Origin of the sequence: Oryzibacillus soli (genome assembly GCF_051594765.1) — a bacterium.
Taxonomy (GTDB): domain Bacteria; phylum Bacillota; class Bacilli; order Paenibacillales; family NBRC-103111; genus Paenibacillus_AR.
Map to the genome: position 1 here is coordinate 172,470 of NZ_JBPPGJ010000009.1, position 52,667 is coordinate 225,136.

Genomic DNA, 52,667 nt, shown 5'->3' on the forward strand with positions numbered 1-52,667 from the left:
ACCGGCTGTCCCATCAAATTCGCAGCGACCGGTGAGAAGCTGGATGCGCTGGAGCCCTTCCATCCGGACCGGATGGCTTCTCGGATTCTCGGCATGGGCGACGTCCTGACTCTGATCGAGAAAGCCCACGCGGAGATTGATACCGAGAAGGCCAAAGAGATGGAGCGCAAGATGCGCAAGGCCGAATTCACCTTCGACGATTTCCTGGAGCAGATGGAACAGGTCAAGAAGCTGGGGCCTCTGGACCAGATTCTGGACATGATGCCCGGTATGGGCAAGATGAAGAGCCAGGTCAAGGACCTGAAGGTGGATGAGAGGCAGCTGCAGCGCGTAGCCGCCATCGTCAAATCCATGACGAAGGAAGAGCGCGCCAAGCCGGAGCTCTTAAATCCGAGCCGCCGGAAGCGCATCGCCCTCGGCAGCGGCAACACCGTTATCGAAGTCAACCGCTTCATCAAGCAATTTGAGGACATGCGGAAGATGATGAAGCAGTTCTCGGGCATGATGGGCGGAGTCAAGAATAAGAAGGGCCTTCTCGGCAAGATGGGCAAGGGTATGAAGTTCCCCTTCGGTTAATCTCGATTTGAAGCTTTTGCTTTAAATATATGGTCTTTAAATTGAACCCCGGAAAAGGAAAAAGAATAATCTTCGAAGCATCAGCTTCACTTTTCTGGGATTGTGTGAGGAGGTGAAATCTACAATGGCAGTTCGCATCCGTTTGAAGCGCATGGGCGCTCACAAAGCTCCCTTCTACCGTGTGGTTGTGTCCGATTCCCGTTCTCCCCGTGATGGTCGTTTCATCGAAGAGATCGGTATCTACAACCCGCTGACCGCTCCTGCTACCGTCACTATCGACGAGGAGAAGGCACTGAAATGGCTCAGCACCGGTGCTCAAGCATCCGACACCGTACGCAACCTGTTCAGCAAAGCCGGCATTATGACTAAGTTCCATGAGTCCAAATTGCAGAAGTAATTTCGGACTTTTCGGAGGGACATATGAAAGATCTGATAACCGTTATCGCTAAGGCGTTGGTGGATCATCCGGAAGATGTCAAAGTTCATGCCGTGGAGCACACCCAGGAAATCGTGTACGAGCTGACCGTTAATCCTTCCGACATCGGCAAGGTTATCGGCAAGCAAGGCCGGATCGCCAAGGCTCTGCGCACAGTCGTCACCTCGGCGACTGTTAAGGAGAAGAGACGCGTTACGGTCGAAATCGTTTCGTAATACGAAGCGGACCGAACAAGGGTAGGGGAAACCTTACCCTTTTCGTGTCGTTTTGGGGCAAGCTATGAAGGAGCGCAACGGAGCTTGAAGGCAGCTATCTTCTGAAGAAGAAGGCCGGCTTGAAATTCCGTTCAGATACCGGGAGGGACGAGCATGAGCGTAAAATTATTCAATGTAGGCAAAATCGTCAATACGCATGGAATCCGCGGAGAGCTTAAGATCTTGTCCGCCACCGATTTTCCGGATCTCCGATTCTCGAAGGGAAGCGAGCTGATCTTCGTCTCACCCGAGGGGGAAACGAACCAGGAAGCAACCGTAGAATCCGCCCGGGAGCACAAAGGGATGTTCATCGTCCGCTTCAAGGAATGGGACGACATCAACCAGGTGGAGCGCTTCAAGGGCTGGAACGTGAAGGTGGACGAAGAGAGTCTGGCCGAGCTGGATGAGGATGAATACTACTATCACGAGATCATCGGCTGTACGGTGGTGTCCCAGGACGGACAGGAGCTGGGCCAGGTTACGGAGATCCTGTCTCCGGGAGCCAACCACGTCTGGGTTGTCAAGCGGCCCAAAGGGAAGGATATCCTGCTTCCGGTCATCGATGAAGTCATCTTGGACGTAGACGTGGAAGCCAAACGGATCACCGTCGAGCTGATGGAAGGTCTGGTCGAATGAGAATCGACGTGCTGACGTTGTTTCCCGAGATGTTCGAAGGGGTATTCGGGAGCAGCATATTGGGTAAAGCCCGGGATAAAGGACTGGTGGAGCTTCATACGATGAACTTCCGGGACTATTCCACGAATAAGCATAAGACCGTTGACGACTATCCATTCGGAGGCGGCGGCGGGATGGTCCTGAAGCCGGAGCCGATCTTCGGGGCGGTGGAGGACCTGCTGCAGAAGGCGCAAGCCGATGACGGGGCTCCCGCACGGAAGCCGCGCGTCATTCTCATGTGCCCCCAAGGAGAGCCCTTCACCCAGCGCAAAGCGGAGGCGTTGTCGGAAGAGGAACACCTGGTCTTTATCTGCGGCCATTACGAAGGCTACGACGAGAGAATCCGGCAGCATCTCGTGACCGACGAGCTGTCCATTGGGGATTATGTGCTCACCGGCGGGGAACTGCCGGCCATGGTGGTTATAGACAGCGTCGTCCGGCTGCTGCCGGGCGTGCTGGGGAACGAGAGCTCCGCCGTCACGGATTCCTTCAGCACGGGGCTCCTGGAGTATCCTCATTATACCCGTCCCGCCAAGTTCCGGGATTGGGACGTGCCCGAGGTGCTGCTCTCCGGCCATCACGAGAACATCGAGAAGTGGAGGCGCCGCCAGTCTCTGGAGCGGACCCTGCGCCGCCGTCCGGAGCTGCTGGAGCGCATGGAGCTCTCCAAGAAGGATAAGGAATGGCTCCGGGAGCTCAAGGAGCGTTCGACCGGCGAGAGCGACTAGCTGATGCGTCTATCGAATCTCTCGATTTTTCAGAGATATCGAAATCCGAGAGTTGACAAGGTTTTCTGAAACATGGTATGATCTTCAATGTTGCAGTTTTTGATAACGGTGGTCCTCTACGCGGTTGCGGCACGAGATTGAAGCGTTGCCGATGGAGCGGAATGAACACCTTGTGGAAGGAGGACGTCAAAATGAATCAATTGGTTCAGGAAATTACGAAGGAACAAATCCGCAAGGATCTGCCGAACTTTCGTCCGGGCGACACTTTGAAAGTGCACGTTAAGGTTATCGAGGGTTCCCGCGAGCGTATCCAGCTGTTCGAAGGCGTGGTCATCAAGCGCCGCGGCGGCGGTATCAGCGAAACGTTTACTGTTCGTAAGATCTCCTACGGTGTAGGCGTGGAAAGAGCATTCCCGCTGCATTCCCCGAAGATCGAGAAGATCGAAGTGGCACGCCGTGGTAAAGTTCGTCGCGCTAAGCTGTACTACCTGCGCGCACTGCGCGGTAAAGCGGCAAGAATCACCGAAATCCGATAAGAATGACCGGGGGGCTTGTTTGCAAGTCCCCTTTCGGTTTTTTCGGAGAAGCTTCTGGAGTACATACCGGCAAGAACAGGAGGATTTCCACCATGGAACAGGAAGAGCAGATGACGTCCGGCCTCCCCTCCGCGTCCATCAAGAATGAAGTCTGGGAATGGGCGAAAGCGCTTCTGATCGCAGCGGTTCTCGTCTTGCTGATCCGCTGGCTTATTTTTGCTCCGTTTATTGTAGATGGGCCTTCGATGGAGCCGAACTTTCATACGGGCGAACGCTTGATTGTGAACAAGATCATCTACAACATCCGCAAGCCGGAACGGGGCGAAGTGATCGTCTTCCATGCTCCGGCCGGAATCGACTACATCAAACGGGTTATCGCTCTGCCTGGCGAGAAGGTCAAGGTGGAGAACAATAAGGTCTACATCAATGGCGAAGAACTGAAGGAGCCGTACATCCAGGCCGCCGTGGAGGAAAGAGCGAAGAACGGACAGATCTACAACAGTCCGGGCTTGGCTGAGACCACCGTACCGGAGGGTGCCGTTTTCGTTATGGGTGACAACCGCCCCAACAGCGCAGACAGCCGGATGAATAACGTAGGCGCCATTCCATATGATAAAATCGTCGGCCGTGCGGACATCCGCTTCTGGCCGCTCAATAAAATCGGCATCACCAAGCATTGACTTAAACGAGGTGTGAGAACATGACCATCCAATGGTTCCCCGGCCATATGACCCGGGCCCGGAGGCAGATCGAAGAGAAGCTGAAGCTGATCGACGTCGCCATCGAGCTCCTGGATGCCCGGATCCCCATGTCCAGCCGGAACCCCATGGTGGATACGATATTAAAAGGCAAGCCCCGGCTGGTGCTGCTGAATAAGTATGATCTGGCGGATCCTGCCGCAACTGCGGACTGGATCGCTTTTTTTAAGGAGAAGGGATTGGATGCGCTGCCGATCGACGCCGTGTCTGGCTACCAAGTCAGGGAAATCGTACCCCGGTGCAGGACGCTGATGGCCCACAAGATTGAAGCGCAGCTCCGCAAGGGGATGAATCCCCGGGCACTCCGCGCATTGATCGTCGGCATACCGAACGTGGGAAAATCGACGCTGATCAACCGGCTGGCGGGCCGCAAAGTGGCGGCCACCGGCGACAAGCCGGGGGTCACCAAGGGGCAGCAATGGATCAAGATGGCCGGAGGAGAGATGGAGCTGCTGGATACTCCGGGGATTCTATGGCCCAAGTTCGAGGACCCCAATGTCGGCTACAGGCTGGCGGCCATAGGCTCGATCAAGGAAGAGCTTCTGACGGCGGAGGACGTGGCTTTCTACACGGTTCGGTTCATGGCTTCGGAGTATCCGGAGGCATTCCGGGAACGCTTCGGCATCGAGGCCATACCGGAGGATCTGGAGAATCCGGATCATGTGGTGGAGGTCATGGAAGCCATCGGACGCAAGCGCGGCTGTATCGTTAGCGGCGGCCGGGTGGATCTGGGCAAGGCCTCGGTGACCTTCCTGCGGGAGCTTCGCTCCGGCAAGCTGGGCCGGGTTACTCTGGAGAAGCCCTCCCAGTGGCTGGACCTTACGCAGGAGAGCAGATGAGATTAGAAGACCGCCTATGGCGGTTTTTTTGCTTTTTACGGGCAAGGACCTTATAGGCCGCTGGAAGGCTTTACCGAGGAAGGAAGGCTGGTTGGCGGCGCCGACATCCATTATAATGAAGAAACATAAAAAGATGACAGTTGGGGAGCGGAGCGGCATATGAATCTTCTAGAATATGAGAAGGGGCTATGGGAGCAGGGCTATGGTCGCATTGCGGGAATTGACGAAGTAGGCCGGGGGTGCCTGTTCGGGGATGTGGTGGCGGCAGCGGTCATTCTGCCGGAGGGCTTGGTGATCGAAGGCATCAATGATTCGAAGAAGCTGAGCGAGAAGCGCCGGGACGAGCTGTACGAGGTGATTCGTGCGGAAGCACTGGCGATTGGCGTCGGATATGCCGATGCCGAGACGGTGGACCGGATTAACATCAAGCAGGCGGCGCGACTGGCGATGAAGCGTGCGTTGGAGGAGCTGGGCCAGGAGCCCGATTTTCTGCTGGTGGACGCGGAGAAGGTGGACAGCCCCCTGCCGCAGATGGCGGTCATCCATGGAGATGCGCTCAGCCAGTCCATTGCCGCGGCATCCATCATCGCCAAGGTGACCCGGGACCGGATGTGCTTGTATTGGGATCAGGATTATCCGGAATATGGCATTGCCGTACATAAAGGCTACGCGACGAAGCAGCACCGGGAAGCGCTGGAGGCCTATGGCCCTTCTGCCCTGCACCGGCGGAGCTTCCTGGGCAAGATTCTGAACGTGCAGCAGGAATTGTTCTAAGCCTCTTATGATTCTTGGAGCTTGCGCCGATATAAGGAATATTGAAATCCAAGGACGGAGGAGGGCATGTAGATGAACATCGGTCAACTGCTGCGAAGTGTGATCGGGGACGTACAGGTGTCCGATCCCAAGGCGCTGGAGCTGAAGGTCGGACAGGTCGTTCGAGGCGTGATCCTTCAGCTGATGTCCGAGCAGGATGCCTTGGTCAATATCGGCGGCGTGCAGGTGCGGGCGCGGCTGGAGACGCCGATGGCGCAGGGGCAGATCACGCTCTTGCAGGTGCAGCCGGAATCCACCTCCGGACAGGTGGTTCTGAAGCCTCTGGAATCCTCGGGGGTTCAGATCGCGGAGCGTTCTCTTCCAGATATTCTGAAGGGTTATGATCTCCAGGATTCGACGGTCAACCGCAAAGCACTCCAGGAGCTGCATCAAGGACAAGCTCCGTTGTCCAAGGAAACCGTACAAGCCCACGCCGGAGTCATGGCTGAACGGCCCGAAGGGGTGGAGGAGGGCCAATGGAGAGAGGCCGCGCTTGTGGCTGTCAAACGCGGCCTCCCCGTCACGTCGGAGACGGTGGGCTCGCTTGCCCGAACCTTGTTCGGCAAGCCGATGGACCAGTCGCTGAAGGCGATGGGCAGCCAGATTGCCGCGCTGCTGGACGGGGACGGTGCAGCGGCAGAGACGCTGCCTGCACCGGTGCGGGCGCTGCTGGGCCAGATCCGGCAGGCGCTGGAGGCGCTGCCGGCCATGCCGGAGCCTGAGGCGCCGGGAGGGGCTGCAAGCAGGGCGCCGCAGGCGAAGGCCGCTACGGCATGGCGTCCCGGCAGTGGCGCTGGCCCCCGTGCGGGCGAATCGGCGGCGCCGGCTCAAGCGCCGCAGGCCGCCGCGGAGGGCGAAGGGCCCGCGGCTGCCGCGCAGCCAGGCCCGGCCGTGCCGCGCGGCGGCGGCAGCGCAGCGTCTGCTGCGGCGGAGCCGGGGGCGGCCCCGGGCCGCAGCGCCAACGCCGCAGGCGAGGCCAGCGCCCTGCCGCTGCCGCAAGCGCCGGGCGCTGCGGCCGGTGGCGCTGCAGGCGCAGCCCCGCGCAGCGGCGGCGATGCGGCGCAGCCCGCGCAGGCGGGGGCCGCCGGCCCCGCCGCAGCAGCGCAGGCGTCTGCGCCGGCGCCGCAAGAGCCGCAGGCTGCGCCTGACGCGGGCCGGGCTGCCGCCCGTCACGCCCCTGCGGCGCAGGAGGAGCCGGCCCCGTGGATCGGCCGGCTCCTGAAGGCGCTGGGCGTGGAGCACGAGCAGCAGCTCGCCCGCGCGGATCGGGGCGGCGCGCACCTGCCGCCGCCCGGCGACGGCCTGGCAGACGGCTCGAGCCCGTCTGCCGCCGACCCTTCGTCTCCGCGGCCGGCCGACGCGGAGACCGCCTCGCTGAAGGGGCTCCTGCTTCAGCTGGCTTCCTCGGAGGATGCTCCTCCGGCCCTAAAGGAGAGCGCAGGCCAGCTGGTTCAGCAGATTACGGGCCAGCAGCTGCTGATGACGGGGGACCGGACGTCCCTGTTTACCCATATGACCCTGATGCTGCCTCTCATGAATGCCAACGGGCAGCAGACTGCATCCATCCATATCCAGTCCAAGAAAGGCTCGCGCGGAGGACTGGATGCGACCAACTGCAGGCTACTGTTCGATCTGAATATGTTCAGTTTGGGCCACACGCTGGTGGATGTCCAAGTCACGGACCGGATCGTCAGCTTGAAGGTGCACAATGATTTCCCCGTCCTGGGGGAATTGCTGGAGGAATACAGGGAGGAGATCAAGGCGGGGCTGGAGGGAATCGGGTATCAATTCCTGTCTATGAAGGTGCTGCCCTATCCCGAACCGGTGGTTCCGGACCCGGCTCTGGGCGCAGGCGCCGCAGCAGCCGGCAGCGGCACGGCACAAGCCGCGAGAGCAGCCAGTCTCTATACGGCCAAGCCCTACAAAGGGGTGGATCTGCGCGTATGACCAAGCCCCATGAGGACCAACCGGAGCGCTCGGCCATCAAGAAAGCGGTGGCGCTCAAATATGCCCCCGACCGCAGCAAAGCTCCCACCGTCGTCGCCAAGGGAAAAGGCACCGTTGCCGAATCGATCCTGAAGCGGGCGAAGGAGTCAGGAGTCGCCGTCCAAGAGGACGCCTCCCTAGTGGAGGTGCTGTCCAAGCTGGACATCAACCAGGAGATCCCGCCGGAGCTGTACCAGCTGGTAGCGGAAATCTTATCCTTCGTCTACCGGTCGGACCGCCGGGCTAGAGATTGGAGGGATCGTTCGCAGTGAGCGCGAATGGAACGGAATCAGGCGGCTCTCCCCGGAAGGATAACCGGGTCGCCCTGGGCCGTTGGGGGGAGGAGACGGCGGTCCGGTATTTGGCCGGTGCCGGGCTGCAGATTCTGGCAAGGAATTGGCGGGCCCGCAGCGGTGAGCTCGATGTGATCGCCGAAGAAGGAGAAACCTTGGTCTTCGTGGAGGTTCGCACCCGCCGGTCCGCAGGACGCTTCGGCAGTGCGGAGGAGTCCGTAGATTGGCGGAAAGTCCGTCAAGTCCGGGACACGGCCACCCTCTACCTCTACACGACCAAGCAGCACGGACGCAAGTGCCGGTTTGACGTCATTGCTGTAACCGGCTCCCCTTCACAGGGAACTCTGGCCGTGAAGCATATCCCCAATGCCTTCTAATCCAGACACGAACAGCCGCTCAACCGAGCGGCTTATTTGTTTTGTCCAAGTTTCGGTACTGCACGGCTTCCGCCACATGGGCTTCGAGGATGGCGTCCGATTCCTCCAGATCCGCAATGGTCCGGGCCAGCTTAAGGATCCGGTCGTGGGCCCGGACGCTGAGACCCAGCGCCTCGAAGGTCTCGGCCAACAGCGCCTCCGCTTCCCGAGTGGGCCTGCAATACCGGCGCAGACTCTGGCCAGAGAGCTCTCCATTGAAGCGGTAACGGCTACCGGCATAGCGGTGCTCCTGCATATGGCGGGCCTGTCTCACCTGCTCCCTCATCCGGGCGGAGGACAAGGGAAGGTCCTGCGATGGAGCCAGGTCCGCATATCGGGTCCGGGGCACCTCCACGTGCAGATCGATCCGGTCCAAGAGAGGGCCGGAGATCCGGGCGCGGTACTGGAGGATCTTCAGGGGACTGCAGGAGCAGGGAGTCATCAAGGATTCCGAGCCGTAGTAGCCGCAGGGGCAAGGATTCATCGAGGCAGCAAGCAGCACATGGGCCGGATAGGTGAATACGGCCCGGGCTCTTCCGATCGTAACCGAGCGGTCCTCCAGCGGCTGACGCAGCACTTCCAGCGCTCCCCGGCCGAACTCCGGCAGCTCATCCAGAAACAGCACGCCTCGATGAGCCAGACTAACCTCACCCGGCTTCGGTATGGAGCCGCCTCCGATCAGTCCGCCGGAGGAAACCGTATGGTGAGGGGAGCGGAAGGGACGGGTGCGGATGAGCTGCCCCCGCTCCTTGAGCTTGCCGGCGATGCTGTAGATCTTGGTGACCTCCAGCGCTTCCTCGTCCTCCATCTCGGGAAGAATGGTCGGCAGACGGCGGACCAGCATGGTTTTGCCCGTTCCAGGCGGTCCGATGAAGAGCAGATTGTGCAGGCCGGCAGCGGCGATCATCAAGGCCCGCTTCGCTTGGTGCTGGCCGCATACGTCCGCGTAGTCCTCGGACAGATGATCCGCCGGGGTCTCATGAGAGGGGGCTTCTCCTCCGGAGTTCGCTGCTTCACCGCTGGCCGCAAGCTCCCCATCGGTGCTTCCGGACCGTTCCGCCCCTCTTCCGCCAGGGGCCAGCTCTCTTAAGCTGCGCAAAGTCCAAATCTCCATGCCGCTAATCAGCTGTGCCTCCCGGGCATTCTCTGCCGGAAGGATAACTTGGCGGATTCCTTGCTGTGCGGCACAATGAACCATGGAGAGGACTCCGGGAACCGGCCGTAGTGTGCCATCTAGGGAGAGCTCGCCGATCCATAAGGTGTGCTCCCCATACTTTGGACCGATCTGCCCGCTGGCGGTCAATATCCCGGCTGCTATGGCAAGATCGAAGGCGCATCCCTCCTTGCGGACGTCCGCCGGCGCCAAATTCACCGTGATCCGCTCCATGGGGAAGGTGAAGCCGCAGTTCTTGAGAGCCGCCCGAACCCTCTCCGTCGATTCACGGATGGCGCTGTCCGGCAGTCCCACCACCTGGAATGCCGGCAGTCCATTGCTAATATCTGTCTCGACCTCCACCAGAGCTCCGTCGATGCCGTGCACACATGCGCTGATCATTTTCCCATACATGCCAAAAAACCTCCCCCTAGTCCGTGCAGCCCGCGTTAAATCGCGAGAAGCCGCATTCGTACCGGAGAGAGGTGCTTCCTTCATCACCGTATCTTTCATCATTTTACCGCATATTTTACTATTTATCCATGTTTTTGGACATACTGGAACCGAGGTGAGAAGGATGGCCGAGAGCTCTATTCAGGAGAAGCCTTATTTTTGTCCGAATTGCCGCTCCAACCGGGTGAAGTTCAATATGGTGACCATGTACAGCCAGCCGTTTCTCAAGGACGCGGTGACAGGGATGGTCGACTCTACGGACGAGCCGGTGGCGGTGGATGAACAGGAGCCGAATATTCAATGCCGGGTATGCGGCTTCACGGGGAACGAGATGCGGTTTATAAAGCAAGCGGAGCGTGAGCCCCGGGGATAACGCACGAAAGACGAATGAAAAAGACGCATTTCTATTGGAAAGTGCGTCTTTTTCATGGAATGGGCGGGCAAGAAAACGTATTTTTCACACCCATTAAAACCTTTTATGGTCGAGAGTTATTATTAGATGATAAAAAATAAGACAAAACCTAATTTTTCATGTTACAATGTGAAAAGATTTGCCAAATTGTCATAATTGACGATTTCGTGAAGGAATTTTCTAGGGGAAATGCGCTTAGGATGAGTGTCGTAGACAGACCGTAGGGTTGCGTACAAACCCGGGCTTCCCGGTGTAAAAAACTCTCAGGAGGACTTAACGAATGAATATCCATGAGTATCAAGGCAAGGCAGTCCTGAAGCAATACGGCGTCAGTGTACCGGAGGGCAAGGTTGCTTTTACCGTGGACGAGGCTGTGGAAGCGGCGAAATCGCTGGGGACCCCGGTCGTTGTCGTCAAAGCGCAGATTCATGCAGGCGGCCGTGGTAAAGCAGGCGGCGTTAAGGTGGCGAAGAGCCTGGACGAGGTGCGGACTTATGCGGCGCAGATTCTCGGCAAAGTGCTGGTGACCCATCAGACCGGTCCCGAAGGCAAGGAAGTGAAGCGCCTCCTGATCGAGCAGGGCTGCGACATCAAGAAGGAGTATTATGTAGGACTGGTTGTCGACCGCGCAACGGGACGCGTCGTGATGATGGCCTCCGAGGAAGGCGGCACTGAAATCGAAGAGGTCGCAGCCCATACTCCGGAGAAGATCTTCAAGGAAGTCATCGACCCGGCCGTCGGCCTCCAGGCGTTCCAAGCCCGCAAGCTGGCTTATGCCATCAACATTCCGGGCGAGCTGGTCGGCAAGGCCGTAAAGTTTATGACAGCGCTGTACAACGCGTTCGTCGACAAGGACTGCTCCATCGCAGAGATCAATCCGCTGGTCGTCACCGGCAGCGGCGACGTGATGGCGCTGGACGCCAAGCTGAACTTCGACTCTAATGCACTGTTCCGCCACAAGGACATCCTGGAGCTCCGCGACCTGGATGAAGAGGACGAGAAGGAGATTCAAGCCTCCAAGTTCGATCTCTCCTACATTGCGCTGGACGGCAATATCGGCTGTATGGTGAACGGGGCCGGCCTGGCTATGGCAACCATGGACATCATCAAATATTACGGCGGCGAACCGGCCAACTTCCTTGATGTAGGCGGCGGGGCGACCACCGAGAAGGTTACCGAAGCCTTCAAGATTATTTTGTCGGATGAGAAAGTACAGGGGATCTTCGTGAACATTTTCGGCGGGATCATGAAGTGTGACGTTATTGCCAACGGTGTGGTGGAAGCCGCCAAGCAGGTCGGGCTGGACCGTCCGCTGGTCGTCCGTCTCGAAGGCACCAATGTGGAGCTGGGCAAGAAAATTCTGAACGAATCCGGCTTGAACATCATCGCAGCCGAGTCCATGGCCGACGGTGCCCAGAAGATCGTTGCGCAAGTGAAGAACGCCTAATATCTTCCGAAAAGGATGTGACCCGATACCATGAGTATCTTGATCGATAAAAATACGAAAGTCATCACCCAAAACATGACCGGCAAAACCGGGATGTTCCACACCAAGGGCGGCTTGGAGTACGGCACCCAGATGGTGGCCGGAGCAGTTCCGGGCAAGGGCGGCACCACCGCGGATTTTGATCTGGAGGACGGGACAAAAGTGACCCTTCCGGTGTATAATACGGTCTTAGAAGCCAAGGAAGCCACCGGCGCCAATGCCTCCGTCATCTACGTGCCGCCGGCCTTCGCCGCCGATTCCATCCTGGAAGCGGTCGATGCGGACTTGGATCTGGTCATCTGTATCACCGAAGGCATCCCGGTGCTCGACATGGTGAAGGTGGCCCGCTATATGGAAGGGAAGCGCACCCGCCTGATCGGACCGAACTGTCCGGGCGTCATCACTCCCGGCGAGTGCAAGATCGGCATCATGCCGGGCTATATTCATACCCCGGGCCATGTGGGCGTCGTGTCCCGCAGCGGCACGCTGACCTACGAAGCGGTCCATCAGCTGACCACCCGCGGCATCGGCCAGTCCAGCGCCGTCGGCATCGGCGGAGACCCGGTCAAGGGCTCCGAATTCATCGACATCCTGAAGCTCTTCAATGAAGATCCGGACACCTACGCGGTCATCATGATCGGCGAGATCGGAGGCACCGCCGAGGAAGAGGCGGCTGAGTGGATCGCAGCCAACATGACCAAGCCGGTTGTCGGCTTCATCGGCGGCAAGACCGCTCCGGCCGGCAAGCGTATGGGCCACGCCGGCGCCATCATCTCCGGAGGCAAAGGCACCGCTGCCGAGAAGGTCGCCACCATGGAGCGCTGCGGCATCCGCGTAGCGCCGACTCCATCCGAGATGGGCTCCACCCTGGTCAGCGTCCTGGAGGAGAAGGGCCTGCTGGACAAATGCATCACCCGCAAATAAATGACGGTAAGGTAAGCAACCTTCCGATTTCCGCATCCAGCGGAAACCGGAAGGTTTTTTGTTTTTGTTTGATTTACAAAAAAAGGAGAGATTATACGAATGAAGAATCATGAGATTTTGGTAACGCTTCACGAACTGGAGGGCATCGGCTGGAAAACGATCCGCCTCCTGTGGGGCCGGTATCCCGAGCTTCAGGACGTGCTGGGAGCATCGGTTCAGGAGCTCCGAAGCTTGGGTCTGCCGCAGAATAAGGCGGCTTATCTGGCGTCGCGGCTGACGGAGCAGGCGGTTGCGGCCGTATCCGCCAAGTATGAAGGGAGCGATATCGTTCCTCTGACTCGTTGTTCCCCGGAGTATCCGGAGCTGTTGTCCGAGACCGGCCAGCCTCCCTGGGTCCTCTACTCCCGGGGGCGGCGGGAGCTGCTGGACAAGCCCTGCATCGCCGTGGTCGGCACCCGAACTCCGACGATTTACGGGAAGCGGGCGGCGGAGCGGTTCGCCCGCGATCTGTCTGAAGCGGGAGTATGCGTGGTCAGCGGGTTGGCCCGAGGAATCGACGGGGCAGCCCATCAGTCGGCGCTCCATGGCTCCGGCAGCACTATCGCAGTGTTGGGCTGCGGCATTGATGTCATCTATCCCCGGGAGCATGCCTCCCTCTATCATAATATTGCCGAGAAGGGTCTGATTCTGTCGGAATACCCTCCCGGCATGAGCGGAGCCCCCGGCATGTTTCCCCAGAGGAATCGGATTATCGCGGGAGTCTCCTTGGGTACTCTGGTGGTGGAGGCGGCGCTGCAGAGCGGCTCCCTCATTACGGCGGATCTGGCCCTGGAGGAATCCCGGGATGTGTTCGCCGTTCCGGGACCATTGACCTCCCCTAAGAGCGCAGGCACCAACCGGCTAATCCAGAAGGGAGCTCAGCTCGTGACGGGCGCCCATGATCTTATGGCCGAATACAAGCATATCGTGGGACAGGGGCAGCATCTGTCGCCGGAGCGCGGAGGTTGCCGGGAATTGACGCCGGAAGAGGCGAGAATCATGGAGCTTTTGGGGGAAGGTCCCTGTACTATAGACGATCTGGTGGAGCGCTCCCAAACAAATTTTGGACTTTTGCATGCAATTCTGTTATCTTTACAAATGAAAGATAATGGTCAACCAGTAAGACTCGAAAACCCTTGCTACATAAGGGTTTTTCTTTTTGTCTCTACCGATTGACCACTCTTTGTATCACAAGCTATGAAATTAGTGCTATTTTTATAGAGTTATCCACAGGTGTTATTGTGGATGACCACACTGTACCACCTAGAAAACGTCGTTTAGCTTGTCCGCGACTTCTTTCTGCATGGAAGGGAGGACGTGAGCGTAAGTGTTCAATGTTGTAGTCACGTTCGAGTGACCTAACCGTTCTGCTACTACTTTAACATTAACGCCCATTTGCAACAACATGGTAGCGTGGGTATGCCGCATATCGTGAAATCGAATCATTGTCATCTTAAGACGCTTCACCTGCATTTGGAACTCGCGGGACACTTCGGATGGTAGGGCATATTTATCCGCGAAATTGACCACCATATGAAGACCGGGGAGCTGCTGTGATCGATGCTCGAGCAACGCGGCTACGGTTGCGTCCGGTAGGGTGATGGTCCGTTGCGAATGGTCGTTCTTCGTGTCCTTCGTGTGCAGCCGGTTCACCATGTCGTATTTCAATGATCGAGTGATGGTAAGTTGCTTACGCTCCCAATCAATATCGTCCCAATGAAGGCCCAGGATTTCGCCTAGACGCATTCCGGTGGAGAGTGCAATAACGAATGCGATGTGATACTTGGTACCCTGTGTGCCCTCTACAAAGCGTTTAACTTCGTCTGTGTTCCAAACTTTCATCTTAGCCGGTTTATATGTCGGCGTCTTCACGTGATCCATGACGTTGTTTATGATGTACTGCCACTTCTGCGCGGTCTTGAATGTCTTATTGAGTACCAAGGAGATATTCTTGATTGTCCCCCTTTTGATTCCTCGTTCAATCAATGAGCTGTAGAACTTCTCAACATGAAGATAGGTGATCTTGTCTAACTTCAACTTCCCCAGCACCGGAAACACAAACTCACTCATGTAATGCCATTGATTCCAGTAGGTGGAGTCTGTTACCTGGGATTTAACCTGCGTCTCGAAGTATTGGGTAGCAAACTCAATGAGAGTAGGGGAATCGGCACGTTTACCGGCCTCGAGATCCCGCTCTATTTTAGCTGCAGCTTTCTGCGCTTCTTTCTCCGTATTGAAACCACTTCGAACAATCTGCTTCCGTTTGCCAGTGATAGGATCTTTCCCAGCATTGATTGTGAAGCTCCATTTGTCGCCGCGTTGTCGGAAGTATGGCATAATGGGCCTCCATTAATCATTTTCAATAATAATCTGACAACGTATCTCGTCTATTTTGTCATCAGAAAAAAATGTATCACCAAGTGCTTCAACCGTCATAATTCCGATTTCATCTCTTAATGCCGGCATTGGAATGATTGCCAACTTATTATGTTCTTTTCTTGTGAAAGTGGCTGTTAAATTATAATGCGCTCTCGTTGTTGTTTCCTTTTCTATTAAAATCTCTACTTTAAAATTACTGTTAACTATCACTTCATCAATTTTTGCAGTAAATGTAATTGTGTATATTCCTTTTTTTTCTTCAATAACGTCATTATGTCGGAATACAAGTTCTACCCGTTTTAGAAGTTGTCCAGGTGTTACATTCAAAAAGTCACATAATCTATCCAAGGTATCATATTGGATTCCAGTTGCCTTGTTATTTACCAAGGAAGTTACAGTGTTTTTGTTTATTCCAGTGGCATAAACAATATCGATATTTTTTATGTTTCTTTCAGCCATTAGCACACCTAGGTTACATTTAATCATTTTTTCACCCCTGTTAAGTATTGACAATGAATAGTAAAAGTACTATGATATCAATATAAATCCTAATATATTAGGATTAAGAACGATTAGAAAGGAGGGTTAACATGATCCGGAATAACTTATCCATGTTAATGGCGAAACACAATGCATTTAGTGTTGAAGAGATATCTGTTGCAACGGGTCTTAACAAAAACACCATAGTCAATATTAAGTACAATCGTGCTAAAGGTATTCAATATGAAACATTGGAGGCTTTATGTAAGTACTTTTCTGTATCTATTTCGGAAATGCTCGAGATTGTGAAAGACAATGCTTCATAAAAGAAAACACCCTAGCAACTTGGCGGGAGCAGGGTGATTTCACAGTTAATTGGGATTAATCCCTATTCATCATTATATACATAACGGACTTTCTAAAACAAGAAGATAAATGATGGATTAATCCCTCCAAATTGGACAAGCCCAATATAAGGAGGAAGAAAAAATGATTAAAAGTGATATTCTCATCGAGAGCAAATCCCTTAGGGAGTCTGTTATCGACAAGACATACGTGTTAGATAAGGTGAAAAAGTTAATTATGTTGCCGGATGATATTCATATGACAGTTGAAATGTTGGCTACTTACTATGAGGTAACACCGGATGCTATTAGACAGTTGGCCGTTAGAAAAAAGGATGAGCTTGAATCTGATGGTATGAAGACGCTTCGCGGCAAGGAACTTAGTGACATAAAGTCACTATGTGGCTTAAGCAGGAATATTGGAAGACTGATGCTATTCACAAGACGATCTGCTTTACGAGTTGGGATGTTACTTGAGGAGAGTGAGGTCGCAAAGGTAGTTAGAGACGTGCTGCTGGATAACGTTGCCCCAAATGGCAACGAAGCCTCTACAAACGTTGTTCAAATACCTACAGAACTTAATATCCTAGGGCAATTGTCCGATGCAATAAGCCAGTCGTACAAAGCAATGCTACAAATTCAAAGCCAGATTGCTGAAGCAGATAAAAAAGCAGATGAAGCAAACAAGATGGCAGCAGAAGCAAACGAAAAAAACAAAGAACTAATTGCAGAACTCGATGATATTAAAAAAGGTATGGTTAATGTAGACGTTCCATTAAGAACGCAATTTAATGATGCCGTTAGAAAGTATGCGAGGAGACACTCTCTAGAATGGGAAGATGCGTACAACAATATCTATAGTGTTCTCGCGAAACAAAACCACGTTGATCTTAAGAAAAGACTTCAGAACAAGATAGAACGTGGAGAAAAGGCTAAAATGGTTGATGTGGTAGAGGAACTAAATCTTCTAGTACCGGCGATTCGCCTGGCGAAAACGATGGCGGGGGTAGCGATCTAATGGATCATATCATGCAAAGGAAAATTCTAAAACATATTGAGGAATGCCATAAATCTGCGATGGCTGCTATTGAACTCATATCTAACGTTGGAATTAATGCGATGAATGAAGCAGGACACCAAATGGATCCGAATAACTTCAAATGGCAGGATGTAGCAGCCTATGCAGCTAGATCACTTGAATTAAATGAAACCGCCATTTCTGATGAATACATGGACCTGTTGCTATTGGAAAAAATGATTGAGTACGTGGGGGTTTAAAAATGCACTACGATGTATTAAGAACTATCCAAAAGGACTTTTTTAAAAGGGTTGACGCTGGAGAACTACTTTCTACAGAAGATGTAATTGAGTACATGCAAGTTGGAAGCGCGGTAATGGATGCTTTCGAGGAAAAGAACGAAGATCTAATGAAAAGTTACGAGGAATTCCTGAAGTGGAAGAGGCGCAGAGAAAAGATACTCTCTGGATTTCTAAAGCTTCACAAACTCGAGTGGGATTATGCAAACTACCTAGATCGCATTGAAAGGAGATTACCATAAAAGAAAAACCATCTTCCTAATCCTTGGCCGGTCGGAAGATGGACGCTATAACCCAGGGCTATGCCTGATACATACATATTACATCATGATTGGCATAGCCCACAATACCCGCAGCTCACACGCAACATACTTGCAAACCGTCATATTACCATTATCTGCATTGACGATACGAACATACATTCGTTATTATGAGCATGCAGACACCAAAAAGCGAACAGAGTTCGTTTCATAATCTGAACATTCTGTGAATGCTTTAATATTATTCGACAAGGTTGCCTATGGTATCGTATTTATTACCATGTACTAGCAGATAAATTAATTACTTTTGACACGGACCGTAAAAACGTTTCATTCATCGAATGATATGGATTCGGGCGCTTTCTGGAAAGTAGGTATAATAACCTATAATTATGGAATGTAATTACATACAATGGAAGCGTTTAACATCATTACATTACCGTTGTTATCGTATATGTGCCAAAAGACGTCTTCTACAAATTTCGACAACATAAAGCAGTACAAGCCCTTATAATGTGGATAACATCCGATGTAATGTCGAGAACAACAGCGACGATGGGCGACATTACAAGGCTTATTTCCATCACATGCGATAAGGCATGCCTTATATTGACCCGGTAGGAGAGAGTAGCTTATTATCTACTCAAGCCCCTTGCCCTTTTAGGAAGAAACGTGTTCCATTTCGTAGAGATCCTCCATACTGCAGCCGAGGAATAACGCGGCATTAGCAGCCATCTCATACGAAAAAACCTCTTTGTTGTTCGATACCTGCGAGATGAATGGTTGGGACACACCAAGGAATAACGCAAGGTCCAGTTGCGTTCTCTTGGCCTTCTTAAGTAATAAGGGCAAGCGGCTCCTCCTAATCCGGATCTGGAGCGCCATGAATTTACCCCTAACATCAATATTTTGCAACTATAAAACGAACATATGTTCCACAAATCTAAAACAACCAAGAAACGGACGGTGCATTGGATGAGTACAGACGAACACCAGCGTAAACAGTTACTTTCAGAACTAAAAAAAATACTCTCCTCCGTTGATGGCCTGGAGAGTGTGGATCCTGAAGAGTATTACCGGTTCATCATTTCACTTGGACTTATTGTCAAGCTCCCAGATTTTCGAGACGATCTTTAGTGACTCAATAATCTTGGTCCGATTTTCTTCTTTGGATAGGTCCACGTTGAATTCTTTTTCCAATAGTCTAATAAATTCCATATACTCTCCTTGTGACGGGTTATATTCTGCGGATGATTCCGCGGCAATAGATCCGTTTTTTGTTTTCCCTTCACTTTCCCTCCCAAGTAAATAATCGATACTTACTTTATGAAAATTAGCCATTCGTTGGAGAAGCTCGTTATCTGGCTGTACATGATCATTCTCATAATGTGAATACCTAGCTCGAGATATCTCCAGTTTGTCTGCTATCTCTTGTTGAGTTCTAGGGCCTCGCAATTCCTTCAAACGCTTACCGAGCAATGAGTTCACCTCCATTGACTATAGTCAATTATAGATAAAAAATGTATCACAATAAACAATTGATAAAAACTTTATCAAAAGGGATTGACGATAAGAAATTTATCATGTATATTGAACTCATCGATAAAAAACTTATCAAAGGAGATGGTTAACGATGAAGCGCGAACGCTTGACTACCGAGCGGACGAAACGCAAAAAGAATCGAAGCGAAGTCGCGTTAGACCTTGGTATTTCTGAAGTTTATGTGCGTTCTTTAGAGAATGGCAACGTAAAGCCAGGACGAGACACGATGCTAAAGTTTGAACGGTATTACAAAGTAAGCAGCAAGAAATTGTTCCCTGATATTTTTTTTAACCACGATGATAAAAAATTTATCAAAACAGGAACGGAGTGATCGCACATGAACAGCTTAGAAAATCTGCCTTTGTACCTTCGTGCAAAAGATGTAATGGAAATTTTACCGCTAAAGAAATCAAAAATCTACGAGTTGATGAATGACCCTCGAGCTGGATGTATCCAGGTGACTCCTAAAATCAAGCTCTGGCCAAAAGAACGGTTCATTGCATACCTCGACCTACTGGATAACCAAAGTGCATAAGGAGGTTCTATAACATGCGAGAGACGCTCACAGCCAAAGAAGCCGCCGCAATCATAGGGATTTGTGAAGACACCTTGTATGAAATGGTTCGGCAAAAGCAAATCCCGCATTTTCGTGTAAGACGTAGAATTTTGTTTAGGCATCAGACCTTGTTGAAATGGATGGAATCCTTAGAAAGTGCAAGCATGGACGTATCTGCTTAATCCCATTAACATTAACGCTCCATTATAGCATGAAGTTGCGCAAAACCCTATACGGCCTCCGCTTCGCTGAGCAGTTCGGTCGAATCGAAGAAAGGATGAAGAAAATGTACAAGTACGAAGTTCGAATGCAACGGTGGAATGGAAAGCAAATGGTGATTGAAAAGCACGAGGTTATAGCTAACTCTCGACAAGAGGCTGCTCATATCGCCTCCTGCGATTACAGCTTAGTCGGTGAAGTTGTAGCCGTTGGTTGCCTCGGTTTTGCATAACTGCTGGGTATAGGCCGAAGGCCATCGAGCCGACCGAATCCGCTTAACGAAGTGGAGGCCGAACCCCTAACCCCACATAAAGGAGAGATAAAACAATATGCCAAGAGAAATCGAAACCGAAGACGCTATTCTCAAACTCCGTGAAATGTTCAATGAGTACGCATTAGACGAATACCAACCATTTTTCGATGCGCTGATTCAGGATCATGACCGGATGGGAGCAGAATTGTTCAAAATCAAATTGGAGGCGATTGGACATGGAAAAGACGCTGCTTGAACAAATCAGGGAAAGATTACAGAAGCTGTACGATGCCAAGCAGGCCGGATTAACGTACGGCATGCGGGACATTATCGATTGGATGGAACACGACCTGAACGAGATCGGCTATCTCATTGACGATTTGGAATATGCGCTGGCGCCCAATTACCCCGATGAACAACGGAAATTCAACCATGAACATGAAAAGGATGTGGCGTAAATGACCAAGGATATGTGCCGTATGGCGGTAACCACTTACGCAGAAGAATGCTTGAAGAGGGGGCATACGGCTCTACCTGAAACATTCCTGTTGGTATGGCCGGAGTTTGAACACGAGGAATTCTACGACACCATTGAAGCGGAAATAGAGCGAGTCAAGGGGTTGCATGTGAAGGAGGCGAAGGCGGGATGATAGACCGTGACGTATTCCGTAACCTCGCTAAAACCGCTTCTAAGAAGCAAAACAAAGGCACATACCTATGGCTAGTCAGAATGAACCAGCGCAGCTTACAGAGGGAATGGAGGTGTCAGAATGGATACTCTGGAGATCATCAAGAAACTCCACGCGACACAAGCGCCTAACCTGGAGTTGATGAGTTTTATGCAGAAAATACAAAAAGCACTGCGTCAACAGTGCTTCGAAAGTCCAACCGCTAAGTAAGACTTGTTATGCCTATTTTACCACATGGGAGGCGAAGATGTGAAATCCAAAATTCGCTACATCCCCCAGCATAAAAACGGTCACTTCATTACGGTTCGCTGTGAGCCCACCAAGGACGAGACAGCGGCGGTAAGGTTCGGTACTCCCGAAGAGGTTAGCGCGTTCCTACACGGCTATTACGGGCCGGAGAATCCAGATGATTATAAACCGACGGCGTTAAAAATCACTTATCAATTGGAGGTAACACCACATGGATGCACAGGAGATCATGAAGCGTCTACAGGAACCGTTTCTCCCGGAGGACATTGAGTGGCGCGTAGGCTCCACAAACGGTGAAAAAACCAAGGGAATTGCGCTTGCCTACGTCACCAACCGTGCGATTATGAACCGGCTGGACTCCATATTCGGCCCGTTCGGATGGCGCAACGAGTTCCGCGAATGGAAAGGAAACAGCCAATTGTGCGGGATCTCAGTAAAAGTCGAAGGGGAATGGATTACCAAATGGGACGGAGCAGATGACAGCCAAACGGAAGCGGTAAAAGGTGGATTGTCTGATGCCATGAAACGCGCCGGATATCAATGGGGAATCGGTCGATACCTCTACAATCTGGACAATGTGTGGGTGGATATTGTTCCGGCTGGTAAGTCGTTCCGCTTAAAGAGTGAACCAAGGCTACCGGCATGGGCTTTGCCTGATGGATACGAGTATCCAGACGCACAAAAACGGCCTTCTGAGCCTCCGAAAGAAGAACAGCACACGGATATCCCGCCGCCTACCTTGAAGGCGAAATACAAGCAATTCAAGGGATCAATGGACGGATTCGAAGATTGGATTAAGAAGCAACAAGAGAAGGGGCACAACTTTAAACAGATGCAGGAAATTCTCGCTAAAGGCTTGTTGACCAAGGCGCAAGAACAGAAACAGGAGGCTAAATAATCATGAACAAGGTAATACTTACAGGCCGTTGGACTAGAGAGATCGACTTTAAGGCATTGGAAAGCGGTAAATGCGTATCCAAGTCCGCACTGGCTGTAGACGAAGGGTACGGAGATCAGAAGAAAAGCTACTTCTTCGAGGTAGAAATGTGGGGGAAGACAGCGGAGAACGTAGCGAATCACAGCGGCAAGGGTCGCAAGGTGCTGATTGAAGGACGGCTAAAGGTGGATACCTGGGAGAAGGACGGTCAGAAGCGGAGTCAGGTGAAAGTCGTGGCTGAGGTCGTGGAGTTTCTGGATTACAAGGAAGACGGTAAACACAAGCCTTCATCGGACGATCCGTTCCAGGATGATGGAAAGCCGCTGGATTTTGATTCGTCTGACTTACCTTTCTAGGAGGTAACCCATGGCTATAACCTTTAGCCTGAACGATGTTCCTAAACCGTCATATCGCCGCTCTAAGCCTACGCAAAAGCAGAGAGGTGCTGTCACTCCAACTGTTCGCAAGGAGCTTCTAGACCGCTCACAAGGCGTCTGCGAATGTTGCGGTAAAGGTGGGTTGGCGTTACAAGCCGCCCACCTAACCCGGCGGTGGAAATTGCCCAGGACCACAGTGAATGACTTAGCGCACTTATGCCTCTCTTGTCACACTTGGGCGGATTCGTGTAAGGAAGGTCGGCAATGGTTAGAACGGTTTGGTGAGCTGCTGAAGCTTAAAGAATCACAATGAATAGGTGGTGTCCATCGTGGGAGTGCTGAAAGTTTGGGGAACCGATCATATAGGCCCGTGGGAAGAAAAAGTAGAGTGTGAATCTTGGGAAGTCGGCGGGTGGTTGGAATACTACAAGGAAGGCATGGAAGGACACGACTACCACGGCGATGACGAATCTTATTGAATATGGAGGATCATTCGATGGAATATCGTGATTTGTTACTCGAAAGCGGCTATAACCCGGAAATCATTGCAACGTGGAGCGATGATGAATGCGAATCCGAATGGGATGCGCTACGAACGAATGAACCGACGAAGTGTTGAGAGGTGAAAAACATGTTTATCTGGACCATCAAGGATGTCATAGGGCTGATTGTGTTTTCTATCATAGGAATCGTCGTAATCGTGAAGCTGATTATCGCAGCTTGGGAAGATTATAGAAATTCGCGAAAAAGAAAAAAGTAAGTTAATTGGCCGAAGGGCTTCGTCCGACAGAATCCGCTCAGGACGAAGTCCGGGGGCCGAACCAGATCCCTAGGAGGTTATCCTACTTATGCAGATAGACCGGGAGAAGTTGTTGGAATGGTTGAAATCCGAAAATCCATATCAACCAATTCCAGTGTGCAAATTCATTATTCGATTGGTCGACAAGATCGATTACGGATACTTCGATATCAAGGAGGATACAGACCATGCAGATAGAGGATAGAACCTTATGAAAATGACTCTATGGGAATATCTATACCATCTTCCTAAGGCGATAAGAACTGAAATCCGATACGGCCCCCGGCTGCGCCTGGGATTATTCGGTCGACACGATGGCGGCAAAGCCGCGAAAGGATGAAACCCATGCGCGAACGATGTATACGGTGCAATCGAGTGGATACCAACCAGCGTCACAATGGCAAACCGGTTTGCTTACTCTGTATCGGATATATCAAGCGAGGTGAAGTGCATGTGTCGGTTGGATATACTGCGAAAACTGGATGACATTCTCATCAACACATGCGGGAAATGCGAAAAACGAAATGAGCTTAACAAAGAGTATGGAAGCACATTTTCGAAAATCGACGGTTACTGTAACAAAGAATGTCCTGTCGGAAATCAATTGCAAGCAATTGGGAAATTGTTGTCGGTCAAACAAAGGAGGGTATCGGCGTGAAGCGGATCATTTACGTAGCAGGAGTGAACCGAAAACATCTAGCGCAGCAAGCCGACCACGTTCCGTTCTGGCTTTTATCCGCAACCCTGCTTCGTAGATATCCGAGCTGGCTAGCCCAATACGTGCAGAACCGCAAGATCATATGGGACCCTGGCACATTCTCCGAAGATCCGGTGAGTTACTCTTACTACCGATCATTCATCGACCGCTATGTGAAGTCAAAGGACCAGTATCTACAGTATGACGAGGTCGGTGATTCAGAGTCTACAGCATTTTACCTACAGGACATGCGAAAACGTGGGTACAATCCAATGCCAGTTCTACAGGGTGATGCATATTATCTCCTACGGCAAGAACCAATGGTAGCCATTGGTGGACTGGTGCGAATGGGCGACGATGAACGAAAGAAGTACCTAGACGAGATTTTCTATGATCACCGTCCGTCAGCTCGGATTCATCTACTTGGTATGAAAGACCCGGATTGGTTCGCGCCATACATGGAGGCAGTACAAGGCGATAACACAACTTGGATACCGCGGAGTGAATGGAACCGAAAGAAGTTGGTTTCTGAGTGGCTGAAAGATTACGGAGAACAATGGATTCCATACCAACCGCGTGAATTTGTGCAGATGGTCATGGGGTTCTAGGAGGGGAAGAAGGAACGATGGACGGTTGGATATGTCTGCACCGAAAAATTCGCGGCAATCCCATTTTCAACAATCTGGAACTATTCAGGCTGTGGTTGATCTGCCTTACAGAAGCGACACATAGGGAACATGACCAATTGGTCGGGCAGCAAATGGTGAAACTCATGCCCGGACAATTCGTGACAGGCCGATTCGACCTGGAGAAGATGTACAACGATGGACTCCCCAAAGATCAAGAAAGGTCAGGATTGACCATATGGAGGTGGCTACAGAAGTTAGAGAAGTATGAATTTCTGAACATCAATTCGAACAACAAATTCACCGTTGTATCAATACTAAATTGGGATAAATACCAAAACCCTGAACAACAAAATGAACAACAGTTGAACAACAAACGAACAACAACTGAACAAGAAGTGAACACAAACAACAATGGTAACAATGATAACAATGAATTAAAAGACATATTTGATTTTTGGAATAGTCAAGGAATCATTGTTCATCGAGAACTTACTCAAAAGGTCAAAGGGAAGATCAATGCACGGTTGAAAAAGTCGACGGTTGAAGAAATCAAAGAAACCATCAGCAATTATAAAACAATCGTTGTCAGCGAGCTTTACTGGTACACACATAAATTCACCTTAGAGAAATTCATGGACCCGAAGAACCTGGAACAATTCATGACCAGTAACAATCCATTTGAAAACTTTAGGAAACAACGCGGAGGTGGTAACGGTGCAAAGCATGGGACAAGCACTCAAGGCATTCAATCTGGAAGAAATGCGGCGCAAAGCGGAACAATACAAAATCAACAATGGGACGAACTCTACTACGGAAGCCCCCAAGTGCCAAAAGTGCAGTGACACCGGGACCATCAACGAAATGGAATGGTATGACTCGGGTGTACTCCTTTCGAATGGACAGCCAATGATGATGCAGCGTATCAAACTGGACCCGCTGACCGGATACCCTCCGGTTTGCGAGTGCCACAAAGAGCGGATCTTTGCAGGATGCAACGCCGCATTAGGCATGAGCGAAGAAGAACGGACGCACACCTTCAAGGGCGCGGTGATTGACGAAGACAACCGGCCACACTTTGAAATCGCTGTAGAGTTTGTGAAGAACATCGATAAGCACCGGGAGTTAGGGACGTGGCTGTACATATTCGGGGATGAAACCAGAGCGGACGAATTCAACTGCAGCGCCTACGGGACGGGGAAAACATACCTGATGAACTGTATCGCCAACGCCCTAACACATCGCAAGATTCCATCGCTGTACGTGAAGGAAGAGAAGATGTTCGGAGATATCAAGTCCACCTACAACCGGGGCAGCGAAGAAAGTGAAACGGAAGTACTGGAACGGTACTACCGAGTGCCTATCCTGTTTATCGATGACCTATTCTCCGCACAGTACAACAGGGAATGGGCAGAATCAAAACTCTTCAGCATCCTGGACGCCCGGAAGAATAACAAGAAAATGACCATCATCACGAGCAATTACGCGGCCAAGCGAATCAAAGACCGTCTTCCCATCAACGGGGCGAAGATCGCCAGCCGCATTATCGGACAAGCCATCCAGATTGAGATGATCGGCAAGGACCGGCGCTTTGACCAGGCCCGCGAGAAAGCGGACATTCGGAGAGGATGGAGCGCATGACGGAACGAGAGTTATACGAGCTGATGGAATCCATGAAAGAACACCACGAATGGCAACTGGAACAATGGCGCAAGGAACGGGAACAAGAAATTTATGAGATGTGGGAGGATAAACCATGATTGAACTGACCGAATCCGAAGAGAAGATCTTCAAGGCATATGTGCAGCTTAGAAGCATAGAGAAAGTCGCATTAGCGTTACGCAAAAGTGTAAAGACCATCGTAAAGGCGATGTACCGGTTTGAGAACCTGGGACTCATCACGCGGAAAGGGGATAAGGGTCCATACACACTATTGGATAACCCGTACAAGGTGACTCGTAAACCTTCCGGGATGACAAAGACGGCGATCATCTACCAACCGCGAGAAGGTTCTCCTTCCGGGCCATGTATAACACGGCATATCAGCGAGTACCCGGTGGAGGAGCAAAAGCGGATGATGGGATTGTTTAAACCTCCGACAGAGAAGAGGCCAGTTGGCACTATAGGCATGGATGTACGAAGCAAGCAGAGGATGGCGTAGAAGGCTGAACGAAGGATCTGACACGAGAAAGGATGAAAATGGATGAAGATCGTGTTCACGGAACATGCAAAGAAGCGTTGCAGGGAACGGGAAGTTGACGGAATGTACATCCGAAACCAACTGCATTTTGTTCCGCACCAGAAAGGCGAGCATAAGTGGTACATTCCAAACACGGGTTTATTTGTGACTTATGTAGACCAAGGGCAAAATATCCGAACGGTGATCACGGTAGGTAAAAATATTGAAGGTGGTTGGGACGGAGAAAAACAGTCTGTTGCCAAATTGCGAAAGGCATAACTTTTAGGACGAAGGCCATCGAGTCGACCGCATTACACAGGGCGCCAGCCCGGAAGCCGAAGGAGGATCTTATGGCATACGTAGAAGCCAATGAAGGCTATAAAAGCGCAAAGATGGATGTCGTAACCGCATTCTTATACGCCGCAGCCTTAGAGAAGCTAGGCAATTACAATGTGAAGGTGGTGTTAGTGTGAGACTCACCGCTAACATCGCCCCTATGGGAGCGGTACGGATGACAGGACGCGGTAAATGGACAAGCCCCACGGCTAAACGGTACCTCCAGTGGAAAGAGTCGCTTGGCTATATGCTGATGGCCCAGCGTCCGCAGCAGACGGATTACGCGGTGGCTGTGAAGGCGAGGTTCTACATACGGATACCGGATAGCTGGAGCAAAAAGAAACGAGAAGAAGCCGAAGGTAAGCCGGTCACCGTGAAGCCGGATATCGACAACCTGGTCAAGGGACTATTTGACGCCGCAAACGGCATCGTCTGGAAGGATGATAACCAAGTGGTCCGGTGCGAGGCCGAGAAGTTATACAGCATGAATCCACGGATCGAATTTGAAGTAACGGAGGTGTTCTGATGGATGGTAAACGCATCGAGTTAATCAGTGATCCATCGTTAAAGGGAACTATCAAAAACGTCGAAGCAGACGGTATGACCATCATATGGGACGATATTGCACCGGACTATGGCTGCGGCAAAATAGTGATCTACACAGACATCGAAGGAACATGGCAGAAAATCAGGGAGGTGAGCTAAGAATGGGGATACTCCATGAAATCGCCAAGCGGGAGCAAGAACGGGACGAACTACTGAAGTATCTGGCGTTTTGGAACGTGCCGACACGCAAGAGAGACAGTAAAGAGCAACGTCTGCATGAAGTCGAGAACGAATTACGCGTTTTAAGGCATCCAGCGGTCGATATGAGCGACGATAGAATGATGGATGAACAAATACATGTCCAGTGATTGCGAAGCCTTAAAAACGATTATACGAGGTGATAGAGGGTGATAGACTTTTCGAGGTTTGAAGTTGGCGTGATTAAATCCAAAGACGGCATCATTTTGATACTCGGTGGGAAGATGTTCGGTCCATTCAACAAAGAGCAAACGCGGAAGGTAATCAAGGTGATTGAAAGCATCGACTAATACCACAAAAACATACACCATGTCAATACATAATACGTGCATGATAACCCGATATCTGGTATAATAGGAGTAAGAAAACACTAGATTTAGCGGCAATTTTAATCGTTTTTAAGATTATTTCGAGGAGGATCACCGAATATGACAGTAGCATCGATTCAAGATCAAATTGCGATCCTAGAAGAGAAAGAGCAACGGCTGCTGAGCGAGGACAAAATTGACGCCGACGAGTTGAACCTGGTACGGAATCGACTGAGCGAGCTTCGGTATGAGTTGGGGCAATTGACTGCTACGGTTCAAAGTGTCGACGTTGAAGTGGTTGAAGATCCGAAGCGGACACCTTTTGAGTTCGTGGAAAAATTCAACTTCGATAACTACGCAGGAACGCCGGATAACCTGCTAAACAGCATCGTGCAAACGCTCTTGAACGAGAAAGCGGCGGCTGTGGCGGCGCAATTCCAAGAACGTCTCGCAAAATTGGAATCCGAATTGGCTGGAGAAACCGAACAAAGGATTAACCTCCAGTACCAGAACCAGCAGCATCAAGGAAATATCCAACTGTTGAGCGAATCCAACTTGGCGCTTACCGAAGAAAAGAACCGGTATAAAGGCGAGTACGAGGACTTCAAGTCTCGTTTCGAGGCAGCGGCTGCTGCTCTGGTGGAGAAGGATGCCGAAATTGAACGCTTGAAACAACGCGAATGTGATCTGCAAGAACAAATCGCACGTGCACCGGCTCCGACAGTACGCACCGTGATTGACGTTGCGGTAACAGATGATTTCGATGCCCTGATCCGTAAGGCGGAAGCCATCAAGCAAGCGAAGTACGAAGAAGAAAAGCGCCTTGAAGCTGAACGGCTGGCAAATCGTCCGAAGATCACAAACGTGCGGTGGGAAAAAGAGTTTGGCGTTGGCGCAAAAACAACTCGATTAGCTGAGTTGGTCGGGACATACCCTGGAATTGGCGTAGACGGAGAGACGATTACGATTGGCACCTTCGAATTCAACAAGTTCCAGGAGGTATCCAACGAGGAAGCGCGATTTCTCAGAGAGCAAGCCCAATCTGCTGAACAAGCTGCTCCAGCCGTTGAAGCAGTTGAACCCGTTCAAGAAGCAAGTGCGCCACTGGTAACAGGAGAGGTGACTCCGCCGGAGGTACAGTTTCCCCAAGAAGTGGGACCCGTGGAAGGACTGGACACCACCGTTACTGCGGAGGTGGCAGGACAAGAATTTGCCACCAAGCAAGAACTCGAAACGTTCAAGGAATACGTAGAAAAGCGGTTTGCGGAGTTGCTTGGGGAGGAAGTGGTGTAATGTTCATCGAGTTCACAAAGTACTCAGGAGAGAAGATTGTCGTAAATAAGAATGCAATTTCTGCGGTAACGGTGAAGGATAACAGGGTTGTGATGTACGTAATAGGTGATTCTATTCCGTTCGAACTCAAGGACTCGTACAACATGGTAACGGCATACCTGTTGGATTAAGGCCGAAGGCCCCCGAAATGCGACCGAATATGCTCAGGCGCAGCCGGGGGCCGGATAAGGAGGTACTCATGAAAGAACCCTCCATGATAAAAGGAATACGATACGGAACCATAATCAGTATCCCCCTATGGGGCATACTCCTCTGGTTGGTGATCAAATGAGACAAATGTGGAGCGATTACAAACGTCTGATGATTCCAAGGACAAAGGCGGATTGGATCGGTTTCGGTATCACCTATGCGACATTGATGACTATTTTGTGGTTGGTGAGGTGAGAGAGATGGGAGAACGATTAACTGATGCGCAAATAGCTTTAATCCGCACACTATGGGAATTGGCACAAGGCAGAATTGACGGGTTGTATTCAACAGAAAGTGCCGAACAAGAGAAGTTGGCGATTGAAGAATGGATGCGTAGAGTTTTTTCGTTAGCTGAATACAGCGAGTGGATTAGAGCATATCAGCCCACTGAAAGAGGGTGAACAAGAGTGAAGTTCGAAGTGTACGAAATCACGCCAACCGAACACAAACTTGTAGCTACGGACCTAACACAGAAGCAAGCCGAAGCGATGGTAAAAAGGACACGTATGACATTGATGGTTCCTAAGGAGGAGGAACAAGAGTGAACATTAGCAAAGAAAAAGCTGCTTCAATGATTGATATGCTGATATCTAGCGGTGTTCCGGTTAATCCACAATTCGCAAGAGATTTATACAAGGCGGCGGAATTACCCGTGCCGGAGTATCTAAAACATAAGCCAGTATCGTTAAAAGTTGCGCAAGACTTCGAAAAAAGTATGAGAGGTGTAGTCAATGGACTTTAACCAAGATACAGACTATACCGCAGACATAACCACATACAGGAGAACCCGTGAGAGGCTCTGTGAAGCCCGTGGAGACCCGAAAGTAGAAGCCATGATCCGAGATGTCGATTATGTCATAGAGTGGCTAGAAACGGGCCGTAGGCCGGGAAACAAACGCGGTGTAGAGAGGTTGGCTGCATATCAACGGGATATCCCAACCGATCTGATCGAAAAGTACATGCTACGACCCCAATATATGCCGCAAGGGCGCAGCATTTACTCTCCTGATGAAGTCGTATACATGGAGTACCTTCTCAGCACATTGACCGAACGAGAATGTGAATGCTACGTGATGCACATCGGCGGATTGTACAGCATGAGGGATATAGCGGACCTGCTGGACCTGACTGTTAGTACCGTACACGAAACCGTCAAACGAGCGGAACGAAAGATCAAAATATCGATGAATAGAGGCAAGCCGTTACTCCTGGACATCGTCGTCTAGGAGTTTTTTTGTACCCGAACGAATGCCACCTATAAGTAAGAGGTAATTAATAGGTTTTACCTATGAAGGTGACGCAATGCTATGTGCATTCTGTGGATCAGAAACAAAAGAGTGGGTGAAAATCGGCAATCTGTACGTAATCATCCATCATTTTTGCAATAAACAGGCGGACGAGGAACAAAAGGCTGAACAAGGCCGAAGGGCTACGGTGCGACCGAATCAGCGCAGCCCGTAAGGGCGGTGGCCGTGTCCATGGGTACGATTATCTTTTTATTATTGATATGGGCACTCCATCTATATATCTCCATCAGAACCATAAGGAGGATCGAAGAGGATGAAGTACAAAAAGAAACCGATCGTAATCGAAGCTGAACAATGGCACCAGAACGGGGACCACTCTCAGGACCAATGTTACCTTGTCAGTGCACCTGAAGGAAGACAGTTCCTGAGCGAAGGCAGGATTGTTCGGTACTATCGCAATCCAATGAATGATGGTGGGCGAGAATGTGCTCACTGCGGAAAGATTATGGATGTTCATGGGTGGATTGACACATTGGAAGGTGGACATATTGTTTGCCCGGGAGATTGGATCATTACGGGCGTGAACGGAGAGGTTTACCCTTGCAAACCGGATATATTCGAGAAGACATACGAAGCCGCTGAATGATTTGCACTCATTTCACCAATTTTTAAGTATAACAGTCGATAAATCGGCTAGTCGTTTGCATTATTGGTACACTGATGGGCCAATAGGCCGAAGGTAATCCGAATCTGCAAGGAAACGAAAGGAGGTAATGACGATGGCATACCTAAGTTTAGCCATCATGGGATTAGCCGTATGCGGCATCCTCTTCATCGTGATCGATAAGCAACAGAAGATGATCGAGCGGCAGAATGAAATGATCATGGCCCGAACGTATGTGGAGTACAAAGAGCAGACGAGCGAGCCGAAGAATTATGACCCCGTAGACATGACGGAAGAGGAAGAGTATCACCGGGAGATTGAAGCGATGAAGGTATAGGGAGGTGGCACAATGGCTAAGCAGGGTCAGAAGCTGACGGACGAGTTGAAAGAGCAGATTCGCGCTGCCTTAGCTTCGAACGATAACATTCGTGAAATCGCTAGGCAATTCAACGTTGCTCCGTCATCGGTGATGAAGATTAGGGATGAAAAGCCGGATGAGTTCGAACAGCTTCGAACGGACAAAAGAACACAAATGATCGACAAAATATGGTCCATGTTAGAGGATGCCGCAGACCTTGGTCATAAGATGATTAAGGAGGCGAAGAATGGTAAACGGGAGCTTCCGCTCAACCACGTATCCACCTTCTACGGAACCATGTACGACAAGATGGCTCTCATGAAAGGTGAGAACACAGCGAACATTGGTGGCGATGGATTTAAGGTGGTTCTCAACGTCCCAGGCGTAAAGGGTGAGGACGATTGGAAATCCGCTTAGAATACGAGGCGCAGAAGCGTCAACGGCTGTTCCACTCTTGCCCCGCAGGTGAAGTGTTATACGGCGGAGCTGCAGGCGGTGGAAAGTCGGAAGCGATGCTGCATGATGCGTTCAAGAATGCGCTGATCTATCCAAACTGCAAAATCATCATGTTTCGTCGTACCTTTGCGGACCTGGAGCGTTCGCTTATTTTGCGTTCAAGGCAAATCTACCCGCGAGAGATTGGGACGTACAACGAATCCAAGAAGCGCTGGAAGTTCACCAATGGATCGACCATTGAATTTGCATACATGGCTAAAGAAAGTGACGTGTTCAACTACCAAGGCGCTGAATATGATTTCATCTACTGGGACGAGTTGACGCACTTTACCTATACGCAGTACATCTACATGATTTCACGTTTACGCGGCACCAACCCGAATATCAAGCGACAGATAAAGGCCGCTACGAATCCGGGAGGTGTTGGACACGCTTGGGTGAAGGAACGATTCATCGATATTGGGGAGCCGGAGAACATCCACCGTCCGTTACCTACCGCCGATGAGCCTGAACCCGGTACACGCTGCTTTATTCCGGCTAAGATCCATGACAACACACGATTGATGTCAGCGGACCCGGGATACTTGAAACGCCTGGAGAACCTTCCTAAGAGCCTGAGAGACCAGCTTTTGCATGGCAATTGGGATTCCTTCGACGGCATGATGTTCGATGAGTGGGATAAGGAGATCCACGTCATCAAGCCATTTACCATACCTGACACATGGAGACGATTCCGCGCCATTGACTATGGCCGTTCGGCTCCTTTTTGCTGTTTGTGGTTCGCCATCAATCAGGATATGGAGTTGATCGTGTATAAAGAGGCGTACAAGACAGGGATGGATGCGACGGATCAAGCGGATTTGGTCAAAGAAATGTCCATCGGGGAGAGCATTGCCTATACCGTCCTAGACTCCGCCTGTTGGATTCCGAATCAACACGGTGAGAGTATCGCAGATACCTATGGGGAGCGCGGTCTATGGTGCGAGCAAGCCAGCAAGAACCGCTTAAACGGGATAGACCGGGTACACGCATGGTTGAAGGTGCTGACGGATAAGAAAGGCAATCGATACAGCCGTGTGAAGATCTTCGAGAACTGCCGGAACCTGATACGTACCTTACCGGCCTTGCCGCGTGATGATCGCAACCCGGAGGATATCAACACAGACGCAGAAGATCACGCTTATGACGCGTTCCGATACGGGGTAATGAGCTGCCCGGACCCGAGAACGTATGAGCCAATCGAACAAAACGCAATGAGCCATGTCCAACGCCTAGATGCTCACCTACCACATGCTCTCCAGGACGAGGCAGACGAGATATCATGGAACGATTTATAAGGAGGTTGGAACATGCCCGCAGTAACTGCCATTCCTGTAACCATGGGGGACGGAACCGTTGTCACATCATTCACGGACAGCGTTGGGCCATCCTCCGTAATGTACACGTATCCGATCACAAATGATTTAATCAATATCAGTAATACGGGATTCTCCAATCTGACGGTGAATGTTGGAGCATCCATCGATACAATTCCACCTGGGGAAACACGCACCATCACGTCAAGTTTCAATGTCATCACCATCAAATCAAGTTCGGGTATCTGTTCCTTCCATGCAAGGGCGGTATGCGACAAGAACAAAGACTACGTGGAATCCATTGGTAAACCGCATTCGAAAGCGGCGTTATTGTATATGCGAGCTGTAGAGGACATTTCCCAACGGATCACGCGGGACGCTTTAACCAGGGCAAGAAGTCAAATCAAGTCATCCGGTACGTTAAGGATTGCATTCATTGGGGATAGCATCACCGAGGAGATGGATCAGATCATAGCCAAACCTTCGGATGGGTATCCGTCAAGGTTAACCGCTATGCTGAAACAGGCAATGCCGAATGTTTCTATAACGATGGGCAACTTCGGATTAGCCGGTCGTGAAATCTGGCAATATGTGAGTTCATCCTATGTTGGTATGGCTTCCCCTGAAGTAATCGGGACCGGCTTTTACCGTGCAGCCCCGTGGGGAGACGGTGGCGGATCGGTTATCGGGAAGTCATGGAGCGACCACGTCAAGGACTTTGCGCCGGATTTAGTCGTAATCGCATATGGGATGAATGGGCCCGGGTTTGACGTGGCAAGCAACGTTGATGAGGCGTTCAAGATTAATCTGAAATCCATCATCGATAGTTTGGCTACATGGGCGTCTAATCCTAGTGTCGTGGTTGTTCCTGTATTTTTGCCGACAACCGACACGTCTTTATACAGTCAAGGCTTGCTTAAGACTAACGCGGTTGCAAGAGCTGCGCGAGAATATGGGTACGAACGAAAAGTAGCCGTTGCGGATGTGAACCGTCTGTACCGAATCTTGCGTGATGGTGTGGACGAGGAGCTTCGATACTTCGAACAAGAAAAGAACTTCGACAACTGGAGCGAATCTGGAGCGTGGGTGTCCAACGGATATACTGTTTCTGGTGCATTGGCAACTGCATCGACGTCCGGGACTCCATCCATACAGAGGAAACGCAGTTTCTATAACGGTTTCCTGGAATTCGAGGTGTACATACCCGGATATGGCGCTCCCTATGCCCAATGGATTGATTTACGTAAAAATGCGAAAACCGGCGAAAGGATCACCTACATTGTGACGCCAAACAGCGCTTCCGGGGTTACAGATGGAAGTATCCTGATGTATACCAGTGATTCCGGTAGCTCGATTGCCCTTACAACCAATATGGATATTCCGATCAATACATGGTTGAAATTGCGCTTCGAAGCCGTTGGACCCTATCACAAGGTTTATCTTAACGGCACTCTTAGGTTATCCACAACAAACTACAAGAAGTTAATTGAAGGCGAGGTGCGGGTAACTGCCGTCAATACAAACGGCGGGGCAAGCCTACGCAATATGGTTATCGGGTACTATGAGCCGACGAAGTGCGGTCCTATCTTCGATGAGTTGGAACTCTTAGGATCATACAACACTTACTTATCCGGTAACGCAATTAACCATCCATCAGGATTAGGGCATGCGTTGTATTATTTACCCGCTTTCTACGGTGTTGTGGAATCACTTAGTTCTGTCGAAAACAAGACAGACGCCTCTGCCGATCAACCACAATACGCTTACGGTCCAATCAAAATGACGGGGACGGGGCAATTCTTGTGGGCCACTCCGGTTTCGGGTGTGTACCCGTTAACTACCACTAGCGGGGATAAGATTTGGTACACCGTATATGCGGCAGACCCGACAGGAAGCAATACGTTGACACAATTCCGAAAGACGGACACCGGAGAATACTTAACTCGCAACATGACCATCACATCAGACGGTACCAAGGCGAACTTGGTTAACTTGGTTCCCGGTCAGTATGCACGGTACGACAACCTATTGTTTATTGCGTATCCCACCGCTTCGGGAACACCGCCATTAACCTATGAGATATGGCAGCACATGACACCGGCTAAAGTTCCGTAATGGTAAGACAACAAGTACAACAAGGAGGTGACACCATGATATCAGAGCTATTGGACGAGAAGTCCATATTCGGCAAGATCGAGACGGACTTCAAAGAGTCGTTATCCTCGATGAAGGAGTTTCATTCCGATTGGCGCGAGTATGATGCCTTTTACCTCGCTGATCAATGGAACTCTCAACGCGCATCTTGGAGGCCAGACCCGGTTATTAACTACGTGGCGTATACGGTCAAGCAGAAGAAGCCGCAGCTCACGAACAGCCGACCTACGGGACTGATCATGCCGACCGCACAAGGGGACGAAGAAGCGGCGCATCTGTTTACCCAGGTAACGGACGTGATTGCTGAACGTGTAGACCTGGACTCGCGCATCGAGGAGGTGTGCGGGACCGGGTTGCTGCTGGATATCGCGTGGTTCAAGGTGTATTGGGATAACACGCTAACCGGTGGCAATCAGGCGAGAATGACAAAATGGGTGGGGGATGTGGCGATTGAAGCCCCTGACCCCGCAAACGTCTACTTTGACCCGAACGCGTCACGAGTGCAGGATTGCCGCTACATCATCTACGCGGTACCTAAGCCGGTGAAGTGGATTCAAGAATGGGCGAAAAGCCTGGGGAAGACGGTGACGATTCAGCCGGAACGAACATTCGAAACGGAAATCTACGACCGTCCGGGCAAGGAGACGGGGAAGGATCGTGCCATGTTCTATGAATACTGGTACAAGGAGAACGGGACCATTAACTGCATTTACGCGGCGAATGGAAATGTGCTGAAGCATATCAAGAGCATCTACCGTCACGGCCAGTACCCGTTTATTCCGTTCGTTGCGGAAAAGCGTAGAAAGTCCATTGTCGGCATATCCGAAGTGCGCAATATCATGAACAACCAGAAGCTGCTCAATAAGCTAGTGGAGCTTCCGACAACCAGCGCGTTGCTGACGGCTAACCCAATTGCGTTGATCAAGACCAATAGTGGGATTGATAAAAACAAATGGGTGTCCAAGCCAGGTATGGTGTGGGAGGTAAAAGAAACCAACGATGCTGTGAAGTGGTTGGAACCTCCATCGTTCCAAGGTGACGTCTACAAGCTCATTGACCTGATGACGCAATACATCGAACGGATCGGCGGGATCTATGACGCCAACACCGGGGAAACACCAGGGGCCGTCACTGCTGCCGCGGCGATTCAGCTTCTGCAGGAGCAAGGGTCCATCCCGATTAAGGGGATCGCTCGTAACTTGTACGCCTCCATCAAGGAAGTGTACGAGCAGATGATTGAGTTGGTGAAGGAGTTCTATACCGAGGACCGGGTGATCCGTATCAATGGGGAAAACGGCGGATATGAATTCATCAACTTCAACGCCATTCAATTCGCGGACGTGGACTTCGATATCAAGGTATCTGCCGGAGCTTCCACGCCAACCAGTAAAGCCTATGTCGCTCAATTGGCATCGGATCTATTTGAGAAGCAGTTGCTACTCCCGAGTGAATATGTGGAGATGCAAGAGAACCTGCCGAACAAAGACCGCATTGTAGCGCGTCTGCGTCAAGCTGAACAAGCACCTCCGCCGATGCCGGGACAGGCAACGACACAACCGATGGGACAACCGATGATGCAACCTAGCTTGGATGAGATCTACGCCAAGGCACCGCTGCAGCTTCAACAGGAAATTGACATGATGCGTCAACAAGGGATGCCGGATGATCAGATCCTACAGCAATTGATGAGAATGTTAAATACCGCTTAACGGGCCGTGGGTGAGAATCCTTCGGCCTATTTCCTATATTTCGTCGCGGCGTTGAGCGTGTGGAGTTGCGCCGCCCACACAAGGAGGAAGAAACATGGAAGAACAAGTTGTACAAACCGAGAACACGGGCGTTGAATCGGCACCTGCCGCCGAGGTGCAAGAGCAAGTAATCGAACCGGTTGGCAATGAACCAGCAGGAGAAACAAATGGAGACGCATCCCCGCAGAATAACTTCGAAAAGGCGTTCGCCAAGCGGTTAGCCGAGCAGAAGGAAAAGTGGGAGCAGGAGGTGAGCACAAAGTACGCCGGATACAACGAACTTACAGAGAAAGCCAAGCAAGCCGAGCAGTATCAGGCCAACTTGGATCGTGTTGCACGGTTCTACGGATTCGAGGATCATGACTCGTACATGCAAGCCATCGAGCAAGCGGAACACGAACGCCAAATCCAAGCAGAGGCCGCCAAATACGGCGTACCAGAGGATTTTATCCGGCAGGAGCTACTTCCGGTCAAGAGTGAGCTTGAAACGCTCAGGAGGGAACGTGAAGCGGCTCAGAAGGAACGCGAGCGCATCCAGCAGGAGGAGTCCAATAGCCGCGCATGGGGAGAGCTGTTCACCGCCTTCCCTGACGTAGGGGAGAGTATTAAGAACTGGAAACAAGGTGACCCCCGTCCTGAGTGGCACACGGAAGAGTTCGACAAGTACATGCAGCGTGGTTATGCCCCGGTTGATGCATACCGGCTGACCAATCAAGAGCGCATCATGCGCCAAAAAGAACAAGAGGTTCTAGCACGGATCTCTGAACGTAACGAGAAGTCGCTATTACCGGGTAATGATCGCCCGAGTAACGCGGCTTTTTCTATGGAACACGCGTCGTTTGATGACATCAAGGCCATATCCGAACGTGTTCGTCGAGGAGAACGAATCGTACCTTAAACCAAACCAAGGAGTGAATTAAACCATGGCAACTGATACAACACTCACACTAACTGCGGAAATGCAGACGTACTACGACAAGAAACTTCTTTCTCGCTTCCTCCCGCAATTCGTATACGCCCAATGGGGCCAAAAGCGGCCGATCCCGAAGAATGGCGGCAAGGTCATCAACTTCCGTAAATTTAACGCGCTGAGCGCCGCTACAACGGCCCTTACAGAGGGCGTGACCCCGGCAGGATCGTCCGGCAGCGTCACCGCTGATACGGCTACTGTAGCCCAATACGGTGACTTCCTGACGGTATCCGATGTGTTGGACCTGACCGCCATTGACCCGGTATTGGACGAATACGCTGACGTGCTGGGTGACCAGGCAGCAGACACCATTGACCAATTGGTCCGTGATATCCTCTGTGCCGGTACGAACGTGCAATACGCCAACAACCGTGCATCCCGCGCAACCGTTGCTGCTGGCGATAACCTGACCGTTACCGAGATTCGCAAAGCGGTACGTACTTTGAAGCGCAACAAGGTCCGCACTATCAACGGCTACTACATCGCTGTAGTCGAGCCGGGCGCAACCTATGACCTGCAATCCGATACGCTGTGGCAGGATGCCAACAAATACGCGGGGGCTACTCAATTGTTCTCCGGTGAGATTGGCCGGATCTTCGGCGTTCGGTTCGTAGAAACCGCCAATGCAAAGAAATTTGCCGCTGCTGGTGCTGCTGGTATTGACGTATACGCGACCATCGTATTCGGTGAAGAAGCCTATGGCATGGTTGACGTATCCGGCTCCGGTGCCGTTAAGAACATCATCAAACCTTTCGGCTCTGCCGGTACTGCGGACCCGCTGGACCAACGCGCTACCACGGGCTGGAAGTGCCTGTTCACAGCTAAGATTCTGCAACAAGCCGCTATCCTGCGGATCGAACATGCGGTATCCGGCTGATAAGTAACGGCTAATTCGTGGGGAGGCATCGACCTCCCCTAATTTCAAACACATTCGAGGAGGAATAACCAATGGCAGTTAGACAGATGAGCGAAGCGGAAATCGATAAAACAGCAGTAGACACCGGAAAGGAACTGTCCGCGCAACCGAAAGTGAAGGTCAAGATCCCGCTGGACGTGGAAACCAAACGCAGCCTGGAGAACAAAATCGAAGCTGGGCAAAAAGTCGAATGGCCGGCAGAGCAGGTATGGGTGAACGGCTATCAATATCTGATCCAGAAGGGCAAGGAAACGGAAGTTCCGCAGACCGTTGCCGAAATCCTGGAACAATCGGGACTCATCTAACGCGGCAGAGCTTCGGCTCTGCCTTTTTCTTTATAAAGGGGGTGTCGTGTTGACACTGGCAGAAATCATAGCGGAAATCGAGGAGAAGTACCCTGCAGCACAGTCACTTTCGAGCGATTCGAAGGTTCGAAAGATCGATAAGCTGCAGAAACGGATATTCCGTACGGATGTGAAGCGAACAGTTATAACGTCTATTGAATTACTCGCAGATGTGGCCTTGTATCCGATTACTTTTTCGCCTGCTAAGATCAGGGAAATCATCATTGATGGTCAAAAGTATGAGAACCGGCAACTTGAAGCGGAAGCGTTGGGTAAGTTCTTTTACATCCTAGACGAAGGAATTGGAATTTATCCGAAACCTACACAGGACGGAGAGATGTTGATTTACCACTACCAGGAGCCGGATACACTCTCTAGTTTGACGGATACACCTGATCTGGACTCGGACTATCACGACTTACTTGTCTATGGGGTATGCAAAGAAGTTGCAGAAAACTTTGCTAAACCAGAGGATGCAACCTATTTTGATATGCAATACAAGGCATTGATGAATGAATTTATCGAAGCCAATCAAGATACAGAACCGGCACAGATTCAATCAGAGGGCAGGTGGTGGTAGTGAAAGTCAGTGAAGTTGCAGCGAATGAACTAAATAGCACTCTTAGCCTTCGGGCTTGGGGAACCGTCACGTACAACCCTATGGTATTCGGAGCAATTGGGAACGGAATATTTAATGATTCCATCGGCATTCAACTTGCGATCGACTTCGCCCAAGCAGCTGGCGGAGGAGTTGTAACTTGCCCTCCAGGAACGTACCTACTGAAGAACAAAGTTACAATCAAAGAAAAAGTCACCCTAGAGTTGACTGACGGTGCGACTCTTAAGCGTGGTGTTGCTGGACCCATACTGAACATCCAAAAACGAGCCAACCTAAGAGGCGGTTCTGTCGATTGTAACGGAAGCACCTATACAGGCTCAGTCGTAGAGTTTACAGACGGAGAAAACGCGCCGGGACTCCAAGGATTGCAACAAATCGAAAATGTGTATTTCTACAACATCGATTCTTACGCAATTGACTACTCCACGAGCAAAGGGTTCCTAAGCAAGGTCATCCGCTGTGCATTCATTCCGCTGAACAACACAGCAACAGCCATTCGTTGGCCGGATGAACCCGTAGCCGGAGGGAACCGATCCATCCTAGATTGTTACTCCGCATGCCCCATCCTAGAAAGTTTAGGCTGCGACAACGGGGTTATCCGTGGAAATGTGGTTGGTATCCAGGTTGGGGATACACGGGCATCGGTCATCATGAGTACCAACGATAAGAAAATGATCATTCAAGGGAACCGCTTTGCCCACGGAACGAATGTATGGACCGTCATGGGTGGAGATCATGTCATTGCCGATAATGTCATAGCTTCCGCTGTCGCGTTTGACTCTGGCTGCAACAACGTGAAATATGACTCCACCAACACGGATTCCGGCTTTAGCGGAACCGTACCTTTCGCCAAAAACTTCATCAGTACCAAGGGGCAAGAAATATCCTATACGCCTACATGGACGGCTGCGACAACTGCGCCATCCTTTGGGAATGCTGATGTGAGATGTCGGTACTTGGTAGAGGGGCGTACATGTACAGTAAGGGGGTATATCTCCTTTGGTTCAACAACCACTTTCGGCTCTGGAATGTGGCAGTTTTCTATCCCTATCGCCTCGGTGACCACGACAACCTTCTCCGGTTCTGCTATGGTTGGGGACCGGTCGGGTACGGTCACTTGTAATCCGGGAAGTGGGAAGTTTCAGTTTTATATCCCGGCAGGTGGAGTTGCGTCGGCAACAAGCCCCTTCGCCTGGGCATCGGGTAACATTTTGATATTCGAGTTTGAATACAACCTCGCGTAAAGGAGGTTAAGTCGTGGCAGCACGTTCACCTATCATACAACGCAAATTTGCCGGAATTGACCGGAGAGATGCATTCAGCATTCCTGACATTTGCGCATCAGACGGATATAACTTTTCCACTAGCGAATACCCCGCGCTTACGATTAAGCCGGGGTTTGCTATTTTAGCCACCATAAGCCGTGTTCAAGGGCTTGGAGTCTGGAAGGAGACGGAACTATTATCCATCTTCGCGGATGGCTCTATGTGGAAGTGGAACGGCTCTGCATTCACGTCTGTGACAACGGGACTGAATGTGGGTACAGACTACTCCTTCTGCAACTTTAAAGGCGGATTCAGCGATATCACCGTACTGCTTACCAATGGCAACGGGGTGTCTCAGTATAGCGGAGGAAGTGTAACGACACTATCCGGTCCACCTGCTGGGTTGAAATACATTGAGCAATATGCAGATCGAGTGTGGGGCATCGTAAACAATCGCCTCCACGCTTCCGGGTTCCGTAACGCGTCAGATTGGACTTCAGTCAGCACAACGGATGAGATCGACGATTCTGTGAGCTTCTATGCCGAGATTGAATCAAATGACGGGGAATCCATCACCGCATTGAAGTCTGGCCTGGGTCGGTTGGTCGTGTTCAAGCCTTCGGCCATGTATGAGCTACGCGGATATGCGCCAAGTGACTACCGTGTTGACCCCATTTCGACGGACATTGGAGCAATCAATAACCAGTGTATCGCGGTCCTGCAAAGCGGTATGTACTTCCTAGATTCCAAAGGGATCTATCTCTACCGTGGAGACGGTGTAGCCCCGCAGAAAGGATTCTCGAAACAGGTACAATGGTACATCGACCACATGAACCAATCCGCTAAACAGACTTGTGCGGTGGGGACTGACGGGAAGCGGCTGTATGTATCTATTCCCATGATCGCGTCATACCCAGACACTTTACTGGTATATGATCCTGAAGAGAAGACGTGGGACGTTGATAAAAGCCATTCTGCGGTTCATTTTGCTAATATGGGTGCTAACACATACATAGGTGATTACAACGGCTCTGTGCGGCAATTAGGGGCCTCTACGGACTCAGGAACGCCGATATCTTGGCGCTGGGTGAGCAAACCGTTTACGGCACCGTCCATGTCGCAGCGCGTTCGATGGATTCAAATATGGTTAACGTTGGATCTTCCTGCTGGAAGCACCTTAAGTGTATACCTAAGCCCATCGGCATCTGGTAACGATTGGGTGCAAGCTGGTGCAACCGTCATAGGAACCGGAACAATTCAGCGTAGACCAATCTACTTCCCGTCTAATGTGATTCCAATCAGCGAACAGGTACGAGTGAAGTTCGAAGGAACTGGACCATTTACGATTTATGAGTTTGCACGTGATGAAGTCACGATGCCGTTGAGGTGATACAATGCCAGCACCTGGGATAAGCACGACAGTGAGTGCGCGTGAAGATTTCGATTCCGTCGAAGATTATGCGATGTATCTAGCGGGTATTATTGCAAGATCCATCCAAGAGTTCAACTATCTACTTTCCGGCAATCTGGATGTAGCGAACATCAAGGCGAAAAGTATCACCGCTGACCGGATGAGCGTGAAACAGCTATCTGCTATTGCTGCAGATTTAGGTACGATCACAGCGGGGACCGTGATAGGCGCGCTGATTAAGACCGCCATCGATGGGCAGCGGGTGGAGTTAAGCAGTACAGAGAACTTGCTGAAAGCCATAAATGAAGCCGGAAACTATGTAGGCATTATGCCAAATGTGTCCGGTTCGCCAGCCATTCAGTTCTTCAGCACCCTCGCAAAACTGCTTATTTTCATGACCGGTAATGACGTTGTATTCAATACAGTTGGGACGACAAATATGCAATTGTCTGCAACATCAGGTAACCTCGAATTATACTGCGGGACCGGAAAGTTCGTAAAAACTAACAGTTGGTCACAATTTTATAGCACAAATGACGGTCAATCATTGCAAAGCGTATTAAACGGAATATACGCTAGACTTTCGGCACTAGAAAGCGCCCCATGATATGGTATATAATGGGTTAAAAAGCCAGAGGTGGAACATATGGACTTCCTTATTTCCTTATTGATAGCGCTTGTTTCTATTTCATCTGACGGTAGCGCAGTAGCGCAGCCCACACAGGTGATTAAAGAAACAACACCTATTGTTCAAGAAACAGTAAAGACCGAGGTGGTAAAGCCAGTGAGCGTACCGACAACTCAACCGACTCAAGCAACACAACCGGAAATGTCGTTATTGATGATTGAATCACAAATGAGCCGATTAAAGAACAGCATTACAGCATATAAGGGATTTATCGAACTGCATCCAAATGATCCTGACGTTGAAACGTACAAAAGCGATCTGAAAAAATTCGAAGAAGAACTCAAGGTATGGGAAGCGAGATTAGCCACATTTAACGCGCAACAGCCTTGAAGGTATATCCTGGCTATGGTAGGATTAGAATAACAATAGAAGCCGGGACGGCCATCCCGACTTCTGCACAACAACTTGGACGGTACACCCTCCAACTAAATAGCTGAACAGGAGTAACCAGCCTTAGGCCGTGAACCTAGTGGGGCTGGTTATTTCCGTTTATCGATGAACGTTAGAAGCGTAAGCAGGAATGTCCCGAACGCTAAGAACGACATGATCGTTTGGAAAGTATCCATACGCGCCACCTCCTTTCTGGAGGGGCACGACACCACAAGGCTGTTGTACGAGCCTTATTATACCAAATTTTGAGAGACTTGCGATATGCGAGTCTCTTTTTCATTCTCATAAAGGGGTGAAACCATGGCAACATACGATTTCCTTCAAAGTGATACATCGATACCGTGGGAAGAGAAGCTCAAAAAATACGCACAGGACGCTACAGCCGGTAAGAACGAATACGCACGGGCGCAGCAGGTGTACAACTACAAAACCTCGCTAGGCGACAACGAAGGCGCAAGCGCCGCCAAGCGGTGGATGGGCCAGATTGACCAAGCCACAGGTGGACTCATGTCCCGTCCCACCGCCGATCCGACCAAGGACGTGATGGAGAAGTACAACACGTACCTGACGAACTCCATGCAGCGGAAAGCGTTCGATCCCAACACGGACCAACAGTATCAATCCGCACTAGCCGCGGCGCGTCAGCAGGTCCAGCAAGGGGCGCAGACGGCCACGAATAACGCTATGGTATCACTCGGTAATCGAGGCATCGGCAATAGTTCGGTAGCGGTGGACCGGGCGAATCAAATTCAGCAATCAGCCAACAACAAGCTGCAGGCCGAAATCACGCCGCAACTTTTGGGCGATTATTACAGACGATGGATGGGTGAGCAACAGCTTGGTCAGCAGGATGTTGCGAATTTTGCAAACTATGCGAATGCAGTTTCTAGTAACGCATACCGTGATAAAACGTTCGACCGCGGCGTTTTGGAATCGGATCGGACCTATGACCGTGGTGTGTTGGAGTCGGACCGTAATTACAACAGGGGTGTTCTGGAATCTGATCGCAATTACGACAGAGGGGTTCTAGAATCTGACCGTAACTATAACCGAGGAACACTAGAGTCTGATCGCAATTATGCACTAAACGAACGTCAGACAAACGCCAGCATAGCGAATATGGCGGCAGACAATGCCCGGGCAGCAGCAACTAAAACATCTGCAAAACAGCAGACTCCAGGTGACGCAAACTCCTACATCTCCAACCTAAGCAAGCGTTTTGTTGCTACCGATCCTGATTCGAAAGAAGCCTTCGTGACGGACGTGGACGGATTAGAGCGGTCTATCCTGGCTCTGAACCTCCCTGCTGACCAGACGGCGTATCTATACCGGTACTACGGATTACAAATCCCTGAGTAAAGGGGAATGAAAATGGACGCATTTGAAAAGCGCCGCCAACAACTATTGGGGTCATCTTCGGGTGACCCTTTTGCAAAGCGCCGAAAGCAACTCCAATCCATGGACACGGAACAATCGGAAGCAGCGCAAATGTCGAAAGCATCCAAAGTAGCATCCGCGAGAGCAGCAGAAGACGCAATCAAGCAAAGCCCGATGCCACGAATCGAAGATACACCTTTGTTTCAGAACGCGCCGAAAGTTGCGCCAAGCGAACAGCGTAAGCTCAAAAGCGTTGGGGGCATCGTGAAAGAAGTTGCTGGGAGCGCTGTTGATGGCGTTAAGGATGCTTTAGACGGTATGAAGACGTTTAAGGACGCCTCTCAAAATGCCATGTCCTTCGGCCTGACCAACAAGCTCTTGAAGTCGGATGAAGAAGTCCAGCAACAGAAGGACTCTCTATCCGGCAAAGCAGGTGCATTCATCGGCGAGTTTGCGCCCATTGGCGGTGCCTATAAACTGGCCGGCTCTCTTACGAATGGACTTGTGAAGAACGCGCCTAAGCTGGCTCAGACCATCGTCAGAGGCGCTACAGCAGGGACACTCTACGGAACCGCGCAAGAGGCTGCGGATATGGCGCTCAATCCCAATGGAGATCCGTTAACGCTGACGGATCTTGTATTGGGCAAAGAGAGCAATCAAAAGAGTATTGGTGACCGCGTCTTGAACATCGGCAAGGACGCCTTAACCTTTGCGGCTGGTGATGCGGCACTTGGAATTGCTGGTCCTGTGTTGGTGAAAGCGGTAAAGGGCGGATTGAGAGCGGTAGATGCCGGAGTCGCAAAACTCGGAAAAGTCACGAAGGAAGTAGGAAGCGGCGTTAAGGCGGCAACGGAATCACTTCCCACAACCGGTGCTGTCAAAGGTGAAGAAACATCCAAAGGGAGCATGTATACCGCGTTATTCGGAAATCAGGGCGTTGGTGCGGTGGCTGGTGGGAAAACACCAAGACGATCCGGCACCGGGATGCAGTTAGTGGATAGTCCGTTGAAGAAGGACGCGCAATCCAAGCTAGACGAGTTCAAAGAGTTTGGGCGCGCAGTAAAGCAGGACTACGTGGACCAAACCGCGCCATTGAAACATTTAGGCGGTGAAGTACAGGACATAGCGCTCGATGCAAGACGTTCCAATAACATCGCCAATACATGGATTCATGACAAGGTCGTTACACCAGAAGGGGTAGTGGTTGGTCCCGGGTTGAAGGACGTTATTGGTTCCGTTCCGCGTGGTTTGGCAGATGCGTTCGAGGACTATCTGATCGTTCGTCATGCAAAAACGCGTGTGGCTCGCGGCGAACGAGTATACGAGGAAAAGTTAGGCATGAACGATGTGTCCAAACTGGAGGTCCGCCAAGCGGAATTGGAATCCCGTTACCCGCAGTTTAAAGAGCTGGGTCAGAAATGGGACGAGTACAACACGAATCTGCTCAATGCCGGTGAAGAGTTTGGTCTCATTTCCTCTGCTCAGAAGAAAGCCATGCGCGAGGAGAACCCGAACTACGCGTCCATGCGCCGCCAATTCTCCACGGCAGAGAAGTTCTCCCAACCGTTCGCCATCAAGCAAAACGCATTTAGCGGTCAGAAAGCGCCGATCAAAGCGGTATCTCCTACGGGTTCGGCCCGGAAGATAGTCAGTCCAGTGCGTACCGCCATCGAGCAGACCGGAGCTTGGATGAACGCCGGGATGCGGAACCGTGTCATGAAATCCATCTTGGATCGTGTCCAAGCGGAACCGGAAGCGTTGAAGGGTATTGTTGAGATTGTGCAGGAAACCAGTCAAGCCACGGCCAAGAGCCTGGACGATATCAACAAAGTCCTCGCCAAAGACGGAATGGAGGGGCTGACGGAGTTCCTGAACCAGGAATACTCGGTTCTCTTCCGAAAATCGTCGCAGGCTGGAGCCAAAACAGACAACATTGTTACCGTGATGGTAAACGGATCGCCGGTGAAAATGCGGGTACAGAACCCGGAAATCTTCAAATCACTAGTCGGTTTGGCTCCCGAAGAATCCAACTTCGTGATGGACTTCTTTGGGTTCCTGAGCAATGCCACTAAACGCGGGGCAACCGGTGCATTGGCACCACTATTTGCAGCCAAGTCGCTGACCGTAGACGTAGCGCAGGCGCTCATTCAATCGAAAGACCCGATACGTCACGTGCCCGACCTGCTGCATGCTACCGTTAGCGCCATCGCCAACAAGCTGCCAAAGAATACACCAGGGTTCGAGAAGCTCCGCTCGCTGGCGCAGGAGTTTGAACGCACAGGTGGCGAATACTCTGCCGCTCTAAGAGGAGATAAGCCGCTGAATAAGGCGGTAGACTCGCTACGGAAAGAACCGTTCTTGTCCCCACGTGGAGTATGGAAAGGGGTAAAGACTTCTGTAGCCACACCGTTTCGAGTCCTAGAAGGCGTATCAGACGTGGCGGAGAACGTGAACCGTATTGCGGCTTACAAAGGTGCTATGCGGCGCGTAGGAGGCGAAAGAACGCCTGAAACGGTTCGGAATGCTATGCGGGAGAGTCAGGAGATAACAACAAACTTCTCGCGTAAAGGTGCGAAGGGAAACACCATCGAAAAATTCATTCCCTATTCCAACGCGGCTATTCAAGGTTTGCGACGGTTCGGTGTTCAACTCCGTGACAATCCTGTGAAGACGGGACTTATGGTGGTCGGATTCGTCATCGCTCCGAAATTGTGGGAACAAGCACGATTCGGAGATGATCCCGATTATCAGAAGATCCCGGCGCGGACACGGTATCGGAATATCATCGTGGGCAAACGGGAAGACGGAACGTTCATCCAAGTGCCGATGCCGCCGGAATATCAAGCCATTGGCGCTCTTGCAGCGGATGCGATGGCCGAACTCCAAGGCAGGGACTACGTGAACTGGAGAGACGTATCTGACGCGCTAGTGAATACCTATACGCCGCCATTCGTATCCGGCGCACTCCAAGGTGCTACGCAAGGCGGTGGAGTGAAGAAGAGCGGATGGGGACTCGCTAACTCGACAAGTGCCGGACCTCTGATTGGTACGCTGGCTAACCAAAGTTGGACCGGAGCGCCTATCGTATCTCAGGAGTACGCGACAAACTCGCCGTACATGCAGAAGGACGAGCGGACTTCGGCTCCGTCCGAATGGTTGGCTGGTACGAAGATCGGGCAAAAACTAGGACTGTCACCGATGGAAGTCGATTACCTCGCCAAGCAGTACGGCGGCGATCTGGCGCGTCTCGGTTTGCCGCTCACTTCTTCTGTTGGAGGTGGAACCGTTGAGAATACGCTGCTGAAAAACTTTATTGTCGACCCCACATTTACGAACAATTTGTCCAGGGATTATTATGATCGTGTAGAGCAGGTAAAGAACATCTCTGCGGACGTTGGCGATGGAGCCGCTACGCCTTCGTGGTATAATGATAACGTGAAGAAACTGGCAACCGGGACTGCCAAAGGTGATCCGGCCCGTAAATTACGTGATCTGAATGCCAAGAAACGCGAAATCCAAGGCAATGTATCCTTGAACGCGAAGCAGAAGGCAGAACAATTGCGGAGTGTTCAAACGGAAATCAATAATCTCTATCTGGATGTGTTGTCTCGTCTGGATGCGATGGGGGTACCAAAATGAATTGGCTCAGTATCGTCATAACGGTGTTTGTCATAGGCGGAATCCTCTACAACTTCGCAGAATCCGCAGAGGAGAATGGACTTGATTTCTTTGGCGGCATCTATAAAATCCTGCGAATGACATTCCTCCTGCTGGCATTTCCGTTTTTGCTGATACTGGATCGCATGAAAAAACATTAAGAGTCGCCTCCGGGCGGCTCTTTTATTATGCAAAGGAGGGTTTCTATGATCGAATCAGTATCTGTTCCCGTCTCTCTCATTGATGGACAACCCATCGGATACAGCCCCGCACACCGCATGGTTCGTGGACTTCTTGGGTGCGTAGCGGCGAGTTTGACGAGCGAAGACGAAATCCTGATGCATCCTCCCGACGAGGTGACACCGCATGTGGAAACTGATCGGGCTACTTCTGATCGTTTGGGAGCTGCTGGCTGATTGGCTGGAACCCATTATTCGCTCTCGTTTTGGCAAGTTAGGGCTGTCCATCTACGGGGCAGTCCTTTTGTATGGTCGCATACGTGAACGCGCTCAGGGACGCATTTTAGAGGCGAGAGTGGCAGCGTTAGAGGAGGGGAAACGATGGGATGGAGTTATGACACCATCATGCGGGAAGGTTCGGACGAGCTTAAGCAAGTGGTCCAACTTATCACGGCAGGGCATCGCCCGGGAAAAGCAAAGGAGGAGAAGGGGAATGAAACTCGATAAAGTGTGGCTGGTCGGCCTAATCGGATATATTCTCAGCTTCGTGAAAATGGCGTTTCCGCAACTGGAGCTGCCGGACGATATGGCGGATCAAATCGCCACGTTCGTACTTATGGGACTGGCCTTATTCGCCGTTATCCGCGACATGGTGAAGAAGTACCAGGATACCCGCAAACATCCTTTTGATGGAGGTGTGGCAAGTGTCGATCCGCAATCTGAAGTTGGTCACGGGCCTGCCGTTTAACGTACCGGACATTGTAGATATTACCGACCAATTGCCCCGTAAAGGCCCGTGGGAGACGTTGAAGAACAAGCAGAACATTGTCCGCGGCGTATGGGATGGAACGTATCATACGGGGCTTAGGAGGCCCGAGGACGTGGATACGATCGTGATCCATCACTCTGGACCTCCGGAGGGAACGTTAAAGTCACACGCAGAATACCACGCCAAACAATGGGGAGCCGGAATCTCCTATCATATCTCCATTGACGAAGGACTGATCAAACAATGTAATGACTTACTGTCCTTCACCTTCCATGTATCCGGCAATAACACGTACACCGTGGGCATTGAGATCAACGCGGACCTTTCTAAAAGGGCAATTACCGACCGTGAGCGTGAACTTCTCTACGCTGCCATTCTGAGCGTTAAAGCGGTATTGCCTATTACACGCATACTCGGGCATAACGAATTGAACGCTACCGCTTGCCCATGTACATCTATGGACCAAATACGCTCCGACATTGCTGCTATTGAAGAGAGGATGAAAGCCAAAGACGATATCGCCGTCCTGCGTCAGAAGATGTACCGCGCCACCGAACAGCATAAGTACCTTTATAACCAATACGCGGCTGATCCTGCTAATAACAAATGGTTGGAAAACTACCTCCTAAGGATGTACGAAGTCACGAAGGATATGGGCATGTTTTTCGACTCATAACGTTCACTTTCCAACCGCTTTCATCCATGCTATGCTTGAATTGTTCGGAAGCACCGACGAAAAAGAGCCTACCGGGAAGCACCTGGTTAGGCTCTTTTTGTTCTTATACGGTCCATTCTTCTGCTACTTTTTGCGCGTCTTTCTCTCTAAGCTCTTTAAACGTTGTCAGCAAGTAAATAAGTTCATCTAGATATTTTGGGTCAAAAGAAATTGGGTCGTACTGGCTAATGGTTAGATTTAATTTCTTTGTAATATTCGGACTTACACCATCGACGACTTCCTCGATTTTGAAGCGCTTTGTACCTAATTCATTAATCATTATCTTTTCCTCCGTTCCGACCGAATCCGCCCAGCTTCAGCGGGGGCCGTATCATCATTTTTCTTCTACTCTCCCATCTACATACACCCAAATTTCATACTTAGTTCCTTTACTCTCATACGTATAGAGACAGGCTTCTGCCATATGTCCGACTCTGCCTTGATAGGATAACTTTCCACGTGCGGATAGGAAGTCTATAGCGGCGTTGAAGGATTCAAATTGGTTATTTTGCATGTCCGCTAATTTCTTCATCTCGCAAAAACGCGGCTTCTGCTCTTTCGGATACATCCTTCAACATTTCCACGCTATTCAAATCCGGTCGGACCTTTATCAACGCCGCTATCGTTGCTAAGGTGGATCCGAAATTGTCACGTTGCTTGGTTAACCGTTCATTCTCCTGTCTGAGCTCCACATACTGAGAATTGGTGTAGTTACGTCCGTCTGGACCGTGGTCAGAAATTATGCGTTGTAGCTTCTCTAGTTCTTGGAGGAGGAAATCAATGTGTTGGTGCATATATGTTTCTGATACAAGCGTACCGTATTCTTTGCGTTTCTCATGCCTCTGTTTAATCTCCGCTATATCCATATTGGTTTATTTCCTCCTTATATCCTCTAAGATCCCCTTATACGGCCTCCGGGCTTCGCCTAAGCTTATTCTGTCGGACGATGGCCTTCGGCCTTACATGTTCATTAGGCGCTCGTAGCAAGCTTTAATGACTTTGGCATCGTGCAGAGCGTTGTGTTTATGCTCTACATTCCAGTCCTTTGCACCCGCGAAATCTTCCCGACTGACATCCGGATCAATCCCTTTTAGTTTGAATACGGTGCAAATATCAAACGGAATGTAGTAAACGTTATTTGGGATGTTGAACGCATGCCCAAACAATTGACAGAACAACACCCAATCATAAGACAGGCAATCGGACCACATTTCCACTTTATCGAATTGTTGCAACCACACAGACAACCTGCTTCCAATGCCATAAGAATTACTTTTATAAATTTCCTCGATATCCGTTACTTTGTAATAGTAGTCACGTTCATGGTGTATGACGAGGTTGCTTATCACATTTTTTTTAATCCAATCGTCAACCTGACACTTATCGTAGTCAGTCAGCTCCGCATAGAACGTGCGGCCATCTTCTGCAACGCATCCTATGCTTATTAACGTTGTGTTCTGATGTAACCCCGTAAACTCCGTGTCAAAGAAAACCTTCATCCATCTTCCTCCTTGCAGTACTCATACAAATCATCCACCTTACAATTAAGCAGCTTAGCCAATCCGAACAACACTTCAGGGTCAACGTTCTTTTTCTTCCCGGAGATAATACCGCTCAAATACTGCGGGCTTATTCCCAACTTCTTCGCCGCTTCCATGCGGCTAAACTTTGTATCGCTCTCCGTCTCATACTTCGCAACGGCTATTTTTACGCGG

The 52,667-nt window shown here is 50.8% G+C and carries 77 protein-coding genes (2 of these 77 cut by a window edge); 67 read left to right on the forward strand and 10 right to left on the reverse strand.

Annotated elements, in window-relative coordinates; translation table 11 throughout:
* From ffh to ACSEXW_RS14185, 12 genes are all read left to right on the forward strand, one after another.
* Positions 1 to 576, forward strand: the end of a protein-coding gene (gene ffh, locus ACSEXW_RS14130) for a signal recognition particle protein (protein ID WP_438446805.1). The gene continues 795 nt to the left of window position 1, outside the view; 576 of the gene's 1,371 nt are visible here — the last part of the coding sequence; its start codon lies off the left edge, out of view; its stop codon occupies positions 574 to 576.
* A 124-nt stretch (positions 577 to 700) separates the two neighbouring features.
* On the forward strand, positions 701 to 973 hold the full coding sequence (gene rpsP, locus ACSEXW_RS14135; RefSeq protein WP_438446806.1) for a 30S ribosomal protein S16: 273 nt from the start codon (positions 701 to 703) through the stop codon (positions 971 to 973).
* 23 nt (positions 974 to 996) lie between these two features.
* Positions 997 to 1,227, forward strand: a complete 231-nt coding sequence (locus ACSEXW_RS14140; RefSeq protein ID WP_438446807.1) for a KH domain-containing protein — start codon at positions 997 to 999, stop codon at positions 1,225 to 1,227.
* A 153-nt stretch (positions 1,228 to 1,380) separates the two neighbouring features.
* Positions 1,381 to 1,902 carry a ribosome maturation factor RimM gene (gene rimM / locus ACSEXW_RS14145; protein ID WP_438446808.1) on the forward strand — a complete coding sequence of 174 codons (522 nt, stop codon included), beginning with the start codon at positions 1,381 to 1,383 and terminating at the stop codon, positions 1,900 to 1,902.
* Positions 1,899 to 2,669 (forward strand): tRNA (guanosine(37)-N1)-methyltransferase TrmD, encoded by a 771-nt coding sequence (gene trmD, locus ACSEXW_RS14150; RefSeq protein WP_438446809.1) that lies wholly within the window; start codon positions 1,899 to 1,901, stop codon positions 2,667 to 2,669. Before rimM ends, trmD begins: the two co-directional genes overlap by 4 nt.
* A gap of 191 nt (positions 2,670 to 2,860) precedes the next feature.
* Positions 2,861 to 3,205, forward strand: a complete 345-nt coding sequence (gene rplS / locus ACSEXW_RS14155; RefSeq protein WP_438446810.1) for a 50S ribosomal protein L19 — start codon at positions 2,861 to 2,863, stop codon at positions 3,203 to 3,205.
* Between the two features lie 92 nt (positions 3,206 to 3,297).
* Positions 3,298 to 3,885 (forward strand): signal peptidase I, encoded by a 588-nt coding sequence (gene lepB, locus ACSEXW_RS14160; RefSeq protein WP_438446811.1) that lies wholly within the window; start codon positions 3,298 to 3,300, stop codon positions 3,883 to 3,885.
* A 20-nt stretch (positions 3,886 to 3,905) separates the two neighbouring features.
* Positions 3,906 to 4,802: a ribosome biogenesis GTPase YlqF gene (gene ylqF / locus ACSEXW_RS14165; RefSeq protein WP_438446812.1), complete on the forward strand. Its 897-nt coding sequence runs from the start codon at positions 3,906 to 3,908 to the stop codon at positions 4,800 to 4,802.
* A 159-nt stretch (positions 4,803 to 4,961) separates the two neighbouring features.
* Entirely contained in the window at positions 4,962 to 5,576 is a 615-nt protein-coding gene (gene rnhB / locus ACSEXW_RS14170) for a ribonuclease HII (RefSeq protein WP_438446813.1), read from the forward strand.
* 72 nt (positions 5,577 to 5,648) lie between these two features.
* A complete protein-coding gene (locus ACSEXW_RS14175; RefSeq protein WP_438446814.1) occupies positions 5,649 to 7,562 on the forward strand; it encodes a TP0910 N-terminal domain-containing protein in 1,914 nt (637 codons plus the stop codon).
* Positions 7,559 to 7,873 carry an EscU/YscU/HrcU family type III secretion system export apparatus switch protein gene (locus ACSEXW_RS14180; protein ID WP_438446815.1) on the forward strand — a complete coding sequence of 105 codons (315 nt, stop codon included), beginning with the start codon at positions 7,559 to 7,561 and terminating at the stop codon, positions 7,871 to 7,873. Before ACSEXW_RS14175 ends, ACSEXW_RS14180 begins: the two co-directional genes overlap by 4 nt.
* A complete protein-coding gene (locus ACSEXW_RS14185) occupies positions 7,870 to 8,271 on the forward strand; it encodes a YraN family protein (protein ID WP_438446816.1) in 402 nt (133 codons plus the stop codon). The genes ACSEXW_RS14180 and ACSEXW_RS14185 overlap by 4 nt, the downstream gene beginning before the upstream one ends.
* A gap of 19 nt (positions 8,272 to 8,290) precedes the next feature.
* Here ACSEXW_RS14185 and ACSEXW_RS14190 read toward each other — a convergent pair whose 3' ends face one another.
* Positions 8,291 to 9,877 (reverse strand): YifB family Mg chelatase-like AAA ATPase, encoded by a 1,587-nt coding sequence (locus ACSEXW_RS14190; protein WP_438446817.1) that lies wholly within the window; start codon positions 9,875 to 9,877, stop codon positions 8,291 to 8,293.
* A 163-nt stretch (positions 9,878 to 10,040) separates the two neighbouring features.
* Here ACSEXW_RS14190 and ACSEXW_RS14195 point away from each other — a divergent pair, with 163 nt between their 5' ends.
* The 4 genes from ACSEXW_RS14195 (at position 10,041) to dprA (ending at position 13,953) form a co-directional block, all read left to right on the forward strand.
* The gene (locus ACSEXW_RS14195; protein WP_438446818.1) at positions 10,041 to 10,289 is read left to right on the forward strand and encodes a hypothetical protein; all 249 of its coding nucleotides are present in this window, start codon (positions 10,041 to 10,043) and stop codon (positions 10,287 to 10,289) included.
* 319 nt (positions 10,290 to 10,608) lie between these two features.
* The gene (gene sucC / locus ACSEXW_RS14200) at positions 10,609 to 11,775 is read left to right on the forward strand and encodes an ADP-forming succinate--CoA ligase subunit beta (protein ID WP_438446819.1); all 1,167 of its coding nucleotides are present in this window, start codon (positions 10,609 to 10,611) and stop codon (positions 11,773 to 11,775) included.
* A 30-nt stretch (positions 11,776 to 11,805) separates the two neighbouring features.
* On the forward strand, positions 11,806 to 12,738 hold the full coding sequence (gene sucD / locus ACSEXW_RS14205) for a succinate--CoA ligase subunit alpha (RefSeq protein ID WP_438446820.1): 933 nt from the start codon (positions 11,806 to 11,808) through the stop codon (positions 12,736 to 12,738).
* 99 nt (positions 12,739 to 12,837) lie between these two features.
* The gene (dprA, locus tag ACSEXW_RS14210; RefSeq protein ID WP_438446821.1) at positions 12,838 to 13,953 is read left to right on the forward strand and encodes a DNA-processing protein DprA; all 1,116 of its coding nucleotides are present in this window, start codon (positions 12,838 to 12,840) and stop codon (positions 13,951 to 13,953) included.
* An 87-nt stretch (positions 13,954 to 14,040) separates the two neighbouring features.
* On the opposite strand, the gene ACSEXW_RS14215 is transcribed toward dprA, so the two are convergent.
* Together ACSEXW_RS14215 and ACSEXW_RS14220 are read right to left on the reverse strand one after the other, a co-directional pair.
* On the reverse strand, positions 14,041 to 15,114 hold the full coding sequence (locus ACSEXW_RS14215) for a site-specific integrase (RefSeq protein WP_438446822.1): 1,074 nt from the start codon (positions 15,112 to 15,114) through the stop codon (positions 14,041 to 14,043).
* A 12-nt stretch (positions 15,115 to 15,126) separates the two neighbouring features.
* Positions 15,127 to 15,642 (reverse strand): helix-turn-helix domain-containing protein, encoded by a 516-nt coding sequence (locus tag ACSEXW_RS14220; protein WP_438446823.1) that lies wholly within the window; start codon positions 15,640 to 15,642, stop codon positions 15,127 to 15,129.
* Positions 15,643 to 15,746: 104 nt separating this feature from the next.
* Between ACSEXW_RS14220 and ACSEXW_RS14225 the strand changes: the two genes are divergently transcribed.
* The 4 genes from ACSEXW_RS14225 (at position 15,747) to ACSEXW_RS14240 (ending at position 17,539) form a co-directional block, all read left to right on the forward strand.
* Positions 15,747 to 15,962, forward strand: coding sequence for a helix-turn-helix domain-containing protein (locus ACSEXW_RS14225; protein ID WP_438446824.1), 216 nt, complete (start codon positions 15,747 to 15,749; stop codon positions 15,960 to 15,962).
* A 163-nt stretch (positions 15,963 to 16,125) separates the two neighbouring features.
* A complete protein-coding gene (locus ACSEXW_RS14230) occupies positions 16,126 to 16,998 on the forward strand; it encodes a hypothetical protein (RefSeq protein WP_438446825.1) in 873 nt (290 codons plus the stop codon).
* The gene (locus ACSEXW_RS14235) at positions 16,998 to 17,258 is read left to right on the forward strand and encodes a hypothetical protein (RefSeq protein WP_438446826.1); all 261 of its coding nucleotides are present in this window, start codon (positions 16,998 to 17,000) and stop codon (positions 17,256 to 17,258) included. Before ACSEXW_RS14230 ends, ACSEXW_RS14235 begins: the two co-directional genes overlap by 1 nt.
* A 2-nt stretch (positions 17,259 to 17,260) precedes the next feature.
* Complete coding sequence (locus ACSEXW_RS14240; RefSeq protein ID WP_438446827.1) at positions 17,261 to 17,539, forward strand: hypothetical protein; 279 nt, start codon at positions 17,261 to 17,263, stop codon at positions 17,537 to 17,539.
* Between the two features lie 678 nt (positions 17,540 to 18,217).
* Here ACSEXW_RS14240 and ACSEXW_RS14245 read toward each other — a convergent pair.
* Together ACSEXW_RS14245 and ACSEXW_RS14250 are read right to left on the reverse strand one after the other, a co-directional pair.
* The gene (locus ACSEXW_RS14245; RefSeq protein ID WP_438446828.1) at positions 18,218 to 18,442 is read right to left on the reverse strand and encodes a helix-turn-helix transcriptional regulator; all 225 of its coding nucleotides are present in this window, start codon (positions 18,440 to 18,442) and stop codon (positions 18,218 to 18,220) included.
* Positions 18,443 to 18,646: 204 nt separating this feature from the next.
* Positions 18,647 to 19,036: a helix-turn-helix domain-containing protein gene (locus tag ACSEXW_RS14250; protein WP_438446829.1), complete on the reverse strand. Its 390-nt coding sequence runs from the start codon at positions 19,034 to 19,036 to the stop codon at positions 18,647 to 18,649.
* Between the two features lie 154 nt (positions 19,037 to 19,190).
* Between ACSEXW_RS14250 and ACSEXW_RS14255 the strand changes: the two genes are divergently transcribed.
* The 42 genes from ACSEXW_RS14255 to ACSEXW_RS14460 all read left to right on the forward strand — a co-directional run bounded on the left by ACSEXW_RS14255 (position 19,191) and on the right by ACSEXW_RS14460 (position 44,195).
* Positions 19,191 to 19,430, forward strand: a complete 240-nt coding sequence (locus ACSEXW_RS14255) for a helix-turn-helix domain-containing protein (protein ID WP_438446830.1) — start codon at positions 19,191 to 19,193, stop codon at positions 19,428 to 19,430.
* Between the two features lie 6 nt (positions 19,431 to 19,436).
* Positions 19,437 to 19,634 (forward strand): helix-turn-helix transcriptional regulator, encoded by a 198-nt coding sequence (locus ACSEXW_RS14260; protein ID WP_438446831.1) that lies wholly within the window; start codon positions 19,437 to 19,439, stop codon positions 19,632 to 19,634.
* Between the two features lie 14 nt (positions 19,635 to 19,648).
* On the forward strand, positions 19,649 to 19,837 hold the full coding sequence (locus ACSEXW_RS14265) for a helix-turn-helix domain-containing protein (protein WP_438446832.1): 189 nt from the start codon (positions 19,649 to 19,651) through the stop codon (positions 19,835 to 19,837).
* A gap of 366 nt (positions 19,838 to 20,203) precedes the next feature.
* Positions 20,204 to 20,383, forward strand: a complete 180-nt coding sequence (locus ACSEXW_RS14270; protein ID WP_438446833.1) for a hypothetical protein — start codon at positions 20,204 to 20,206, stop codon at positions 20,381 to 20,383.
* Entirely contained in the window at positions 20,364 to 20,585 is a 222-nt protein-coding gene (locus ACSEXW_RS14275; protein WP_438446834.1) for a hypothetical protein, read from the forward strand. The genes ACSEXW_RS14270 and ACSEXW_RS14275 overlap by 20 nt, the downstream gene beginning before the upstream one ends.
* A complete protein-coding gene (locus ACSEXW_RS14280; protein WP_438446835.1) occupies positions 20,586 to 20,777 on the forward strand; it encodes a hypothetical protein in 192 nt (63 codons plus the stop codon).
* 120 nt (positions 20,778 to 20,897) lie between these two features.
* A complete protein-coding gene (locus ACSEXW_RS14285; protein ID WP_438446836.1) occupies positions 20,898 to 21,026 on the forward strand; it encodes a hypothetical protein in 129 nt (42 codons plus the stop codon).
* Positions 21,027 to 21,065: 39 nt separating this feature from the next.
* The gene (locus ACSEXW_RS14290; RefSeq protein ID WP_438446837.1) at positions 21,066 to 21,335 is read left to right on the forward strand and encodes a hypothetical protein; all 270 of its coding nucleotides are present in this window, start codon (positions 21,066 to 21,068) and stop codon (positions 21,333 to 21,335) included.
* Positions 21,277 to 21,963: a Rad52/Rad22 family DNA repair protein gene (locus ACSEXW_RS14295; protein WP_438446838.1), complete on the forward strand. Its 687-nt coding sequence runs from the start codon at positions 21,277 to 21,279 to the stop codon at positions 21,961 to 21,963. Before ACSEXW_RS14290 ends, ACSEXW_RS14295 begins: the two co-directional genes overlap by 59 nt.
* 2 nt (positions 21,964 to 21,965) lie before the next feature.
* Positions 21,966 to 22,358 (forward strand): single-stranded DNA-binding protein, encoded by a 393-nt coding sequence (locus tag ACSEXW_RS14300; RefSeq protein WP_438446839.1) that lies wholly within the window; start codon positions 21,966 to 21,968, stop codon positions 22,356 to 22,358.
* 350 nt (positions 22,359 to 22,708) lie between these two features.
* Positions 22,709 to 22,858 carry a hypothetical protein gene (locus tag ACSEXW_RS14305; RefSeq protein ID WP_438446840.1) on the forward strand — a complete coding sequence of 50 codons (150 nt, stop codon included), beginning with the start codon at positions 22,709 to 22,711 and terminating at the stop codon, positions 22,856 to 22,858.
* Between the two features lie 17 nt (positions 22,859 to 22,875).
* On the forward strand, positions 22,876 to 22,998 hold the full coding sequence (locus ACSEXW_RS14310) for a hypothetical protein (RefSeq protein WP_438446841.1): 123 nt from the start codon (positions 22,876 to 22,878) through the stop codon (positions 22,996 to 22,998).
* Between the two features lie 631 nt (positions 22,999 to 23,629).
* Positions 23,630 to 23,836: a zinc-finger domain-containing protein gene (locus tag ACSEXW_RS14315; RefSeq protein ID WP_438446842.1), complete on the forward strand. Its 207-nt coding sequence runs from the start codon at positions 23,630 to 23,632 to the stop codon at positions 23,834 to 23,836.
* Positions 23,833 to 24,483 carry a hypothetical protein gene (locus tag ACSEXW_RS14320; RefSeq protein ID WP_438446843.1) on the forward strand — a complete coding sequence of 217 codons (651 nt, stop codon included), beginning with the start codon at positions 23,833 to 23,835 and terminating at the stop codon, positions 24,481 to 24,483. Before ACSEXW_RS14315 ends, ACSEXW_RS14320 begins: the two co-directional genes overlap by 4 nt.
* A gap of 17 nt (positions 24,484 to 24,500) precedes the next feature.
* Positions 24,501 to 25,346 (forward strand): hypothetical protein, encoded by an 846-nt coding sequence (locus tag ACSEXW_RS14325; RefSeq protein ID WP_438446844.1) that lies wholly within the window; start codon positions 24,501 to 24,503, stop codon positions 25,344 to 25,346.
* 70 nt (positions 25,347 to 25,416) lie between these two features.
* Positions 25,417 to 26,142 carry a DnaA ATPase domain-containing protein gene (locus ACSEXW_RS14330; protein WP_438446845.1) on the forward strand — a complete coding sequence of 242 codons (726 nt, stop codon included), beginning with the start codon at positions 25,417 to 25,419 and terminating at the stop codon, positions 26,140 to 26,142.
* Positions 26,139 to 26,261 carry a hypothetical protein gene (locus ACSEXW_RS14335; protein WP_438446846.1) on the forward strand — a complete coding sequence of 41 codons (123 nt, stop codon included), beginning with the start codon at positions 26,139 to 26,141 and terminating at the stop codon, positions 26,259 to 26,261. Before ACSEXW_RS14330 ends, ACSEXW_RS14335 begins: the two co-directional genes overlap by 4 nt.
* Positions 26,258 to 26,662 (forward strand): hypothetical protein, encoded by a 405-nt coding sequence (locus ACSEXW_RS14340; protein ID WP_438446847.1) that lies wholly within the window; start codon positions 26,258 to 26,260, stop codon positions 26,660 to 26,662. The genes ACSEXW_RS14335 and ACSEXW_RS14340 overlap by 4 nt, the downstream gene beginning before the upstream one ends.
* A gap of 42 nt (positions 26,663 to 26,704) precedes the next feature.
* On the forward strand, positions 26,705 to 26,959 hold the full coding sequence (locus ACSEXW_RS14345; protein ID WP_438446848.1) for a hypothetical protein: 255 nt from the start codon (positions 26,705 to 26,707) through the stop codon (positions 26,957 to 26,959).
* Positions 26,960 to 27,030: 71 nt separating this feature from the next.
* The gene (locus ACSEXW_RS14350) at positions 27,031 to 27,153 is read left to right on the forward strand and encodes a hypothetical protein (protein ID WP_438446849.1); all 123 of its coding nucleotides are present in this window, start codon (positions 27,031 to 27,033) and stop codon (positions 27,151 to 27,153) included.
* Complete coding sequence (locus tag ACSEXW_RS14355) at positions 27,150 to 27,542, forward strand: RusA family crossover junction endodeoxyribonuclease (protein WP_438446850.1); 393 nt, start codon at positions 27,150 to 27,152, stop codon at positions 27,540 to 27,542. Before ACSEXW_RS14350 ends, ACSEXW_RS14355 begins: the two co-directional genes overlap by 4 nt.
* Complete coding sequence (locus ACSEXW_RS14360) at positions 27,542 to 27,721, forward strand: hypothetical protein (RefSeq protein ID WP_438446851.1); 180 nt, start codon at positions 27,542 to 27,544, stop codon at positions 27,719 to 27,721. Before ACSEXW_RS14355 ends, ACSEXW_RS14360 begins: the two co-directional genes overlap by 1 nt.
* Positions 27,722 to 27,723: 2 nt before the next feature.
* Complete coding sequence (locus tag ACSEXW_RS14365; RefSeq protein ID WP_438446852.1) at positions 27,724 to 27,930, forward strand: hypothetical protein; 207 nt, start codon at positions 27,724 to 27,726, stop codon at positions 27,928 to 27,930.
* 318 nt (positions 27,931 to 28,248) lie between these two features.
* Positions 28,249 to 29,421: a hypothetical protein gene (locus ACSEXW_RS14370; protein ID WP_438446853.1), complete on the forward strand. Its 1,173-nt coding sequence runs from the start codon at positions 28,249 to 28,251 to the stop codon at positions 29,419 to 29,421.
* Positions 29,421 to 29,591: a hypothetical protein gene (locus ACSEXW_RS14375; RefSeq protein ID WP_438446854.1), complete on the forward strand. Its 171-nt coding sequence runs from the start codon at positions 29,421 to 29,423 to the stop codon at positions 29,589 to 29,591. Before ACSEXW_RS14370 ends, ACSEXW_RS14375 begins: the two co-directional genes overlap by 1 nt.
* Positions 29,592 to 29,870: 279 nt before the next feature.
* Complete coding sequence (locus ACSEXW_RS14380; RefSeq protein ID WP_438446855.1) at positions 29,871 to 30,071, forward strand: hypothetical protein; 201 nt, start codon at positions 29,871 to 29,873, stop codon at positions 30,069 to 30,071.
* A 140-nt stretch (positions 30,072 to 30,211) separates the two neighbouring features.
* The gene (locus ACSEXW_RS14385) at positions 30,212 to 30,412 is read left to right on the forward strand and encodes a hypothetical protein (protein ID WP_438446856.1); all 201 of its coding nucleotides are present in this window, start codon (positions 30,212 to 30,214) and stop codon (positions 30,410 to 30,412) included.
* Entirely contained in the window at positions 30,402 to 30,896 is a 495-nt protein-coding gene (locus tag ACSEXW_RS14390) for a sigma factor-like helix-turn-helix DNA-binding protein (protein ID WP_438446857.1), read from the forward strand. The genes ACSEXW_RS14385 and ACSEXW_RS14390 overlap by 11 nt, the downstream gene beginning before the upstream one ends.
* A 334-nt stretch (positions 30,897 to 31,230) precedes the next feature.
* Entirely contained in the window at positions 31,231 to 31,563 is a 333-nt protein-coding gene (locus ACSEXW_RS14395) for a hypothetical protein (RefSeq protein WP_438446858.1), read from the forward strand.
* A 133-nt stretch (positions 31,564 to 31,696) separates the two neighbouring features.
* The gene (locus ACSEXW_RS14400; RefSeq protein WP_438446859.1) at positions 31,697 to 31,918 is read left to right on the forward strand and encodes a hypothetical protein; all 222 of its coding nucleotides are present in this window, start codon (positions 31,697 to 31,699) and stop codon (positions 31,916 to 31,918) included.
* Positions 31,919 to 31,930: 12 nt separating this feature from the next.
* Positions 31,931 to 32,356, forward strand: coding sequence for a hypothetical protein (locus tag ACSEXW_RS14405; RefSeq protein WP_438446860.1), 426 nt, complete (start codon positions 31,931 to 31,933; stop codon positions 32,354 to 32,356).
* Positions 32,341 to 33,732, forward strand: a complete 1,392-nt coding sequence (locus tag ACSEXW_RS14410; RefSeq protein WP_438446861.1) for a terminase large subunit domain-containing protein — start codon at positions 32,341 to 32,343, stop codon at positions 33,730 to 33,732. Before ACSEXW_RS14405 ends, ACSEXW_RS14410 begins: the two co-directional genes overlap by 16 nt.
* Before the next feature lie 12 nt (positions 33,733 to 33,744).
* Complete coding sequence (locus tag ACSEXW_RS14415) at positions 33,745 to 35,865, forward strand: GDSL-type esterase/lipase family protein (protein WP_438446862.1); 2,121 nt, start codon at positions 33,745 to 33,747, stop codon at positions 35,863 to 35,865.
* A gap of 35 nt (positions 35,866 to 35,900) precedes the next feature.
* On the forward strand, positions 35,901 to 37,613 hold the full coding sequence (locus ACSEXW_RS14420) for a portal protein (RefSeq protein WP_438446863.1): 1,713 nt from the start codon (positions 35,901 to 35,903) through the stop codon (positions 37,611 to 37,613).
* A gap of 94 nt (positions 37,614 to 37,707) precedes the next feature.
* Positions 37,708 to 38,550 carry a hypothetical protein gene (locus tag ACSEXW_RS14425; RefSeq protein ID WP_438446864.1) on the forward strand — a complete coding sequence of 281 codons (843 nt, stop codon included), beginning with the start codon at positions 37,708 to 37,710 and terminating at the stop codon, positions 38,548 to 38,550.
* Between the two features lie 25 nt (positions 38,551 to 38,575).
* The gene (locus tag ACSEXW_RS14430; RefSeq protein WP_438446865.1) at positions 38,576 to 39,499 is read left to right on the forward strand and encodes a N4-gp56 family major capsid protein; all 924 of its coding nucleotides are present in this window, start codon (positions 38,576 to 38,578) and stop codon (positions 39,497 to 39,499) included.
* A gap of 71 nt (positions 39,500 to 39,570) precedes the next feature.
* A complete protein-coding gene (locus ACSEXW_RS14435) occupies positions 39,571 to 39,843 on the forward strand; it encodes a hypothetical protein (RefSeq protein WP_438446866.1) in 273 nt (90 codons plus the stop codon).
* Positions 39,844 to 39,892: 49 nt separating this feature from the next.
* Positions 39,893 to 40,462, forward strand: a complete 570-nt coding sequence (locus ACSEXW_RS14440) for a phage adaptor protein (protein WP_438446867.1) — start codon at positions 39,893 to 39,895, stop codon at positions 40,460 to 40,462.
* Positions 40,462 to 41,745 carry a hypothetical protein gene (locus ACSEXW_RS14445; RefSeq protein ID WP_438446868.1) on the forward strand — a complete coding sequence of 428 codons (1,284 nt, stop codon included), beginning with the start codon at positions 40,462 to 40,464 and terminating at the stop codon, positions 41,743 to 41,745. Before ACSEXW_RS14440 ends, ACSEXW_RS14445 begins: the two co-directional genes overlap by 1 nt.
* A 13-nt stretch (positions 41,746 to 41,758) precedes the next feature.
* Positions 41,759 to 43,156, forward strand: coding sequence for a hypothetical protein (locus tag ACSEXW_RS14450; protein ID WP_438446869.1), 1,398 nt, complete (start codon positions 41,759 to 41,761; stop codon positions 43,154 to 43,156).
* 31 nt (positions 43,157 to 43,187) lie between these two features.
* Positions 43,188 to 43,784: a hypothetical protein gene (locus ACSEXW_RS14455; RefSeq protein WP_438446870.1), complete on the forward strand. Its 597-nt coding sequence runs from the start codon at positions 43,188 to 43,190 to the stop codon at positions 43,782 to 43,784.
* A 39-nt stretch (positions 43,785 to 43,823) separates the two neighbouring features.
* Entirely contained in the window at positions 43,824 to 44,195 is a 372-nt protein-coding gene (locus ACSEXW_RS14460) for a hypothetical protein (protein WP_438446871.1), read from the forward strand.
* A 149-nt stretch (positions 44,196 to 44,344) separates the two neighbouring features.
* On the opposite strand, the gene ACSEXW_RS14465 is transcribed toward ACSEXW_RS14460, so the two are convergent.
* Entirely contained in the window at positions 44,345 to 44,431 is an 87-nt protein-coding gene (locus tag ACSEXW_RS14465; protein ID WP_438446941.1) for a putative holin-like toxin, read from the reverse strand.
* A 124-nt stretch (positions 44,432 to 44,555) separates the two neighbouring features.
* Between ACSEXW_RS14465 and ACSEXW_RS14470 the strand changes: the two genes are divergently transcribed.
* The 5 genes from ACSEXW_RS14470 (at position 44,556) to ACSEXW_RS14490 (ending at position 50,913) form a co-directional block, all read left to right on the forward strand.
* Complete coding sequence (locus ACSEXW_RS14470) at positions 44,556 to 45,614, forward strand: hypothetical protein (RefSeq protein WP_438446872.1); 1,059 nt, start codon at positions 44,556 to 44,558, stop codon at positions 45,612 to 45,614.
* A 12-nt stretch (positions 45,615 to 45,626) separates the two neighbouring features.
* Positions 45,627 to 49,271: an LPD38 domain-containing protein gene (locus tag ACSEXW_RS14475; protein WP_438446873.1), complete on the forward strand. Its 3,645-nt coding sequence runs from the start codon at positions 45,627 to 45,629 to the stop codon at positions 49,269 to 49,271.
* Complete coding sequence (locus ACSEXW_RS14480) at positions 49,268 to 49,450, forward strand: hypothetical protein (protein WP_438446874.1); 183 nt, start codon at positions 49,268 to 49,270, stop codon at positions 49,448 to 49,450. The genes ACSEXW_RS14475 and ACSEXW_RS14480 overlap by 4 nt, the downstream gene beginning before the upstream one ends.
* Before the next feature lie 205 nt (positions 49,451 to 49,655).
* Positions 49,656 to 50,216: a hypothetical protein gene (locus ACSEXW_RS14485; protein WP_438446875.1), complete on the forward strand. Its 561-nt coding sequence runs from the start codon at positions 49,656 to 49,658 to the stop codon at positions 50,214 to 50,216.
* Entirely contained in the window at positions 50,173 to 50,913 is a 741-nt protein-coding gene (locus ACSEXW_RS14490) for a peptidoglycan recognition protein family protein (RefSeq protein WP_438446876.1), read from the forward strand. Before ACSEXW_RS14485 ends, ACSEXW_RS14490 begins: the two co-directional genes overlap by 44 nt.
* Before the next feature lie 103 nt (positions 50,914 to 51,016).
* Here the strand turns inward: ACSEXW_RS14490 and ACSEXW_RS14495 are convergent, their stop codons facing one another.
* The 4 genes from ACSEXW_RS14495 to ACSEXW_RS14510 form a co-directional block, all read right to left on the reverse strand.
* The gene (locus ACSEXW_RS14495) at positions 51,017 to 51,232 is read right to left on the reverse strand and encodes a hypothetical protein (protein WP_438446877.1); all 216 of its coding nucleotides are present in this window, start codon (positions 51,230 to 51,232) and stop codon (positions 51,017 to 51,019) included.
* A 223-nt stretch (positions 51,233 to 51,455) separates the two neighbouring features.
* A complete protein-coding gene (locus tag ACSEXW_RS14500) occupies positions 51,456 to 51,818 on the reverse strand; it encodes a hypothetical protein (protein WP_438446878.1) in 363 nt (120 codons plus the stop codon).
* Between the two features lie 93 nt (positions 51,819 to 51,911).
* Positions 51,912 to 52,451: a 3'-5' exoribonuclease domain-containing protein gene (locus ACSEXW_RS14505; protein ID WP_438446879.1), complete on the reverse strand. Its 540-nt coding sequence runs from the start codon at positions 52,449 to 52,451 to the stop codon at positions 51,912 to 51,914.
* Positions 52,448 to 52,667, reverse strand: the 3' portion of a protein-coding gene (locus tag ACSEXW_RS14510; protein WP_438446880.1) for a helix-turn-helix domain-containing protein. Its footprint extends 11 nt past the window's final position; the window shows 220 of its 231 coding nt (coding positions 12-231); its start codon lies beyond the right edge, outside the window; its stop codon occupies positions 52,448 to 52,450. The genes ACSEXW_RS14505 and ACSEXW_RS14510 overlap by 4 nt, the downstream gene beginning before the upstream one ends.

Bases quoted from the DNA above. Each gene is read 5' to 3' on its own strand.
- ACSEXW_RS14180 (WP_438446815.1), top strand. From the start codon at position 7,559: ATGACCAAGCCCCATGAGGACCAACCGGAGCGCTCGGCCATCAAGAAA.
- ACSEXW_RS14365 (WP_438446852.1), top strand. From the start codon at position 27,724: ATGGGGATACTCCATGAAATCGCCAAGCGGGAGCAAGAACGGGACGAA.
- ACSEXW_RS14400 (WP_438446859.1), top strand. From the start codon at position 31,697: ATGGCATACCTAAGTTTAGCCATCATGGGATTAGCCGTATGCGGCATC.
- ACSEXW_RS14280 (WP_438446835.1), top strand. From the start codon at position 20,586: ATGACCAAGGATATGTGCCGTATGGCGGTAACCACTTACGCAGAAGAA.
- ACSEXW_RS14295 (WP_438446838.1), top strand. From the start codon at position 21,277: ATGGATGCACAGGAGATCATGAAGCGTCTACAGGAACCGTTTCTCCCG.
- ACSEXW_RS14495 (WP_438446877.1), bottom strand. From the start codon at position 51,232: ATGATTAATGAATTAGGTACAAAGCGCTTCAAAATCGAGGAAGTCGTC.
- ACSEXW_RS14255 (WP_438446830.1), top strand. From the start codon at position 19,191: ATGAAGCGCGAACGCTTGACTACCGAGCGGACGAAACGCAAAAAGAAT.
- ACSEXW_RS14335 (WP_438446846.1), top strand. From the start codon at position 26,139: ATGACGGAACGAGAGTTATACGAGCTGATGGAATCCATGAAAGAACAC.
- ACSEXW_RS14430 (WP_438446865.1), top strand. From the start codon at position 38,576: ATGGCAACTGATACAACACTCACACTAACTGCGGAAATGCAGACGTAC.
- trmD (WP_438446809.1), top strand. From the start codon at position 1,899: ATGAGAATCGACGTGCTGACGTTGTTTCCCGAGATGTTCGAAGGGGTA.
- ACSEXW_RS14425 (WP_438446864.1), top strand. From the start codon at position 37,708: ATGGAAGAACAAGTTGTACAAACCGAGAACACGGGCGTTGAATCGGCA.
- sucC (WP_438446819.1), top strand. From the start codon at position 10,609: ATGAATATCCATGAGTATCAAGGCAAGGCAGTCCTGAAGCAATACGGC.
- ACSEXW_RS14405 (WP_438446860.1), top strand. From the start codon at position 31,931: ATGGCTAAGCAGGGTCAGAAGCTGACGGACGAGTTGAAAGAGCAGATT.
- ACSEXW_RS14470 (WP_438446872.1), top strand. From the start codon at position 44,556: ATGGCAACATACGATTTCCTTCAAAGTGATACATCGATACCGTGGGAA.
- ACSEXW_RS14270 (WP_438446833.1), top strand. From the start codon at position 20,204: ATGCCAAGAGAAATCGAAACCGAAGACGCTATTCTCAAACTCCGTGAA.
- dprA (WP_438446821.1), top strand. From the start codon at position 12,838: ATGAAGAATCATGAGATTTTGGTAACGCTTCACGAACTGGAGGGCATC.
- ACSEXW_RS14235 (WP_438446826.1), top strand. From the start codon at position 16,998: ATGGATCATATCATGCAAAGGAAAATTCTAAAACATATTGAGGAATGC.
- ACSEXW_RS14215 (WP_438446822.1), bottom strand. From the start codon at position 15,114: ATGCCATACTTCCGACAACGCGGCGACAAATGGAGCTTCACAATCAAT.
- ACSEXW_RS14435 (WP_438446866.1), top strand. From the start codon at position 39,571: ATGGCAGTTAGACAGATGAGCGAAGCGGAAATCGATAAAACAGCAGTA.
- ACSEXW_RS14350 (WP_438446849.1), top strand. From the start codon at position 27,031: ATGGCATACGTAGAAGCCAATGAAGGCTATAAAAGCGCAAAGATGGAT.
- ACSEXW_RS14460 (WP_438446871.1), top strand. From the start codon at position 43,824: ATGGACTTCCTTATTTCCTTATTGATAGCGCTTGTTTCTATTTCATCT.
- ACSEXW_RS14345 (WP_438446848.1), top strand. From the start codon at position 26,705: ATGAAGATCGTGTTCACGGAACATGCAAAGAAGCGTTGCAGGGAACGG.
- rnhB (WP_438446813.1), top strand. From the start codon at position 4,962: ATGAATCTTCTAGAATATGAGAAGGGGCTATGGGAGCAGGGCTATGGT.
- ACSEXW_RS14265 (WP_438446832.1), top strand. From the start codon at position 19,649: ATGCGAGAGACGCTCACAGCCAAAGAAGCCGCCGCAATCATAGGGATT.
- ACSEXW_RS14175 (WP_438446814.1), top strand. From the start codon at position 5,649: ATGAACATCGGTCAACTGCTGCGAAGTGTGATCGGGGACGTACAGGTG.
- ACSEXW_RS14220 (WP_438446823.1), bottom strand. From the start codon at position 15,642: ATGATTAAATGTAACCTAGGTGTGCTAATGGCTGAAAGAAACATAAAA.
- ylqF (WP_438446812.1), top strand. From the start codon at position 3,906: ATGACCATCCAATGGTTCCCCGGCCATATGACCCGGGCCCGGAGGCAG.
- ACSEXW_RS14140 (WP_438446807.1), top strand. From the start codon at position 997: ATGAAAGATCTGATAACCGTTATCGCTAAGGCGTTGGTGGATCATCCG.
- rplS (WP_438446810.1), top strand. From the start codon at position 2,861: ATGAATCAATTGGTTCAGGAAATTACGAAGGAACAAATCCGCAAGGAT.
- ACSEXW_RS14505 (WP_438446879.1), bottom strand. From the start codon at position 52,451: ATGAAGGTTTTCTTTGACACGGAGTTTACGGGGTTACATCAGAACACA.
- ACSEXW_RS14375 (WP_438446854.1), top strand. From the start codon at position 29,421: ATGTTCATCGAGTTCACAAAGTACTCAGGAGAGAAGATTGTCGTAAAT.
- ACSEXW_RS14340 (WP_438446847.1), top strand. From the start codon at position 26,258: ATGATTGAACTGACCGAATCCGAAGAGAAGATCTTCAAGGCATATGTG.
- ACSEXW_RS14230 (WP_438446825.1), top strand. From the start codon at position 16,126: ATGATTAAAAGTGATATTCTCATCGAGAGCAAATCCCTTAGGGAGTCT.
- ACSEXW_RS14300 (WP_438446839.1), top strand. From the start codon at position 21,966: ATGAACAAGGTAATACTTACAGGCCGTTGGACTAGAGAGATCGACTTT.
- rimM (WP_438446808.1), top strand. From the start codon at position 1,381: ATGAGCGTAAAATTATTCAATGTAGGCAAAATCGTCAATACGCATGGA.
- ACSEXW_RS14485 (WP_438446875.1), top strand. From the start codon at position 49,656: ATGTGGAAACTGATCGGGCTACTTCTGATCGTTTGGGAGCTGCTGGCT.
- sucD (WP_438446820.1), top strand. From the start codon at position 11,806: ATGAGTATCTTGATCGATAAAAATACGAAAGTCATCACCCAAAACATG.
- ACSEXW_RS14275 (WP_438446834.1), top strand. From the start codon at position 20,364: ATGGAAAAGACGCTGCTTGAACAAATCAGGGAAAGATTACAGAAGCTG.
- ACSEXW_RS14395 (WP_438446858.1), top strand. From the start codon at position 31,231: ATGAAGTACAAAAAGAAACCGATCGTAATCGAAGCTGAACAATGGCAC.
- ACSEXW_RS14330 (WP_438446845.1), top strand. From the start codon at position 25,417: ATGCAGCGTATCAAACTGGACCCGCTGACCGGATACCCTCCGGTTTGC.
- ACSEXW_RS14500 (WP_438446878.1), bottom strand. From the start codon at position 51,818: ATGGATATAGCGGAGATTAAACAGAGGCATGAGAAACGCAAAGAATAC.
- ACSEXW_RS14475 (WP_438446873.1), top strand. From the start codon at position 45,627: ATGGACGCATTTGAAAAGCGCCGCCAACAACTATTGGGGTCATCTTCG.
- ACSEXW_RS14465 (WP_438446941.1), bottom strand. From the start codon at position 44,431: ATGGATACTTTCCAAACGATCATGTCGTTCTTAGCGTTCGGGACATTC.
- ACSEXW_RS14260 (WP_438446831.1), top strand. From the start codon at position 19,437: ATGAACAGCTTAGAAAATCTGCCTTTGTACCTTCGTGCAAAAGATGTA.
- ACSEXW_RS14240 (WP_438446827.1), top strand. From the start codon at position 17,261: ATGCACTACGATGTATTAAGAACTATCCAAAAGGACTTTTTTAAAAGG.
- ACSEXW_RS14420 (WP_438446863.1), top strand. From the start codon at position 35,901: ATGATATCAGAGCTATTGGACGAGAAGTCCATATTCGGCAAGATCGAG.
- ACSEXW_RS14245 (WP_438446828.1), bottom strand. From the start codon at position 18,442: ATGGCGCTCCAGATCCGGATTAGGAGGAGCCGCTTGCCCTTATTACTT.
- ACSEXW_RS14380 (WP_438446855.1), top strand. From the start codon at position 29,871: ATGGGAGAACGATTAACTGATGCGCAAATAGCTTTAATCCGCACACTA.
- ACSEXW_RS14190 (WP_438446817.1), bottom strand. From the start codon at position 9,877: ATGTATGGGAAAATGATCAGCGCATGTGTGCACGGCATCGACGGAGCT.
- ACSEXW_RS14370 (WP_438446853.1), top strand. From the start codon at position 28,249: ATGACAGTAGCATCGATTCAAGATCAAATTGCGATCCTAGAAGAGAAA.
- ACSEXW_RS14310 (WP_438446841.1), top strand. From the start codon at position 22,876: ATGGAATATCGTGATTTGTTACTCGAAAGCGGCTATAACCCGGAAATC.
- rpsP (WP_438446806.1), top strand. From the start codon at position 701: ATGGCAGTTCGCATCCGTTTGAAGCGCATGGGCGCTCACAAAGCTCCC.
- ACSEXW_RS14315 (WP_438446842.1), top strand. From the start codon at position 23,630: ATGTGTCGGTTGGATATACTGCGAAAACTGGATGACATTCTCATCAAC.
- ACSEXW_RS14360 (WP_438446851.1), top strand. From the start codon at position 27,542: ATGGATGGTAAACGCATCGAGTTAATCAGTGATCCATCGTTAAAGGGA.
- ACSEXW_RS14285 (WP_438446836.1), top strand. From the start codon at position 20,898: ATGGATACTCTGGAGATCATCAAGAAACTCCACGCGACACAAGCGCCT.
- lepB (WP_438446811.1), top strand. From the start codon at position 3,298: ATGGAACAGGAAGAGCAGATGACGTCCGGCCTCCCCTCCGCGTCCATC.
- ACSEXW_RS14195 (WP_438446818.1), top strand. From the start codon at position 10,041: ATGGCCGAGAGCTCTATTCAGGAGAAGCCTTATTTTTGTCCGAATTGC.
- ACSEXW_RS14325 (WP_438446844.1), top strand. From the start codon at position 24,501: ATGGACGGTTGGATATGTCTGCACCGAAAAATTCGCGGCAATCCCATT.
- ACSEXW_RS14480 (WP_438446874.1), top strand. From the start codon at position 49,268: ATGAATTGGCTCAGTATCGTCATAACGGTGTTTGTCATAGGCGGAATC.
- ACSEXW_RS14390 (WP_438446857.1), top strand. From the start codon at position 30,402: ATGGACTTTAACCAAGATACAGACTATACCGCAGACATAACCACATAC.
- ACSEXW_RS14415 (WP_438446862.1), top strand. From the start codon at position 33,745: ATGCCCGCAGTAACTGCCATTCCTGTAACCATGGGGGACGGAACCGTT.
- ACSEXW_RS14225 (WP_438446824.1), top strand. From the start codon at position 15,747: ATGATCCGGAATAACTTATCCATGTTAATGGCGAAACACAATGCATTT.